Below are 49,833 nucleotides of genomic sequence, written 5' to 3'. Positions count from 1 at the left end.
GGGCTTTTTGCTATGGGTCGGAAATGGAAATGCCCCTCACCCCAACCCTCTCCCAGAGTACCAACCGAGAACACCCTGAATACTTGTGTAGGGGAGAGGGAGCCGTCCGGCATCGTGGATAAGCTCGTACTGCTTCGGGAAGTGGGAACCTTTGATTAGCCATATCACTTCGGCAGTGATGAGTCAGCCTAAGGATGGGGTATGACGCAGAGAAAACAGCGAGCTCGAGCTGTTCCCTCTCCTGGGGTAGGGGGTGAGGGGAAGGGTATGACTCGCTCTGACAAATTAACTAACCCTTAACGCGCCAGATGATAAATACTGTACCCTGTCGCAGCCCCTGCCACATCCCAGGCAAAATCCTTCCAGCTCCAGCCCGTACCGCCTTCCCGACTGTCATACAGTTCTTTCGCTGCGCCCAGGCCAATCGAAAATAGCAGGCCAAAACTGCGGCTACGTGCCTCATTCCAGTTCTGGTGATCGCCATAAGCCGCGCCAGCGGCCGCAAATGCAGCGGAAGCGACAAAGTGTTGAGCCTTGTCTTTGCCGGTCCAACTATCATTGGCCATATGGGTACAGCCACTGGAGAACAACAATACCGGAAGGAGGATGAGCAGACGGAGTGGGCGCATAGTGAAAACATCCTGTCTCAATATGGACAAAAAAGCCCGGCATTGCCGGGCTGTGGTGCAGTTAATTATAGCGAGTTTACAGTATACGGCTAATCAAGCGATCGATACGGATCCGACGCAGACGACGGATCAGTTTGCGCACCTTGACCGGATATTCCTGAATGCTTTGCAATTCGAGATAGTGGCCCACCACCGTGGTATGGGTACGGATCGTTTCCAACTCTTTATGCCGCTGTTCCTGCATTTCGCGCTTGGGATCGTGGAACAGAATGGCGTTTTCAAGATCCAGCCGCCAGGCGCGCGGGTTGAGGTTGTTACCGGTGATCAACTGCCACTCGTCATCGACCCACATCCCTTTGAGGTGATAGCTGTTATCGCCGTCTTTCCACAGGCGCACAATCAGCTGGCCGGTATCAACATAGCGTTGCAGGCGGCTCAGGAAGCGGCGCAGGTTGATTTCATAGAGATAAGGCAGCGCGCCGATAATCTTGAACGGCTGATCTTCAGGAATGTAGAAGTCATTGGCCGTCTTGTCACCCACGATGATCTCCACCTGTTTCCCTTGGCGCAGCAGATAAATGATATTGCGCACCAGCAAGGCTGGCAGGTTGAAGTAAGGCGTGCACAGCGTCAGTTTCTGATCGGTGCTGGACATCAGGTGGTGGATCGTTTTGTTCAGAATGCTCTGTTTGCCCAGGCCGACTAACGGGGTGACGGCCAGCTCATCATTACTGGCGTTCCCCTGAAATTGATAGGCGGCACGGCGAAGGGCAAAGCGGAACAGGCGGATTTCGTTTTTGATCTCGAGGCTTTTGGGCCTGTCAGCACGATCAAGACGCTGCACGGCACCGGCGGTTAACAGATGCTGTTTGATGTAATCGCACAGGGTCACCGCCAACAGATTATTGGTGATCAGCTGATAGCGATCGTAACGATACTTATCATGCTGGTGCAGATAGACATCATTAATGCTGGCACCGCTGTAGAACACCGTATCGTCAACGACAAAGCCCTTCAAATGCAGTACGCCCAGCGCTTCGCGAGTATTGACCGGAACGCCGTAAATCGGCACCGAAACCTGCGGGTGCTGTGCAGCCATGGCGCAGTACCAGTCGGCATTGGTATTGGCCGCTGCCGCACCGATACGCCCACGTTGAGCACGATGCCAGTCTACCAACACGCAGATCTCCAGCTCAGGGCGCTGCTGCTTGGCTTGATAGAGCGCATTGAGGATGTCGCGGCCCGCATCGTCATGCTCCAGATAGAGCGCTACCAGATAAATACGGGTTGTTGCGTTAGCGATCGATTCCAGCAGCGTTGCACGGAAATCAGCCGGCGTAAAAAGGGTACGGACATCAGCAACCGTCTGGGGGAGTTTGGGCAGTTGTGCAAGGTGTTGTTGATGTTTGCTACGTTTAAATTTTGACAACATCACAGTGCGCTTCTTCTCTCATATTTGGATGGCCGGAACGCCACTTCCATGAATAAAATGCTTCGAACAATCGGGCGATAATACCACTAGTTGCCCCGATTGTGCGTATGTTTTGGCGTTAAGTAGTGGATTCGTATTACATTGCGACAGCGGTCACGGCGTCGCCCCATCCTGTAGCGGCAGGGTTAAATTGACAATCCCTTCGTCAATTTGCACATCGACCTTGAACCCCAGCTTTTGTGCCAGCGTGACCATTCCGCGGTTATTCGGCATGGTAATGCCTGTCAGGCGGGCCAGGCCTTGCGCTCGCGCATAGCTAATCATTTTCATCAAGAGCTGCCGGCCCAGACCCAGACCTTTCAGATCGGAACGCACCAGCACGGCGAATTCGGCGTCGGTGTTGTCGGGATCTGACAGGGCGCGCGTGACGCCGATGATCTCTTCGCCATCGCGTACTGCTACGAAAGCCATTTCTCGATCGTAGTCGATTTGGGTCATGTTAGCCAAATCGTCGTGGCTAAACTCGTTGATCTCACTAAAGTAGCGGTAATAGAGATCTTCCTTGGTGACACGGTCGATAAAGTGCTTCAGCGCCGGTTCATCCTCCGGCAGGATCGGGCGGAACAGGCATTGAGAACCGTCTTTTAATTCAATGGTTTCTTCCAGCTCATGGGGATAAGGGCGGATCGCCAAGCGTGCCTGTGGATCGCCACTGAAAGGCGTTAACTGCATGGAAACGTCCAGCAGGGTAAACTCGCTGCCGGAGGCTAATACCGGATGAATATCGAGGCGTGAGATCTCCGGGCAGTCGAGGATCAGGTTGGAAACCTGCACCAACAGGCGGCTTAAGCCGGGGATATCAAGCGGCCGCAGCGCACTGCGCCCACGGATTTTGCCTCCTTTCACCGCCTGCAACACCAGATAACGCGCCAGCGCCATATTCAGCGGCGGCAGGGCAACGGCGACCTGGTTTTCCTTGCGCCATTCGATGCCACCTTCGCCCAGCATTATCAACGGGCCGAAGGTCGCATCCTGTTCAACGGCAATACGCAATTCCTGTGCTCCGGCACGGTTGGCCATGCTTTGCACTAACAGACCGTGGATGCGCGCCTGCGGATAAGTACGTTTCACCCGGTCGAGGATCGCTTCCGCCGCCCGCTGCACCTCGGTGGCGGTACGTAAATAAAGCATGACCCCCTGAACTTCGGATTTATGTGAGATATCCGGAGAGCGCAGCTTCAGTGCTACCGGGTAGCCAATCTGTTCGGCAATGTGCACCGCTTCTGCGCTGTCACTGGCAATCCAGGTTGGCAGGGTGCTGAGGCCGTAAGCCTGCAAAATTGGTTGGACTTCATGGGTATCCAACTGGCTAGCCCCTTCGGCCAACGCCTGATGGATTAACTGGTGCGCGGCAGCGGTATTGGCCGTAAGCCCAATCGGTAGCGCCGGAGTTTCCTTGAGCTGCTTCTGGTTACGGCGGTATTCCACCATATGCATAAACGCGGTGACCGCGCCTTCTGGCGTGCGATAGGTTGGGATCCCTGCCTCGGTAAATTGGCGGCGGGCCTCCTGAGAGGAGTATTCGCCACACCAGTTGGTTAACAGCGTAATGCGTTTCCCACGTGGGTGCTGGCGGATGGCCTCGATCAACCGTTCGGCGGTCTCAGTGCCCGGAGAGGCGGCGCTAGGGGCATGGATCAGCAGCAGGGCGTCATAGTCGTGGCTGTCGAGCAGCGGTTGCAGAGCTGCCAGATAGCGCTTGGGGGTTGCATCATCACGCAGATCGATAGGATTTCCTGGCCGGATAAACTCCGGCAGCGCTGCGCTCAGCTTCTCCTGAGTCTCATCCGTCAACGTTGCCAGCTTACCGTTGCGGGAGAGTAATTCGTCCAGCGCCATGGCTGCGGGGGCTGCACCGTTGCTGATAATCATTAGCCGCTCACCGCGCAGCGGGTGCATATGGCTTAAGGTTTCCACGGCGGAAAACAGCTCGTGAGTATCCTGTACACGCAGCAAACCGGCGCGTTGGATGGCAGCATCGTAAGCGGCGTCCAATCCCTGCTGGCTGTTGAGCAGTAGCTGTGCCTGTTGGCTACGGCCACTTTTGATCACCAGGATCGGCTTATTGCGCGAGGCACTGCGGGAGGCGGAAAGGAAACGCCGCGCGTCGTTGATGTTTTCCAGATACAGCAGAATGGCGCTGGTTTTGCTGTCGCGGGCCAGGAAGTCGAGCAGATCGTCGACGTCGATATCCAGGCTATCCCCTAACGCGATGAAGTAGGAGAAGCCAACCTCCCGTTGTTGCGCCCAGTCCAGAATGGTATTCGCCACGGCGGCAGACTGGGAGATAAACGCCAGCTTGCCTTTCTGAATGGGGACCGGCGAAAAGCTGGCGTTGATCCCTTGCCAAGGCGCCAGCAAGCCCAGGCTGTTTGGCCCCAGCAGGCGCATTGAGTAACGTTGTGCGGTGGCTTTCAGCTCGGCGAATTGTTCCACTGGGGAGGAAAGTACGATGGCAGTTTTGCAGCCCCGCTCACCCAGGGCTTCGATCAGTGCCAGGTTACGCTGGGCATTGGTACACAGCACGGCCAGATCGGGGGTTAGCGGCAGGCTGGCTACGTCGGGATAGGCCATCACGCCGCAGACTGCCTTATAGCGCGGCGTGACAGGCAGGATAGGGCCGGTAAAACCGCCAGCCAGCAGATTGCGCATCATCAGGTAGCCAGCCCGGCCGGGCTGTTGCGAAGCGCCGAGCACGGCAATCGATTTGGGACGTAATAGCGCTTCTAACCCTCTCTGGCTCATATGCGGCTCCTGCTCCTGACCGGTTTGCCTGAAAGAGGCAAATTATCGTCTGATTCTAGGCGCTTTGTGGCTGATTTGCTGTGACCGGTGCCTCTGGGCGGTGAGGTTTCCCGGCCAGATACTGTTCACGGAAGTAATTGAAATGTTGGCTCAGCCCGGTCGCGGCCTGTTCATCTCCTGCCTGTTGCAGCAGGGCGGCAGCGACTTCTGCCGTACAGTGCTGTTCAGGGCGGCTGGCAATACGTAGCAAATAGTCTGACGAGGCCAACACGTTCAGTGAAAAGACTGGAAACTGATTCAGATAGGGACTTTTACGGAACATTTTGCGCGCTTCCGACCAGGTACCGTCGAGCATGATAAATAAAGGCGGCTTGCCACCTGCGGGCAGGCTACTAACCACCGGGCGATCCGTATCGGCATAAGAGGCCGGGAATACCACGTAGGGCTGACGAGTGGGATCGTTGATGGTAGCCAGCAGGCCCGGATCGACTTCGGTGCGTGACCAGGTAAACGCCAGGGTATCAGGCAGGATATCGGCGATCAGGCGGCCGGTATTGCTGGGCTTTAACGGCTCTGCCCCGAACATGATCAGGCAAAAGCGGCTGTTGGCCTGCTGCGGTTTGATGGTGGCACACAGGCAGTTTTGCTGCGGTAGCAAACAACCCTGACAGCGCACGGCGCGGCTACCTCTGGCCAGAAACGGTCGGGTGGCGCGGTCTAAACGGTCTTGGCGTAGACGAAGTACGGCGTTGTCAGTCATAACTATCCTGAAAAACCGCCATTGTAGCGCAGAAAAAAGCCCGGCGGGAGAGGCGCACGGGCTTTCTGGGTGATGAGATGCCGACAACAACTGGCGGCATAGTAAGCGCTTTTGCGTTAAACTAGCTCGTTAAGCCAGTTATCGAACGGCGCTTTCGGCATCGCGCCGTTGAGCATATCGACCATCTTGCCTTCACGGAACACCATGATGGTAGGGATGCTGCGAATGCGGAAGCGTGCGCTCAACTCGGGTTCGGCTTCGGTGTTGACCTTCACGAAACGCACCTTGCCAGCGCGCTCCTGTGCCACATCTTCAAAGATCGGCGCGAAGCTGCGGCACGGGCCACACCACGGGGCCCAGAAATCGACCACGATCGGCAAGTCGTCTTGCAGGAGCTGGTCCAACGTGGCGGCGGTGGCGTTAATCACTTCACCGTCGAACAATTCATGGCCGCAGCGGCCACATTTAGCGCCGTCCGCCAGACGTTCTTCCGGCACGCGGTTGGTGGCATTACAAGCTGCACAAACTGTATTCATGATTACCTCTGGGGCTGACGCAGCACAATGAGCTGCGAATATGTATTTTTAATGTTGCTTATTATCGGTAAAAGCGCGGCATTCGACCAAGTGATTTGTTCGATGAATTTGATAGATGCCAGCTTTTAGCGCAAGTTGGTGGCTTAGCGCACCAACATCAGGTAATCTTCGCGCCCTGCGCGTTGGTGGAGAAGACAATGAACGATTCATTTAGTGGCAAGAACGGTAAGGTTAAAGTGATGTTCGTCCGTAGTGACGACGATAGCGGCGACAACCGTAACAAGAATAAACGACCTGACGGCAAAGGCCGCCCGGCTGACAATGCACGCTCTGGCCGTGCCGGTCAGGATAAGGCGCGCGGTGGTGACCGTCGGGGTGCCGATCCCCGTCGCAGCAGCAGTGAAAGCGATCGTCCTCGTCGTCCGGCGCGTACCGAAGACAGCGGTGGTTATGAATCACCGTGGAAAACCGTGTCTCGTGCTCCGCAAGAAGAACCGGCGTTCGATCATGGTGGCATCAGTGGCAAAAGCTTTATCGACCCTGAGCAGCTGCGCCGCCAACGTGCGGAAGAAACCCGTGTTTACGGCGAGAACGCCTGTAAAGCTCTGTTCGCCAGCCGTCCAGATGCCATCGTCCGTGCCTGGTTTGTGCAATCCGTAACCCCACGTTTCCGTGAGGCACTGCGCTGGATGGCGGCTAACCGCAAGGCTTACCATGTGGTGGATGAAGAGGAACTGGCCAAAGCGTCCGGTACCGAACATCACGGCGGCGTGTGCTTCCTGATTAAAAAGCGTCAAGGTTTGGATGCGCAGGCTTACCTGCAGAACGCACCGGCCAAAGATTGCGTGCTGGCACTGGAAGAAGTGGGCAACCCACACAACCTGGGGGCGATCGTTCGTTCTTGTGCTCACTTTGGCGTGAACGGCGTATTGCTTCAGGATCCAGCGGTGCTGGAGTCTGGTGCCGCGGTGCGTACGGCTGAAGGCGGGGCGGAACACATCAAGGCAATCAATGCTGATGACTTCCTGTCCGTGCTGGATACATTCCGCAAAGCGGGTTACACCATCGTCACCACGTCCAGCCATAAAGGCACGCCGTTGGCGCAGGCTAAATTGCCAACCAAGATGGTGCTGGTATTGGGCCAGGAACGTGATGGCCTGAGTGACAGCGCTTGGCAACAGGGTGATATGAGCGTGTCTATCGGCGGGACTGGCAAAGTAGAAAGCCTGAACGTCTCGGTAGCAACCGGTATTCTGTTGGCCGACTGGTGGCGTCAGAACCAGGCGTAATGCTTTAGGCTGTATAAAATCCGATTAATGACAAAGCCCTGGCCGCAAAGCCAGGGCTTTGATCTATCAGAGTCAGTAGAAAAACCGGCTGACTACTATGCTCAAAAAGCTCCCCCTCATTCGTATTCATCTAGGCATATCCTTGTTCGCTACAACATACGTACAGAAACCTGCCGTACTAGCGGTTTCTCAGTATAGGGTTTACAGGGACAAGTGCGATCGCTGGTCATGCCATTGCGACCGGTGCGATTCTGGTGACCAATAATACGCGGAAGTTTGAACGGGTAACGGACCTGATGTTGGAGGACTGGGCAAAATAACAATGAGAAGGGATAAGACTAAAATGAGCGCACTGACGATCGATAATCTGGCTCACTCTTAAAAATCAGCTTTCTCAACTTTCTTTTCCTCAGGAAATTTCTTTTGTGTCGCATAAAAGCTGCCAAGGGTAAAAGCTTTCAGCTGTTGTTCCGTATCAGCCTGGCACGAAGCGGTGTCGCAAGCCGCGCTGATGATTCCGTAAGTGACGGCCTTTTGTTTCATATCAAGTTTGGCTTCTTCTAGACTGTTTTTTCCCATAGAGACCACACATCCAGACACGATAGCCTGAGCTTTTTGCTCGTTCATGCGTAGTACTGTGTCATTGACGAGTTTGCTGTACCCATCATTGTTATACACATCGGCGGCGAACTCGCGGCATTCATCATAATACGGACTTGCTTTGACTTCTGTGTAGGCAGGTATTTTCATGCCAGCACAACCAACCATACCAAGGCTCATTGCTGCGATCAGTGTTTGTTTTATCATGCTTTTAGCCCAGAGATTCCCTGTTAGAAAAGTTTATAAATTCAACTAATATCCATTCTGGCACTGCGGCATTATTGTTGTCTTTTATGTACCCAAAATCCACAAAATCAGGTCGCTGGGGAAAATTCTATGAGGCGGTCCATCTTTGAACCGCCCCATATCACAGCAGATTTTTAGCCACTTCCATTGGAGTTTATGGGCGTGACTCGATCAGTGGGCTCCGCCCCCGCCGCCGCCGGAACTGAACGGTGGTTTGGCGAACCAGACTAGCGCCAGCAATATCAGGAACACCCCTGCAGATAGCCAGAATATCTCGTTGGCCGAGATGATCAGCCCCTGCGCGGTGATCTCGTTGGCGATATACGCCGAAGCCTGCTGTTTACTCATGCCTAGCTGCTCCAGTTTGCTGTACATCTCCTGCGACTGCGGGTTGAACGGATTCACAAACTCGGTCAGGTGCGAGTGGTGCATCGCCTCCCTGCTGGTCCACAGCGTGGTGGTGATCGAGGTGCCGATAGAGCCCGCCAAGGTACGGGTAAAGTTCGACAGGCTCGATGCTGCCGCTATGCGCTCCGGCGGCAACCCGGACAGGGTAATGGTCGTCAGCGGCATAAAGAAGCAGGCGATGGCAAAACCCTGGAAGAACTGCGGCCAGGCGGAAGCGCCAAAATCCATCCCCGGTTCAAACGTGTAGGCGCGCCAGTAGAAGCACACGGCATACATGATGAAGCTGAAGGTGACCAAACGGCGCATATCCAGCCGGTTACCGAAGCGGCCGATAATCGGTGACAAGATCACCGGCAGCAACCCGATCGGCGCAGACGCCAAGCCGGCCCAGGTGGCGGTGTAGCCATATACCTCCTGCAGCAACTGTGGCAACAGCACGATCGCCCCGAAATACAGCATGTAAGCCAGGCTGATACACAGACAGCCGATGGTAAAGTTGCGCGATTTGAACAGCGACAGATCCACCACCGGGTGATCGTCCGTCAGCTCCCACACCACCAGGAACACTAACGCCACCACGGCCACGACGGTCAGGACAATAATTTCGGTCGAGTTGAACCAGTCCAGCTCCTTGCCCTGATCGAGCATAATCTGTAGCGCACCGATACCCACCACCAACAGCACCAGCCCGACGGTATCGATCGGTTTGATCTCGGTTTTGGTTTCCCGGCCTTTCAACGTCGACATGGCAACCAGGATCACGAACAGCCCAATCGGGATGTTGATGAAGAAGATCCAGCCCCAGTGATAGTTATCGCTGATATAGCCGCCAAGGATCGGCCCGAAAATCGGCGCGACGATCACGGTCATCGACCATAGCGCCAGGGCCATCGATCGCTTGGCGGGGGGATAGTTATTCAGCAACAAACTCTGCGACAGTGGGATCAACGGCCCTGCCACTACGCCCTGGATCACGCGGAAGAAGATCAGCATGCCCAGACTGTTGGAAATACCGCACAGCCAGGAGGCCAGGGCGAACAGCGCCGTGGACCACAGGAACAGGCGAACTTCACCCACGCGTTTCGCCAACCAGCCGGTGATCGGAATGGAGATGGCGTTGGCCACCCCAAACGAGGTGATCACCCAGGTCCCCTGCGAGTTGGAAGACCCGAGGTTACCCGAAATGGTCGGTATCGCCACGTTGGCAATGGTGGAGTCCAGCACCTGCATAAAGGTCGCCATGGCGAGCGCGACCGTCATCCAGGCGAGCTGGGCACCTTCAAGCGGTTTCTGTGCCAAGGTAGCCTCCCGCTCGCTTAACCGGCGTTTGCATGGATCACATCGGCGATCATCTGATTCACCGGCGCCAGATCCAGCGTCAGCGCGCTGGTTTCAAACAGCGGTTTTTGACGTACCGTATCGGAGAGCACCAGGCCGTCCAGATTGGTGGTATCGACTTTGACCAGCGTAGAAAGGCCGATACGCAGAGGATGCTCAGCAACCTGTTGTGCGTCCAGTTCGATACGCACGGGTAAACGCTGCACCACTTTGATCCAGTTGCCGGTAGCGTTCTGTGCAGGCAGCAGTGAGAACGCGCTGCCGGTGCCCATATCGATACCCACGACCTTGCCTTTGAACACCACGTCGCTACCGTATAGGTCACTCACTACGGTAGCCTCTTGGCCGATACGCATATTGGCGATCTGCGTTTCTTTAAAGTTGGCATCCACCCAGACATGATCCGGTGCTACTACGGCCATCAGAGGCATCCCTGGGGAGATCTGCGCCCCCACTTGCACGCTGCGGCGTGAAACGAAGCCGGTGATTGGGCTGACGATGCGGGTACGCTGCAGCGCCATCCAGGCGTCGCGCATCTGTGCGGCGGCTTGCAGCACGGCGGGTTGTTTATCCAACGGGGTATTCAGCACCATCGCCTGATTGGCATTGTATTGCTGGACTGCGACTTCCAGTGCCGCTTTGGCATTGTCTACCGCGTCACGCGCATGTTGCAGCTCTTCGCGGCCAATCGCATCGGCGTTGCCCAGCACGATACGACGCTTGAGATCGTTTTCTACCTTGCTCAGCTCGGATTTGCGCAGCGCAATGTTAGCCTGATACTGCTTACCGTTGATCACCAACTGATGCGTTTGGCGCACGCTGTTGGCCAGCGCGGTTTTGGCCCGCTCAAACGCCTGTTCGGCGTCGGTGGGATCCAGTGTTAACAACACATCGCCTTTGCGGACAAAGTCGGTGTTATCAAAGGTAACGCTGTTCACGCTACCGGAAACCTGGGCCATGATCTGCACCTGATTACCGGCCACGTAGGCATCGTCAGTTTCTTGGTGATGACGCAGCACCAGGAACCAATAGACTAAATAGGCCACCCCAATAATCACAAAAATAAACGTCAACAGCAGCAGCCAGAATTTACGCTGCCGTTTTTTGCCAGCCGGTTGCTGCGGGGTTTGAGTTTCCGCGCTTGCACTCATGGTATTCTCCACGCTCTAAAATTATGCTTTAGGTTCCGCTGCCGCCGGGGCCTGGTAGCCACCCCCCAACGCGCGTACCAATGCTATCTTCGCCTGCATCAAGTTGCTGCTGGCATTCAGTTGCGCCTGTTGCTGCTGTAATAGCTGCGTCTGGCTGGTCAACAGTTCATCACGCCCAATAATCCCTGCCTGGTATTTGGCGTTGGCGACCCGGTACACATCCTGCATGGATTGGGAGGCAGAGGTTGCCTGCAGCAGCTGCTTGCTACTGCTCTGTTGAATGGTGATGGCGTCGGCCGTTTCCTGTAACGCATTGACGAGCGTTTGGTTATAGGAACCTACCGCCTGATCGTAGAGTGCGGACTCTTCACCCAGCTTGCTGCGTAGCGCACCGGCATGGAAGATAGGCAGGGAAATGGCTGGAACCACGCCCCACGCCTGGCTGGCGGCTTCAAACAGATTCGGGCTGGTACCGCCGACGTTGGTGGTGGTCAAGCCAGCAAAGGCCGAGATCGACAGGCTAGGGTAGAACTCTTTGCGTGCCGCACTGACCCGTTGGTTATAGGACTCCACCAGTTGGCGCTGTGCCACGATATCCGGGCGTTTACCCAGCAAATCCGCGGTGAGTTCGCCTTTGGGGGCTAACTGTTCTTCGCTTGGCATGGCCACGGGATGCAGAGACTGCATCGCATTCGGGCCAAGACCGGCCAGGGCGGCCAACTGGTGTTTCAGTTGTTCAATCTGTGACTGCAGCTGGATGATCTGCTGCTTGGCACTGTCGGCTTGTGCCTGGGTCTGTTGCGGGATTTCCACGCCGTAGATCCCGGCTTTATATTGCTTTTGGCGCAGGTCGGCCAGGCGTTGATTGTTATCCACCTCTTGTTGCAGCACATTTTCCAGCGCGTAATTCGCCTGTAACTGGTAATAAGCAGAGGCAACCGAACTGGTTAGCGTCAGAGCGGCTTGTGCCTGCTCGGCACGAGCGGCATCGATCTGCGCTTTTGCCGCATTGACCTGATTGCGATATTTGCCCCACCAGTCAAACTCATAAGCCAGATTCAAACCCAGCGAGTTGGTGGACTCATACACCGGGTTGGGCAGATAGCCAAAGCCCAGGTTGGTGTTTTGCGCCAGACGCTGACGGTTGATGCTGGCATTCAGATCCAGATTAGGGCCGTTGGCAGCACTGGCTTCCCCCGCCACGCTTTGGGCTTCACGCACGCGAGCGCCCGCCTGTTGCAGCGAAGGCGAGTTTTGCAGCGTCTGGGTCATCAGGCTATCAAGCTGGGGATCGTTAAGCGTGCGCCACCATTGCGGGCTGATGGCCAGCGAGCTGACTTTCGGCTGGGCAAGCTGCAGCTGTTGCGGATCCATCATCTTGGATTGCGGGGCAATATTATCGGTAGATGCGCACCCCGCCAGCAACAGAACGGCGAACAGCGGGGTGAATCTCCAGTTTAACGGGGATCGCATAAAATGATTACCTGAACAGGAATTATTGGGATAACTGTTCTGAAACTTCCATCTGATCCAAACGGGTCAACAATTTGCGCGTCAGCATTTCAAGCTGCTGCTGCTCCTCGTCGTTCAGCGTAGACCACAGAAAGTGCAGACATTTATGCTGCGGTGGCAGCAATTGTTCGAGAAACGCTTCCCCAGCCTGGGTCATATGCAGATGCAGGCAGCGGCGATCGTGATCGCTTTCCCGGCGCTCGATCCACCCGCGTTTCTCTAGTTCATCGGCAATGCGGGTAGCATTGGTGCGTGACGAACCCAGGGCTGAGCTTAGCTCAGAAGGCTGAATACTGTGGTTTTCCTGCGCATCCAGCGTAATGAGAGCCATAAACAAGGTTTCGTTAATTCCCTGTGCTTTCAGCATTTTATTGCGATTTTCCAACAGCTTGCCTTGCATATGCATACACAGGCGGGTCAGCAGGATTTCCTGGTATGGGAAGTCTTTCTGACGTTTGGCGCGGAAATTCAGCATTTGCTCTATGGGGGTAAACGAGCTTTCCATAATTTAGTGCCTCATTAATTTCGTTCGGTATAGTAACGATAGTGATTAATAATGTAAATCTTCAGCAAGGGGAATAATTTAGCAATTCGTGTCATTTGTAAGTTGTTTGTAAATGCTTAACGCCACAGACCCTAAGGTCTTGTGATTGAAGGCACAAATTCTGCCGTTCCGCAGGCTGAGATAGGTAAGGTTTGTTTATGAAATTGGGCGGAGAACTACGGCATCCTGCGGGGGGATAGAAAGAAATCTTACGTGAGTAAGGTCGTTCATGGAGGTCCGGGGCGCAGGGTGTATAGGTCGCCAATAATTTACCGCGACAATATTACCAGAGTGTAAGTAATTTTTACACCCTGTGGCCTAATAAATTTCAAGGGTTATTATTTTCTTGCTAACTAGCTGATGGCTGGCCCTTGTGGGTCATGGCGCTTGCCACGCCACCAGGTCAGCAGATTCAGCACGCACAATACGCCACCAATCGCCGCTACGCCGTTCCAACCAGCATGTTGATAAGCAGCAGCGGAAAGCACCGACCCCACGGCACCCCCAATAAAATAGCTGGTCATGTAACCGGCGGTCAGGCGATTACGCGCCTCCGGCATGATGCGGTAAATCACGCTTTGGTTGGTGACATGCACCCCCTGCACCGCCAGATCCAGCACCAGAATGCCGATAATCAGCGCCCAGAGAGAGTACGGCGCCAACGCAATTGGGATCCAGGACAGCAACAGCAGTACCAGCCCGACGCTGGTGGTTAGCCCTGCTTTGCCCTTATCGGCCAGATGACCGGCGCGTGAGGCAGCCAGTGCGCCAGCAGCACCCACCAGGCCAAATAGCCCAATTACGCCTTCGGAGTAGCTGAAAGGTGGGGAAGCCAGCAGGAAAGCCATTGAGGTCCACAGCACGCTGAAGTTGGCGAACGACAAAGCGCCAATGATTGCGCGGGTACGCAGCAACGGGGTGAAGCAGAACAGGGAAAAGATGGATTTCAGCAACTGCGGGTAATTCAGGCCGGAATGCAGCTTATAGCGTGGCAAGGCGCGCCACAGCAGCAGGGCCATCAGGATCATCAATACGCTGGCCACCCAGTAGATGGTACGCCAGCCGCCGAGGGTCGCCAAAGCGCCGGCGACGGTACGTGCCAGCAGAATGCCGAGCAGCAGGCCGCTCATGATCACACCGACGGTTTTACCGCGTTTTGCCGGGTGCGCCAAAGTGGCGGCGAGTGGCACTAAAAGCTGGGCCACCACCGAGAACAGACCGGTGAGAGCCGTACCGAGGATCATCATCGATAAGGTGCTGGAGGACGCGGTGATCAGCATGCCTCCGGCGGCTAACAGCGTCATAAAGACGATCAGCCCACGGCGCTCAAACATATCGCCCAACGGCACCAGAAACAGCAGGCCAACCGCATAGCCTAGCTGGGCAGCGGTGACGATAAATCCGGCTTGGTTAACCGATAGATTAAAGTTTTGTGCAATGGTTTCCAGCAGCGGCTGGGCGTAGTAGTTGCTGGCAACCGCCAGGCCGGTAGCCATCGCGATTAACAGTGTCAGTGCAGGGCTAAGGCCCGGGTGTTCGGTTGGTTGGTTCATAGGTTTTCAATAATGGAAATTTGTGATCAAAGTATCAGACACAACGGAATGTTAAGGCAATGTATAATTTTTATCAGTATGCCGCATGAAGGATCTCGGTCAGATAAGCAAAGAAAACGTGCCCCCTCACCCTAACCCTCTCCCACAGGGAGAGGGAACCGATCGAGTGGGTTTGAAAATTCGGTGATGTACTTTGGAGGAGAGGACAATCGGGTTTGCTGAGATTATCCCTTTTTGGGCAAAAGAGCAGGGGTTAACAGCTTCCTCTCCCATAGAAAGAGGGAACCGATCGAGTGGGTTTGAAAATTCGGTGATGTACTTTGGAGGAGAGAATAATCGGGTTTGCTGAGATTATCTTTTTTTGGCAAAAGAGCAGGGGCTAACAGCTCCCTCTCCCATAGAGAGAGGGAACCGAACGAGTGGGTTTGAAAATTCGGTGATGTACTTTGGAGGAGAGGACAATCGGGTTTGCTGAGATTATCCCTTTTTGGGCAAAAGAGCAGGAGCTAACAGCTCCCTCTCCCATAGAGAGAGGGAACCGATCGAGTGGGTTTGAAAATTCGGTGATGTACTTTGTAGGAGAGGGCAATCGGGTTTGCTGAGATTATCTTTTTTTGGCAAAAGAGCAGGGGCTAACAGCTCCCTCTCCCTGTGGGAGAGGGTTGGGGTGAGGGCTGTTATGACTTGGCGGCGGCTTCAGCGGCAGTTTTCACCCAGCCGTCAAACGTAGCCTGGTGAGCCTTGATCCAGCCATTGACATGGTTTTGGATGTCAGCCTCGGAGGACTGACCTGCATGCATCCGCAGGTTCTGCGCGTTAACGTCGGCAATCGGCAGTTTCATGATGGCGAACAGCTTGGCGGCGGCAGGGTTGGCCTGCGCCCACTGCTTATTGGCGGCAATATGCATGGCGTTGACCGGGAAGCCATAGTTGGCTCCGTTCGGCAGCTTGGTATCAACATCTTTAAGCTCGCCCGGCAGGGAGGAGAACGGCACCTGCAACCAGACAACGTCACGCCCTGGCACCATGACATCGCTGACCCAGTACGGCGTCCAGGTGTAATACAGCACCGGTTTGCCTTCTTTGAAGCGGGTGATGGTATCGGAGATCATGGCGGCGTAGTTGCCCTGATTGTGCTCCACGGTTTTGCCCAAGCCATAGGCTTCGATATGGTGATTAATCACCGTCTCACAGCCCCAGCCAGGGGTACAGCCGGTCAGGTCGGCCTTGCCGTCACCGTTGGTATCAAACAGCTTGGCAATTTTCGGATCTTTTAGCTGTTCAACGTTGGTGATGTGATACTGGTCGGCGGTTTTTTTGTCGATCAGGTAGCCCTGAGCAGCACCGCTGACGTAAGCCCCTTCACGATAGAATTTTTTATCACCCCCGGCGGCCTGATACTGATCGGCGTGCAACTGATCCCAGTTCACCGCCAGAAAAGTGGCATCCCCAGCGGCGATGGAAGTGTAGGCTACGTTGTAGTCCACCTCACGCGGTTCTTTCACGTCATAACCAAGCTTTTCCAATGCCCTGCTGACCAGCAGCGTCTGGAAGGTTTCCTCGGAGATGGTGCTCTGTATCGGTTGTACCGAAATACCTTTTCCTGGCAAATCAGCAGCGGAAGCAACCTGTGAACCAAGCAGTGTGGTAAGGGCAATCGCCCAGATCCCTGTAGTGCGCATAGTTTTTCCTCTGTTATTGATGTTGTTTGGAGATAGCCCGCCAGGGCAGAAAGCCGTTGGCGGGAAGTACAATCAGGCTTTTTTGATAAACGGGCGAGCGATCAACCCGATTGGGCCGTGGGTATACCAGCGGCCTAGCCCTTTACTGCGGCGATCGCGCCCCAGTGACTGGGTGAGGCGATCGAGAATAATGGCCAGAATAACGATACCGACGCCACCCACGGCGGCCAGCCCCATATCCAGGCGGCCGATGCCACGCAGCACCATCTGGCCCAGACCGCCCACGGCGATCATCGAGGCGATAACCACCATCGACAATGCCAGCATCAGCGTCTGGTTAACCCCGGCCATGATGGTTGGCATGGCCAGCGGCAACTGCACTTTAAATAGCAGTTGGCGAGGGCTGGAGCCGAAGGATTCGGCGGCTTCGATCAGATCTTCCGGCACCTGTTTGATGCCCAGGATCGTCAGACGCACGATGGGCGGCAGGGCGAAGATGATCGTGACGACCACCCCTGGCACGTTACCGATACCGAACAGCATGACGATCGGCACCAGATAGACGAAGGCTGGTGTGGTCTGCATGGCATCAAGCAGTGGCCGGATCACCTTGGCGGCATGTTTGCTGCGGGCCAACCATATGCCCAATGGCAGACCGATCAAGATGCAGAAGAACAGGGCGGTGAGCACCAGCGCCAGCGTGACCATCGCCTGTGACCAGGCCCCGATAGCGCCGATGGCGACTAACGACAGCAGCGTGGCTGCCCCCATGCCGAGGCTGGATATCTGCCAGGCGATCAGCGAGAACAGCAAAATGGCGACGGGAGCAGGCATACCCAGCAAAAACTGCTGGAAACCGCTGAGGATGAAATCCACCGGCACGCGAATGCCCTGGAACAGCGGACGGAAGTGCAGCACCAGCCAATCAATGGCGTGAGTGACCCAGCTGTCAAACGGCACCCAAGCCTTGTGGAACGGATCCAGCAGGCTAAAGTGCTCGGGCTCCACTGGGGCGCTGTTAAGCCAGTCAGCGCTCGATGCGGCCTGATTAGCGGCATCATGGGGCACGCTGTCTGCCGGTGCGCCGGTTGCCCAGGGATCGCTGCTGGTGGCAGCCTGGGTTGCCGGGGCGTCGTTAGGGGATGTGGCAGCCGTTGCCCATGGATCCTGATTATCACTCATTCGTAGGGCCCTCTTTATCTAAAGCCTGCAGCAGCATGCCTTTGGAAATAATACCGATATAGTTGTTCTCTTCCCCGACCACCGGCACGGCGCAAGGGGCCTGTGCTACCAGTGAGATCAGCTCGCTCAGCGGCATATCGGCCGGAACGGGCAGTGGGGCATCCAGCAAGGCGTCGTCCAGCGTCTGTTTAGCCGCCAGCGCCTGCTTGAGGGAGTCTATCGATACCACGCCGATAAATTTCTCGCGTTCGAGGACGTAGCCATAGTCACGGTCTTCATCACGCAGGATCTGCAACGCAGAGCGCGGACCAAAACCGGGAGTCTTACGGATCAGGGTCACCGGGCGACGTTTGGCGATGTCTTTGGCACTGAAAACGTGGCTGATATCGACGCCGCGGAAGAAGGTGCGCACATAATCGTTGGCCGGATTATTTAATATTTCATCCGGGGTACCCACCTGGATCACTTCGCCGCCCTGCATAATGGCAATGCGGTCGCCAATACGCATCGCTTCATCCAGATCGTGGGAAATAAAGACGATGGTGCGCTGATGTTTCGCCTGTAATTTGACGAGTTCATCCTGCATCTCGGCACGAATTAATGGGTCCAGCGCAGAGAAGGCTTCATCCATTAACAATATATCCGGATCGTTAGCCATGGCGCGGGCTAAGCCGACACGCTGGCGCATACCACCGGACAGTTCATCGGGATAAGCATTGGCATAATTTTCCAGCCCAACCTGACGCAACGCGTCCAGCGCTTTTTCCTGGCGTTCCTGTAAAGGAATACCCGCTAATTCCATGCCGAACGCGGTATTATTTAATACGTTCATATGTGGCATTAAGGCGAATGACTGGAACACCATGCTGATCTTATTACGCCGTACGGTGCGTAGCGCAGTATCGGATATTTTTGATATATCCTCGCCGTCAATCAGCACCTCACCGCGGGTGGGTTCTATCAGACGATTGAGAAGGCGTACCAAGGTGGATTTACCGGAACCGGAAAGCCCCATGATGACAAATATCTCGCCTTCTTCAATGGCCAGAGAGGCGTTCTTGACGCCAAGTGATAACCCCGTTTTTTCCAACAGCTGGTCTTTCGTCAAACCTTTGTCTATCAGCTTAAATGCGCGTTCCGGGTGCTCACCAAATATCTTATATAAATTTTTAACTTCTAGTTTAATTGCCATGCAATTCGCTGTTTCCTTTGGTTTATTATTAAACGCTAAAATTGTCCTAATAGAAAATAAGAGTGCCCTATACCCTAACACACTGACATTCTGAGACAACCCTCAATGTTCATATCGTAAGATTTTTCTAGTGATATCAGGTTTGATGATTGGGCATAATTACCCGATTTTTACGCGGTTATTTAACCGTAATGAGCAACAGGAAATGGCGGGATATATTGGCGATAATGGCAACTATTTGCAGGGAATATTGGCAGCGTCAAATGGGTAATTAATGCACGCATAGTAACGTTCTGCGTGCATTGATGAACGGCAGGAAAATCAGCAGGTTTACCAGCGTAGATCAGAGCGTGGGTTCTTCGCTGCTGGTGGGAATAACGACCAGTTCTACTTGCTGCTGCTGTAACACCGATCCCATTGCAGAGGGGGGAGGTAGGTCGGTAAATAACGCGGTCGCCTGTCGGGTATTGCCGATTTCTACTGCCGCCGAAGCATGGAACTTGGTGTGGTCCGCAGCCAGCAGAATATGACGCGAATGTGCCATCATCGCTTTCACCACGCTGGATTCATTCACGTCAAATTCCAGCAGATCGCCGTTGGCTTCGATTGCCCCTACGCTGGTGATCAGATAGTCGGCGCGAAAGCCTTCCACAAAGCTTACGGCGCTGGGGCCGATGATACCGCCGTTATTGGGCCGCAGCGTACCGCCCGGCACCATCACTTCGAACTCGGTGTTTTTATACAGGATATGTGCCACCCGCAGGCTGTTGGTAATGATGCGCAGGTGGCTGTGGTTCATCAGCGCTCGGGCAACATGCTCAACGGTGGTGCCGATGGTGATAAAAATGGTGGAACGATCGGGGATGTAATCGGCAATGGCTTCCGCAATGGCTATCTTCTCTTGCGTGTAAGAGAGTTCCCGTTGCTCAAAGGCCGTGTTGACCACGCTAGAGGCACGACCCGCCCCCCCATGATGGCGGCTAATCAGCCCCTGCTCGCTCAGTTTGCGGATATCGCGCCTGACCGTCTGCGTTGACACTTCCAGCAATTGCGCCAGCTCGTCGATGTTCATATAGCCGCGCTTGGCGATCAACTGGATCAGCTGATCGTGGCGTGGGTTGCCGGTAAGTTCAGTCAGACTCATGCTCCACTCCCTTAATATTGTCATCGGCCAACCATATTATACAAAACTGGCCAGGAAAGAGTCAGTTTGATCACAGTTGGGAATGCCAGCGCGCCCGCCAGGACGGGTACACTTCAATGCGGCAACTGCATTGGCATAACGCACCGCCTGAGCTATATCGGATTGTGAACCCAGAGCTACCGCCAGTGCACCGTGAAAAACGTCGCCAGCTCCCGTGGTATCCACCACCTCAACCGGAAAGCCTGGCTGATGTTTAAGCTGAGCGTTTTCCAGCCAGAAACAGCCATGTTTACCCTGAGTGACATAAACTTGTCCGTTTTTGTCATTTTTTGCCGCACGCAATCCCTGCTCGATATCCGTTTTTCCCGTCATCCGCAGCAAACCCGGTTCGGAGAAGGCGGCATGGTCGGCCAAAGCAACCAGCGGGCGGATATCCTGCGGTGTGACATCGGCGTCCAACAGAGTAGTGACACCCGCGCGCCGGGCCAAGGTGAAGGCGGTCAATGCCCCTTGATGCCAACGCACGTCCGCCAACACCACGTCGTACTGGCTAAAGTCGATGTCATGCAGCCATTCGGCATCCTCGGGTAAATCTGGGCTGGGATGGTTGATGATCATGCGCTCACCCTGGGCGTCCACCAGCACAGCCGATTGCGATGAGCGCGCCTGTGGGCAACGGCGCGCATGTCTGACATTCACGCCATAGCTGCCCAGCTCGGCCAACAGCGTTTGCCCAGTAGCATCGTCGCCGACCCGGCCAATGAAATCCACTTCTGCACCTAGCCTGGCTGCGGCCACCGCAGCCGTTGCCGCCGGGCCTCCGCCAATTTCGCGGTAGTCGGTGGCAACATATTTCCCCCCGCCCTCAGGCAGTTTCTCTACGTAATACAGACGGTCTTGCACTGCAATGCCTACGCATGCGATTCGAGTCATGGTCTGGATCCCTGGATGTTGATCTGTGGTAAGCGAACGGTTTTCAGCAAAAAGTGGCTGCCGATCACGCTGCCACCATTTTAATTCACTCAAATGTTAAAAGAGTGACGGCTGTCAATTTTTTGACCATAAATTACAAATACGATCAAAAACAGACAAAAACGGTCTGATTTGTGGTCGGTGAAATGACACAGAGATGACAAGGGTAACCAACAGGAGAGAACCATGGCACAGATCGCATTTATCGGGTTAGGGCAAATGGGCGCGCCGATGGCCAGCAACCTGATCGAGCAGGGGCATCGGCTGAACGTTTTTGATATCAGCCCGGTGGCGGTCAGCGCCTTGGTCGCTCAGGGGGCCAAGGCGGCAGCCAACCCGGCGCAGGCGGTACTGGACGCGGAGTTCGTCATCACCATGTTGCCTAACGGCGAATTGGTGCATGAGGTGCTATTTGGTGCCGAGGGGGTGTGCTGCACCTTATCGCCTGCGGCATTGGTGATGGATATGTCCACCATCCACCCGCTGCAAACGGACCGGCTGATTGCCCAAATGCAGGCACGGGGCTTTAGCCTGATGGATGCCCCGGTCGGGCGGACTTCAGACCATGCTCAGGCTGGCACGTTGCTGATCCTGGCGGGTGGTACTGCCGAGCAGGTGGAGCGTGCGACGCCCGTGCTGATGGCGATGGGCTCGGAGCTGATCAACGCCGGTGGGCCAGGCATGGGGATCCGCGTGAAGCTGATCAACAACTACATGAGCATCGCGCTCAACGCGCTGTCTGCCGAGGCTGCGGTACTGTGCGAGGCGCTAGGGCTGTCGTTTGATGTCGCACTGCAAGTGATGAGCGGTACGCCGGCAGGCAAGGGGCATTTCACCACCACCTGGCCAAACAAGGTGCTGAAGGGCGATCTCAGCCCGGCGTTCATGATCGATCTGGCGCACAAGGATCTGGGCATAGCGCTGGATGTGGCCAATCAGTTACACGTCGCCATGCCGATGGGGGCAGCCTCACGCGAGGTTTACAGCCAGGCGCGGGCCAGCGGACGTGGGCGTCAGGATTGGAGTGCCATTTTGGAACAGGTTCGGGCTGCTTCGGGCAGAGCGAATCACGCGTAACACTTAACGTAATTGCGGTTGCTATTCAGCGCGCAGAGGGGAGAAGAAATGCCTTATTTATCTGGTAACACCATGATCCAACATGCATGGGAAAACGGCTATGCCATCGGCGCGTTCAGCGCACACAACGCCGAAACCATTCGCGCCATTTTGCTGGCAGCCGAACAGGAGCAGGCCCCGATCATGATCCAGGTGGGGCAGAAAGTGATTAGCGTGATGGGTCTGGAGCCCATGAAGGCGATGATCGATGCGTTTATGCACGATATCACGGTGCCGGTGTGCATCCACCTGGATCACAGCCGCAGCTTCGGTCAGACCATGCAGGCGGTGCAGGCCGGGTTCCAGTCGGTGATGTTTGACGGCTCTCACCTGTCATTTGACGAAAACGTGCGGATCACCCGTGCCGTGGCGGACGTTGCCCACGTGCTGAACATTGGGGTCGAAGGTGAGATCGGCAAGATCGGCGGCACCGAGGATGATATTTCGGTCGACGAAAAAGACGCCCTGATCACCAGCAGTGACGAAGCGCTGCAGTTTGCTCAATCGACCACGGTGGATTATCTGGCGGTGTCCATCGGCACCGCTCATGGCCTGTACAAGCAGGAGCCCAAGCTGGCGTTCGAGCGCTTGCAAGAGATCCGCGAGATCGTCAAAAAGCCGATTGTGCTGCACGGCGGCTCCGGCGTACCGGACGATCAGATCCGTAAGGCGGTCTCACTGGGGGTCGCCAAGGTGAACGTGGACACCGAACTGCGGCAGGCCTTCACCCAGGGGATGGCTGAAGTGCTCGACAAAGATCCGCACGAGTTTGTCTTGGCGGTGTCCCTCGGGCATGGCCGTGATGTGATGCAGGCCAAGGTCGCCGAAAAAATCAGGCTGTTTGGCAGCCAGGGTAAAGCCGCTCAGTTTTAAGCAACCGTTGCGCGGCAAGCTGCCGCGCTAACCATAGGGCATCGATTATGACAACCATTCAACGCCAGCATTTTGGCGAACATCAAGGGCGGGCCGTTTCCCTTTTCACGCTGACCAATGCCAACGGAATGCGGCTGTGCGTGACCGATTACGGTTGCATTATTACCGAGCTTTGGGTGCCGGATCGCCATGGGCAAGCGGAAGATGTCGTGATGGGGTTCGACAATTTGGCGGCTTATCAGGCCGGGCATCCGTTCTTCGGCGCGATAGCCGGGCGCTGCGCCAACCGTATTGCCGGTGGTCGTTTCAGCATCGACGGTCAGGAATATATTCTGGCCACCAATGAACTCTCTACCGGACAACACCTGCACGGCGGACGTCGGGGTTTTGACAAGTATGTCTGGCAGGCACAGGAAGACGGCGACGGCATTATTTTCAGCCGTACCTCTATCGATGGTGAGGAAGGTTATCCGGGCAATCTGCAGGTTAGCCACCGCATCGGCCTGACGGAAGATAACGTGATGACGCTGAGCTTTGAGGCGCAGACGGACAAGCCGACGCTGGTCAATCTGGTCAATCACAGCCATTACAACCTGCGCGGGCATCAGCACCTGATCCACGATCAGCAGCTCAAGATCGACGCCGACTTCATCACCCCGGTGGATGAAACCACCATGCTACCCACCGGAGAAATCCGCCGCGTTGCCGGGACGGCATTTGATTTCCGCAACGCCCGTCGTCTTGGGGACGCCATGCTGCACCGCCCGGCACAGGATTTTGATATGAACTATGTGCTTAAGCCTGGCGACGGTGTTTTGCATCCCGCAGCGAGCTTGATCTGCCCACAGACCGGGCGAGTGATGGAAGTACACACCTCGCTGCCGGGCGTGCAGTTTTATAACGCCTTTAAGCTTTCCAACAAGATCTGGAATGGCAAGGCTGGCCATCGCTATCAGGCGTTTTCCGGCATCTGCCTTGAAACCCAGGCATTCCCAGACAGCATTCACCACGCCCATTTTGGCAACGTAGTGCTGCGCCCAGGGGAAAACTATTACAGCCAGACTGAACACCGCTTCAGCACCGTGGCATAGATTTATTCGATTACTGGAAGCAATGTTATGAAAAATAAAGCAAAAGTAGGCGTATTGGCGCTTGGCCGCGCGACCTTCGACGTGCCCTACGCGCAAGAGATGCTGGCGCAGGCCTGGCAGACGCTGAGCGGGATGGATATCGAGCTGGTGGGGGAACCGGTATTGCAGTTTGATGCCGAATCGGCTCTGCAAATACTGCCAGCACTCAAACAGGCCAATCTCGATCTGCTGCTGATCCTGCAAGTGACCTTTACCGATGCCTCCCTCACCACCGAAGTGGTGCGTGATTTCCCGGTGCCCACGGCGATGTGGTCATTCCCGGAGGCCCGTACCGGTGGCCGTTTGCGCCTGAACTCTTTCTGCGGGGTGAATCTGGCTTGTCATGCCCTGAGCCGTGAGGCCATCAACGTGCAAACGCTGCACGGCCTGCCGGACGATAGTCGAGTGATTAACGAATTACAGCAGCTGGCGCAGGCCGCAGCGATTGTTAAACGCTTCAAACAGGCCAAAGTGATGGTGATTGGCGAGCACCCGCTGGGTTTTGACGCCTGCAACTACAACCAGCAGCAGCTGACGCAGCACTTTGGCGTTGAGGTGACTCGCCAGCCGGTGCTGGAGTTTATTGAAGAGGTGAAGGCGCTGCCGGACAGCGTAGCCGATGCGCCTTATGCCCGCCGTGCCAAGGATTTCCCTAACCTGGCTGAGATGGATCAAACGGCCACCCGCAAAACGCTCAAGGTTTATTCTGCCCTGCGTGAAAAGGCGCAGCGTGAAGGTTACACCGGCATTGCCGTGCGCTGCTGGCCGGATTTCTTTACCGACTACGGATGCGCTGCGTGTGGGGCGTTGGCATTGATGAACGAAGATAAAGTGCCCTGTGGCTGCGAAGCCGACATGTTTGGCGTGCTCTCTTCGCTGATGGCGCAGTGGGCTTCAGGCAATGCGGCGTTCAATACCGACCTGGTGGATATCGATCCGCAGGATAACAGCGTGGTGTTCTGGCACTGCGGGCAGGCACCGATCGAAATGGCCGATCGTGATGGCCCGGTGCAGGCCACGATCCACTCCAACCGCAAGCTTCCTTTGCTGTCTGAATTTGCTCTCAAACCGGGGCGCATCACGCTATGCCGCATTACTCAGGGCGAGGGCAAGCTGCGCCTGATGCTGGCCGGTGGCGAAATGATCAAGGCTCCGCTGGCGTTTTCCGGCACAGCCGGGACCGCGCGCCTGGATATAGATGCAGACACTTACCGCCAGCGCCTGATTGCGGCGGGTATGGAGCACCACACCTCGCTGGTTTACGGCGAGCACCGTCCGCTGCTGCGCAAAGTGGCCGGTCTGCTTGGTTTGGACGTGATTGAACTGACCTGAGCGGGCAACCAACGCTTGGAAAAATACGGCATTTAACCTTTTGGAGAATGGATCATGGCTTCTCAGCAAGGCTTGGAACTTACGCAACACGCAGGTGGATTTACGTTGACCTTTCAGCAGCGAGTGCTGATACAACACACGGCTGCGGCTCCGTGCCTGTGGATTGGGCGCGGCAAGGCGGATATCGAGATGTTCCGCGGCAACTTCAGCATCAAAGACCAGCTCAGTGAAAAACTGGCGCTGACCGAAACCCAGATCTTCCCGCAGGACAAAGGCTGGCTGATCCGCTTTAGCCGGGGCGATGTGGCCCAGTGCACGCTGGCAATCACTACCGATGCACAAGGGCGGTTGGAAATGCAGCTGCGCAACAGCGACGAGCAGAACAATCGCATGTGGCTGCGCCTGGCAGCCCAGCAGGAAGATCACGTTTATGGCTGCGGCGAACAGTTTTCCTATTTCGACCTGCGCGGTAAACCTTTCCCGTTATGGACCAGTGAGCAGGGGGTTGGCCGTAACAAGCAGACCTATGTTACCTGGCAGGCAGACTGCCAGGAGAACGCCGGTGGTGATTACTACTGGACCTTCTTCCCGCAGCCGACGTTTGTCAGCAGCCAGAAATATTACTGCCACGTAGAAAACAGCTGCTACATGAACTTCGATTTTTCTGCCCCAGAGTTCCATGAACTGGCGATCTGGCAGGATCAAGCGGTGTTGCGCTTTGACTGCGCCGACAGCTATATCAGCCTGTTGGAAAAGCTGACCGCGTTACTTGGCCGCCAGCCGGAACTGCCGGACTGGGTGTATGACGGGGTGATCCTGGGTATTCAGGGCGGCACCGAGGTCTGCCAACAGAAGCTGGACGTAATGCGCGAGCACGGTGTCAAGGTTAGTGGGATCTGGGCGCAGGACTGGGAAGGACGGCGGATCACCTCTTTTGGCAAACGCCTGATGTGGAACTGGCGCTGGGACAGCGAGCTGTACCCGGAGCTGGATAAACGCATCCCGCAATGGAAAAAAGAGGGGGTACATTTTCTGGGGTACATCAACCCTTACGTAGCCATAGAGAAAGAGCTGTACGCCGAGGCGGCCGAGAAAGGCTATCTGACCAAGGATTACGACGGCAAAGACTACCAGGTCGAATTTGGCGAGTTCTATGCTGGCGTAGTCGATCTCACCAAGCCTGAAGCTTATGACTGGTACAAGAACGTCATCAAAAAGAATCTGATCGAATTTGGCCTCGACGGCTGGATGGCGGACTTTGGCGAATATCTGCCGACCGATACCGTTTTGCATAACGGCATCGATGCGGAAATCATGCATAACGCCTGGCCAGCACTATGGGCCAAGTGCAACTACGACGCTCTGGAAGAATGCGGCAAGCTGGGCGAGATCCTGTTCTTTATGCGCGCGGGTTACACCGGCAGCCAGAAGTATTCGGTAATGATGTGGGCGGGCGATCAGAACGTGGATTGGAGCCTGGACGACGGCCTGGCTTCGGTGATCCCGGCGGCGCTGTCGTTGGCGATGACCGGCCACGGTCTGCACCACAGTGATATTGGCGGTTACACCACGCTGTTTGAGATGAAACGCAGCAAAGAACTGCTGATGCGCTGGTGCGAGTTCTGCGCTTTCACGCCGATGATGCGTACCCATGAAGGCAACCGTCCGGATGATAACTGGCAGTTCGATCATGACGTGGAAACCATCCGTCAGTTTGCCCGCATGAGTCAGGTATTCAGCTCCCTCAAGCCGTACATCAAGCAGGCGGTGGCGCTCAATGCGCAGTCCGGCTTACCGGTGATGCGCCCGCTGTTCCTGCATTATGAAGACGATGCCCACACCTACAGCCTGAAATACCAATACCTGTTTGGGCGCGATCTGCTGGTGGCTCCGGTGCATGAAGAAGGGCGCACCGACTGGACGCTCTACCTGCCGCAGGATAGCTGGATCAACCTGTGGACCGGTGAGCGGCATAGCGGAGGGGCCGAGGTGACAATAGCAGCCCCAATGGGCCAGCCGCCGGTGTTCTATCGGGCGGATAGCGAGTGGGCGGAGTTGTTCGCCTCGCTACGCACGCTGTAATCACCAACTGTCAGCCGTCCGTTGCCAAACCGGCAAGGGCGGCTATCTCTGGGAATAGGTGTTTTCCAAGGAGAATCACCATGAGTGAAGCTAACCAGGATCCGGTGAAGCTGATATTGCCCCTGCGCGAGAAATTCGCCTATGGCATGGGCGATGTCGGTTCCAACCTGTTGTTGTGTGTCGGCACGCTGTATCTGCTGAAATTCTATACCGACGTGTTGGGGATCCCCGCCGCGTGGGGCGGGCTGATCTTTCTCATCTCGCGTTTCTTTACCGCCTTTACCGACATGGGCACCGGGCTGATGCTCGATTCCCGGCGCAATATTGGCCCCAAAGGCAAGTTCCGGCCATTTATCTTTTATGCCTCAATGCCGGTGGCGTTGCTGGTGGTAGCCAACTTTATCGGCGTGGGGGCCTCGTTTGACGTCACCGTTAAAACGGTGATCGCCACGCTGATCTTTATGGCGTTCGGGCTGTTCTTCAGCATGATGAACTGCTCCTACGGCGCGATGGTGCCCGCGATGACCAAAAACCCGCAGGAGCGTGCGCAACTGGCTGCCTGGCGGCAGGGCGGGGCGACGGTGGGTCTGTTGCTGTGTACCGTGGCGTTTGTGCCGATCCTGTCGCTATTTGATGGGCGTCCACAAGTGGGTTATCTGGTGGCGGCGGCGATCTTCGCCTTCGTCGGCATGTTGTGCATGTGGTGGTGCTATTCCGGCGTTAAAGAGCGTTATGTCGAGATCCCGAAACCGGGCGCACCCAAGCCGGGTCTGTTGCAGTCCTTCAAGGCCATCGCCGGTAACAAACCGCTGTTTGTGCTGTGCGTGGCCAACCTGTGCACGCTGGCGGGGTTCAACATCAAGCTGGCGATCCAGATCTACTACACCCAATACGTCCTCAACGATATCACCCTGCTGTCCTATATGGGTTTCTTCAGTATGGGCTGCATCCTGCTCGGGGTGCTGCTGGTCCCGACGGTGGTGAAACGCTTTGGCAAGAAAAACGTCTATCTGGGCGGCCTGTCGCTGTGGATCCTGGGCGATGCCATGAACTATATGTGGGGTAATACCTCCACGCTGTTTGTGTTGTTCTCTTGCCTGGCGTTCTTCGGCACGGCCTTCGTCAACAGCCTCAACTGGGCGCTGGTGTCGGACACCGTGGAATACGGTGAGTGGAAAACAGGCGTGCGCTCGGAAGGCACGGTTTATACCGGCTTTACCTTCTTTCGCAAGGTTTCCCAAGGGCTGGCGGGCTTCTTCCCTGGCGTGATGCTGGCCTATATCGGCTATGTTCCCAACGTGGCGCAGGGGCCTGGTACGCTGGAAGGCTTGCGGCAGTTAATCTTCCTCTATCCTTGTGGCCTGGCCGTGCTGACCGCATTGACCATGGGGCTGTTCTATCACCTGACGGAGAAGAACTACCTCAAGATCGTCGGTGAGCTGGAAGAGCGCAAGCGGGTGGTAAGCCCGGCGTTATAAGCAGCCAGGTGTTAATCGGGGCGAATTTATTCGCCCCTGCAACCAGAAAGACGCAGGGTGTAAGACAATAATAAGGACCCGTCAGATGGCCAACTCTTTATCCTACCAAGATCCCGTTACGCTGCGGTTGCCGCTGCGTGAAAAGTTCGCCTACGGTATGGGGGACTTCGGTTCCAACCTGATGCTGTGTATCGGTACCCTGTATTTGCTGAAGTTCTATACCGACATTCTGGGATTACCCGCCATCTACGGCGGCGTAATCTTCTTGATCGCCAAATTCTTCACCGCCTTCACCGATATGCTGACCGGCGTGCTGCTGGATTCCCGGCGTAATATCGGTGCCAAGGGCAAGTTCAGGCCGTTTATCTTCTATGCCTCGCTGCCGGTGGCTTTACTGGCCGTGGCCAACTTTCTCAATAGCGGGTTCAGCCTGAATACCAAAACCGTACTGGCCACCGTACTGTTTATGCTGTTCGGCCTGTTTTACAGCCTGATGAACTGCTCCTATGGGGCGATGGTGCCAGCCATCACCAAAAATCCGCAGGAGCGCGCACAACTGGCCGCTTGGCGGCAGGGAGGGGCAACGCTGGGGCTGCTGTTGTGCACCGTGGGCTTTGTCCCGATCCAGATGCTGTTCACTTCACGCCCGGAGATGGGCTATCTGGTTGCCGCGGTGGTGTTTGCGACCTGTGGCGTGTTTTGCATGTGGTGGTGCCACGGCGGGGTCAAAGAGCGCTACGTTGACGTGGTACCGGCGCATCATAAACCTGGCATCTTCAAGTCCTTCCGTGCCATATTCCAAAACCCGCCATTGCTGGTGTTGTGCATTGCCAACCTGTGTACGCTGGCGGCGTTTAATATCAAGCTGGCGATCCAGGTCTATTACACCCAATACGTGTTGCACGATATCCATTTGCTGTCCTATATGGGCTTTTTCAGCATGGGCTGCATCCTGATTGGCGTACTGATGGTGCCAGCGGCGGTGAAGCGCTTTGGCAAAAAGCGGGTCTACCTTGGTGGCCTGTTGCTTTGGTGCCTGGGCGATCTGTGTAACTACGCCTGGGGCGACAGCTCGCTCTCTTTCGTGGCGTTCTCCTGCATGGCCTTCTTTGGGACGGCCTTCGTCAACAGCCTGAACTGGGCGCTGGTGCCCGATACCGTTGATTACGGCGAATGGAAAACCGGCATCCGTGCGGAAGGCTCGGTGTATACCGGCTATACCTTTTCACGCAAGATTTCCGCCGCATTAGCCGGATTGTTACCGGGCATTATGTTGACGCAGATCGGCTATATTCCGAATATTGAGCAGTCAGCCTCGGTGCTGAAAGGCCTGCGAGAGTTAATCTTTATTTATCCCTCCGTATTGGCGATGGTAGCCGCCGTCATGATGGGGTTTTTCTATAAGTTAAATGAACAGCTATTTATGCAAATAATCACTGAAATTAACAACAAAAAAGGAAACCGCGACGAACAGGCCGAGCTTCATCCGGCAATCAATACGGCAATAATCAAAGAAGTCTAAGCCAGGGTATTACTCACAATAACGCACAGCTGTCATGCCTAACGGCATGGCGGCGGGATTTCTGCATGCTTTTATCAGGATTAATGACACAAGGAAACTCAACCATGTCTACTCTCTGGGGTTGTAGCAGCAATAAAACCAATACGATACTGCTGGTGGCGGCGTTGTTTGCCTCAGCCAGCGCTCAGGCCGGACGTGCCTATCTGGAAACTCGTGAGGCTTATAATACCGCCTCTGAATTAAACGAAATCATCCTGCGCGGCGGTTATAATTTTGATGGCGGAGCCGGTGTGATGGCCACCAATGCCTATAACATTGGCAAGTTTGATCAGCTCAAGCACAGCTATAACGAACTGGAGGGCTGGTATCCCCTGTTCCGGCCAACGGATAAATGGACGGTGTCTCCTGGTGGGCTGGTCAACTCGAGCAGTGCGGGCTCTGGCGGTGCCGTCTACCTGGACAATAACTATAAATTTCTGCCGTTTTTCAACCTGACCGTGCGTTATCGCTATAACCATAATAACTATGATTCCATCGATTTTAACGGCAACCCGGCACGTAACGATACCCATGAAATTGCCAACTACTGGAACTTTAAGCTCAGCGATGAGTTAAATTATACCTTCGAGCCACATTATTTTATCCGGGTCAACGATTTCCATAGTAAGAATGGTAAGAGTCACCATTGGGAGATCACCAATAAGTTCAGCTATAAAATTGATACCCATTGGATGCCCTATCTGGAGCTGCAATGGCTGGATCGCTGGAACGATTATAATAGGGAGCAGTATCGTATCCGCGTAGGGCTGCGGTATACCTTTTAAGCCACACGAATAAAAAACCCGGCCAAGTCTTGGCCGGGTAAAAAGAGCTGAATGTAACATTGATGCCGATATCGAAGGGGATATCTATGAGCCAGCATAGCCCTGCAATGTGACAGGCAGATGTCAGCCTAAGCCTTGCGGTATAAACGGCGCGGATGACCGATATTACCGTAGAGCATTTCGACGCGTATAAACTGGGTCGTCACGCAGTATTCCAGATAGCGGCGTGCGGTGGTTTTGCTAATGCCGGCGTGTGCCACCACGTCTTCCACCGCATGGGCTACCTCTGGCCGATCGTTGAACAACGCCTGCACCAACTCCAGGGTGATGGTTTCAATCCCTTTGGCGCTGGGCTCGTTGGAAAACTGCTTGGACTGCAGGTTATACAGCGCATCGACGCTGCTCTGGTCGATGACCTTGAAGGTACGCTGGGTCTGTACAAACTGCATAAAGCGTTCCAGCGAATTGCGCAGCCGCTTATAGGATACCGGTTTGATGATGTAGTCGAAGGCCCCGTTGCGGATCGCCTGGCTACAGGTATTCATGTCGCTGGCTGCGGTGATAAAAATCACCGAACAACCGGGCTTTTTCACCGCGGTTTCTTCCATTAGCGCAATCCCCTGGCCGTCCGGCAGAAAGTTGTCCAGCAGGATCAGCCGGGGCTGGTGAGCATTCACTTTTGCTCTGGCTTCCGCCAGGGTAGCGGCATAGGCCACCACCCGCAGGTTGAAATTTTTCTCAAGAAATTCGGCGTGCAGCGTGGCCAGTTGCGGCTCGTCTTCCACGATCAGAACGTCCAGTGTCTCAGGTTGCATAGGTCGGATCCGGGTGCTTAAGCTTTGGGGATAAACAGCGAGAAAATGGTGCCGTGCGGATCGTTGTCCGACACTTCGATGCTGCCATGGGCCTGAGCGACGTGGCTGGCCACCAGGTGCAGGCCAATACCGTGGTCGCCCTTATCTTTGGTTGTCACGCCTTGTTCAAACAGCGTATCACGAACCTGCGGTGCAATCCCGGTGCCGCGATCGGCAACTTCGATCACCAGCTCGTTGCTGCTGTCATTGATATAAAGTTCTACCGCTTCGTGCGGCGCTGCGCAATGCAGCGTAGCATCGAACGCGTTATCCAACAGGTTGCCAATAATCGACATCAGCTCGGTTTCATTCAGCGCGGCGGGGATTTGGCGCAGTTGGCAAGCGGGATCGAAACGGAGCTCGATGCCTTTTTCCCGTGCGCTGGAGTATTTGCCCAACAGCAGGCCACACAACGCGGCGGAGCTGAAGCGCTGGGAAATAAAGTCGAGGATCTCCTGTGCGCCTTCCGACTGGGCTTCCACATAGCGGATGGCCTCGTCATAACGTTGCATATGCAGCAAGCCAGCGAGCGTGGCCGTCCAGTTCAGCTGTTCGTGACGCATGATGCGCAGGTTATCGGCATAGCGTTTTACCTGGCTAAGCTGGCTGCTGAGGGTGTTGATGTCGTTCTTGCCGCGAAAGCTGATCACCCACCCCTGTAGCTCCTCTTCCTGCATGATCCGCACCCGGCTGGCAATCACTCGCACATGGTTGAAACGGCACACCTCATCATGGGTGTCGTGCCCCAGCTGCGCTGCGGCAAAGAAATCGGGCTGTGACTGGATGATCTCACCGATGTGCTGGCCCAGCAGATTATTGGCCGGTTGACGCAGATCCAGCAGCTCACGCGCGGCATGGTTAATCGTGATGATGCGCAGTTGCGGATCTATGGCGATCACCCCTTCATAGATGGCTTCCAGCAGGGCTTTTTGCTGGCGCACCAGCAGCGCGATCTCTTTTGGCTCTAATGAAAACATCTGGCGTTTCAGGTTCTTCGATAATAGCCAGGAAAAAATAAACAGCGCCATCAATAGCAAGACGATCGAGGCCACGATCTGGGTCAGCGTATGGGCATTTAAACTGTCGATATGGGATTTAAGATAACCGACGGAAACAATACCGATCACCTGGTTATTGTCATCCACAATTGGTGCCTTGCTGCGTAATGAAATACCGATCCCCCCGTTGCGGATCGAGATAATGCTTTTGCCTTCCAGCACTTCTTTATTATCGCCCCCCACCATAGGGGTTCCCAAACGGTCGGCATGTTCGGAATGGTAAAGGTGCATGGTGTGGCTATCGCCGATGACAATATAGCTGGCATCGCTGCTGGCACGGATTTTTTTCATCAGTGCGGCGATATATTGCGTGTCGTTATTTTCAACGGCGGTGATCAGGGAGGGGATCAGCGCAATCTCACGTGCCTGCACTTGGGCACGGGCACCCAGATCCCGGTGCAACTGCGCATCCAGTTTGTAGTAAGTGTAAACCCCGATCAGCGTCAGCAACACGCAGGAAAAGGCGACCAGGCACAGGAACAGCTTGATATGAAAAGAGAGTTTGATGTGCATGGTTTGCCGCGGATCCTGGTGTCTGTTTGGGTGACTACCCTATCATGAGTCGCCCTTGAAGTAATATTGCCCAAGATCAAGTTGTGAGCATCGGCACGGCTTTATTGTAGAGGAATATTACGCAGCGGCGTAGCGGACACCTAACGTGCGATAAAATCAGTAAAACTTAAAATAAGCCTATTATTAACGCCATTAACTCCACGGGCTATTTTACATAAAGGGCATTAACACCATAGAAACCATAACCCCCATTAAAAACCCTTTTTTATTTTGAACAAAATCACAGCGGTGACTCCAAGCGTTTCTCTATGATGGCCGAACAAACAATAAGAGGCCAGATTATGAGCACAACCGATGATTCCTACCTCATTGCCAAAGATAAAACTGCCGATATTCCGCTGCGTGAAAAGTGGTGGCATATTCTGGATAATTACAAAATAGGGATTATACCGCTGCCATTCTTCGTGCTGGCCGGAGTGCTGATCCTACTCGACTGCCTGGCAGGTAAATTACCCAGCGATATCGTGGTAATGGTGGCGACACTGGCGTTCTTCGGCTTTGCCTGCGGTGAGTTTGGCAAGCGCCTGCCGCTGGTGGGGAAAATGGGGGCTGCCGCCATCTGTGCCACCTTTATACCCTCCGCACTGGTGCACTATGGTTTGCTGCCGGACGTGGTGGTTGAGTCCACGACCAAATTCTACAAGTCGACCAATATTCTTTATCTCTACATCTGCTGCATTATCGTCGGCAGCATTATGAGCATGAACCGCCAGGTGCTGATCCAGGGTTTCCTGCGTATTTTTGTGCCGATGTTGTGCGGTGAAGTGGCCGGAATGGTGGTCGGGATGGCGGTGGGTATGGCGTTGGGCCTCGATCCGTTCCAGATCTTCTTCTTCCTGATCCTGCCGATCATGGCCGGGGGCGTGGGGGAAGGGGCGATCCCATTGTCGATGGGCTATGCCGCCATTTTGCATATGGAGCAGGGCGTAGCCTTGGGGCGTATCCTGCCGATCGTGATGTTGGGTAGCCTGACGGCGATCGTGATTGCTGGCCTGCTGAACCAATTGGGGAAACGCTATCCACACCTTACCGGCGAAGGCAGCCTGATGCCGAGCAAGCAGGGCGATAGCGAGGTCGCGGCAACGGAGAAACTGAGCGGTAACGTGGATGTCGCCACTATCGCCTGTGGCGCGCTGCTGGCCATCCTGCTGTATATGGTCGGCATGCTGTTACACCGGCTGATCGGCTTGCCGGCCCCGGTGGGAATGCTGTTTGCCGCAGTGGCGGTGAAGCTGGCACACGGCGTTTCGCCACGCATTCAGCAAGGATCGCAGGTGGTGTATAAATTCTTCCGCACCGCCGTGACCTATCCGATCCTGTTTGCCGTGGGCGTAGCGATCACGCCGTGGCAAGAGCTGGTAGATGCCTTCACCGTGCAGAACCTGATTGTGATCGTGGCGACGGTAAGCACGCTGGTGGCCACCGGTTTCCTGGTTGGCAAGAAGATCGGTATGCATCCGATCGACGTGGCCATTGTTTCCTGTTGCCAGAGCGGGCAAGGCGGAACCGGTGACGTGGCGATCCTGACGGCGGGCAACCGGATGTCGCTGATGCCCTTCGCCCAGATCGCAACGCGCATCGGCGGGGCGATTAACGTTTCGCTGGCGCTGCTGGTGTTATCGCATTTCTATTGAGTAGTGTGTTGCCGATTTGCCCCGCGAGGATGCGGGGCTTTTTTACGCTAGATGGCATCAGGCATTTAGAACGCCCAGTCCTCATCCTCGGTATTCACCGCTTTGCCCATTACGTAGGAAGAGCCGGAGCCAGAGAAGAAATCGTGGTTCTCATCGGCGTTGGGGGACAGCGCTGACAGGATCGCCGGATCCACTTGTGCCATTGCCGGTGGGAACAGCGCCTCGTAGCCCAGATTCATCAGCGCCTTGTTAGCGTTATAGTGCAGGAAGGTCTTCACCTCTTCCGTCCAGCCCACCCCGTCGTAGAGCTCTTCGGTGTAACGCACTTCGTTGTCGTACAGATCCTGCAACAAATCGAAGGCAAAGTTCTTCACCTGCTGGCGGCGGGCCGGGCTGGCCTGCTCCAGGCCTTTCTGGAACTTGTAGCCGATATAGTAGCCATGCACCGCCTCGTCGCGAATGATCAGGCGGATCAGATCGGCGGTGTTGGTCAGCTTGGCCCGGCTCGACCAGTACATGGGCAGATAAAAGCCGGAATAGAACAGGAACGACTCCAGAAACACGCTGGCGACCTTTTTCAACAGCGGATCGTCGCTGCGATAGTGCGCCAGAATGATGCTGGCTTTTTTCTGTAGCGTGGCGTTTTCCTCGCTCCAGCGGTAGGCCTCGTCAACATCCCGGGTTTGGCACAGGGTGGAGAATATCGAACTGTAGGAACGGGCGTGTACCGCCTCCATAAAGCTGATGTTGGAATACACCGCCTCTTCGTGCGGGGTGATGGAATCGGCGATCAGCGCCGGAGCGCCAACGGTATTCTGGATGGTATCCAGCAGCGTCAGCCCGGTAAATACGCGGATGGTGAGCTGCTGCTCCTTGGCGGTCAGCGTGGCCCAGGACGGAATATCGTTCGACAGCGGCACCTTTTCCGGCAGCCAGAAGTTGCTGGTCAGGCGGTTCCACACCTCCAGATCCTTGTCGTCATCAATCTTGTTCCAGTTGATGGCCTGCACTCGTTGCATTGTCATAATCTTCCTCACAGCGCGCAGGACACGCAGCCCTGCACCTCGGTCCCTTCCAACGCCATCTGGCGCAGGCGGATGTAATAAATGGTTTTGATGCCTTTACGCCAGGCGTAGATTTGCGCGCGGTTAATATCGCGGGTGGTGGCGGTATCGCGGAAGAACAATGTCAGCGATAGCCCCTGATCCACATGCTGCGTGGCGGCGGCGTAGGTATCGATAATCTTTTCCGGGCCAATTTCGTAGGCGTCCTGGTAATACTCCAGGTTGTCGTTGGTCATGTAAGGGGCAGGGTAATAGACCCGACCAATCTTGCCCTCCTTGCGGATCTCGATGCGTGAGACGATCGGATGGATGCTGGAGGTCGAGTTATTGATGTAGGAGATGGAACCGGTGGGCGGCACCGCCTGCAGGTTCTGGTTATACAGCCCATGCATCATCACCGCAGCGCGCAATGCCAACCATTCCTCACGCCCAGGTATGGTGATAGTGGCGTTGGCAAACAGTTCGCGCACCCGTGCGGTTTTTGGCTGCCACTCCTGCTCGATGTATTTGCTGAAATACTCCCCACTGGCGTAGGTTGAGTCCTCGAAACCGGCAAAACTGCTGCCGCGCGCTATTGCCAGCCGGTTGGAGGCGAGCAGGGCGTGGTAGGTCACGGTGTAGAAGTAGATATTGGTGAAATCGATCCCTTCGTCCGAACCGTAAAAGATGCGCTCGCGCGCCAGATAGCCGTGCAGGTTCATCTGGCCGAGGCCGATGGCATGGGAGGCCTGATTCCCGGCGGCGATAGACGGCACCGAGCCGATATCGCTCATATCCGCTACCGCCGTCAGCCCGTAGATCGCGGTTTCCACCGCCTTGCCGAAATCGGGGGCATCCATGACTTTGGCAATGTTCAGCGAGCCAAGGTTGCAGGAGATATCTTTGCCGATCTCGGCATAGCTCAGATCCTGATGGTAACGGCTGGCGCTGTTGACCTGCAGGATCTCCGAGCACAGGTTGCTCATATTGATGCGCCCGGCGATCGGATTGCTGCGGTTGACCGTATCTTCAAACATCATGTACGGATAACCGGATTCGAATTGGATCTCCGCCAGCAGCTGGAAAAACTCACGGGCGTTGATGCGGGATTTGCGGATGCGCTTGTCATCCACCATCTCACGGTATTTTTCGCTAACGCTAATCTCTGACAGCGGCACGCCATACACCTGTTGCACATCGTAGGGAGAGAACAGGTACATCTCTTCGTTATTTTTTGCCAATTCGAAGGTGATATCCGGGATCACCACCCCCAGCGACAGGGTTTTGATGCGGATTTTTTCGTCGGCATTTTCCCGCTTGGTATCCAGGAAGCGCAGAATGTCTGGGTGATGGGCGTGCAGATACACCGCCCCAGCGCCTTGGCGTGCCCCCAGTTGATTGGCGTAAGAAAAGGCATCTTCCAGCATTTTCATTATCGGGATCACCCCGGAAGACTGGTTCTCAATGCGCTTGATCGGGGCGCCAACCTCGCGGATATTGCTCAGCAGAAAGGCCACACCGCCGCCGCGTTTGGAGAGTTGCAGTGCCGAATTCACCGCGCGGCCAATCGACTCCATATTGTCTTCAATACGCAGCAGGAAGCAGGAAACCAGCTCGCCGCGCTGCTGTTTGCCGCAGTTGAGGAAGGTGGGCGTCGCGGGTTGGAAGCGCCCGGAGATGATTTCCTCCACCAGATCCTGCGCCAGAGTGGTATCACCCGCCGCCAGCCGCAGCGCCACCATGCACACCCGGTCTTCATAGCGTTCCAGATAGCGCTGGCCATCGAAGGTTTTCAGCGTGTAGCTGGTGTAATACTTGAAGGCGCCGAGGAAGGTCTCGAAGCGGAATTTCCTGGCATAGGCCTGTTGGAACAACTGCTTGATAAAGGCAAACTCATATTGCTCCAGCACCGCCGCTTCGTAATATCCCTCATCCACCAGATAGCGCAATTTCTCCGCCAGGTTGTGGAAGAACACGGTGTTTTGGTTCACGTGCTGCAAAAAGTATTGCCTGGCGGCCAGCCGATCCTTATCGAACTGGATGCGCCCTTCGGCGTCGTAAAGGTTGAGCATCGCGTTGAGCGAATGGTAATCCAGCGTGGCGCTGGCGGGCCTGGTCAGTTCTGTCGTTGCCAAAATGCGGTGACTCCCTGTTGAACGATAGCGACGTCTTGTGTGGTGCCGAGTAGCTCAAAACGATAAAGCACCGGTACCTGGCATTTTTTGGCGATGATGTCACCGGCGATGCCATACGCGGCGCCGAAATTGGTGTTACCTGCGGCAATCACACCGCGCAGGTAAGCGCGATTCTGCGGATCATTGAGAAAACGGATCACCTGGATCGGTACGGCACCGACGCTGCTGCCGCCGCCGTAACTGGGCACAATCAGGATATAAGGGTGATCCATCAGCACTTTTTTACTGCCAGCGATCGGGATGCGTATTGCGGGCAGTGCCAGCTTCTCAACGAATCTGTGGGTGTTCTCCGAACTGCTGGAGAAGTAGACCAGCGGATCCATGGCACACCTCAGGAGGTTAGGGCGTTGGCTAACGCGCCAATCTTGTCCGGGCGGAAACCAGACCAGTGATCGTCACCGGCGATAATCACCGGCACCTGCTGATAGCCCAGTGATTTAACATGGTTCAGCGCTTGCTGATCCTGGGTCAGATCGACCACGCGATAGTCGATCCCTTGTCTATCCAGGGCACGGTAGGTGGCATTGCACTGGACACAATCTGGTTTAGTGTAAATAATAATACTCATGATTCGCATTTACCTTTTATATTGAAGGAAAGGCGGATAAGTCAGAAAGTTGAGCATGATAGGGCGTTTCTGACGGCGTCACCAACCCAAGCGTTTCCCCCTGCGTTGATGAATGAATACTATATGTTGATATTTATATTATCAACATCACTATATGTGGTGTTTTTCGGTTTTTGGTGCGCAGGCCACGCCGAGGCTGGAAAAGCGGTGGGGAAATATTTTTTGCGATAAGGATCGAGCAGGCCGGGTTGCCCCGGCCCGCAAAGTTACTGCCGCATGCTGACTGCCAGGCGGTTAAAGGCGTTCATAATGCTGATGGCAAAGGTCAGATCGCTGATTTCGGCATCGCTGAAATGGGCTTTCAGGGCGTCAAAGGCGTTGTCCGGTGCGCCGGTTGCCGCAATCAGGGTGACCGCTTCGGCCCATTCCAACGCGGCACGTTCTGCCTCGCTGAATTCATGGCTGACGCGCCAGCCCGCCAGCGTATCCAGCTTGGCGTGGCTCGCTCCCCCTGCACGCAGCGCTTTGCCGTGCATATCCAGGCAGAAAGCGCAGCCGTTGATCTGCGAAACGCGCATAAACATCAGCTCAATGATCGCTTTATCCAGCGGGCCTTTCTCTAACCCCCCCAATGCGCTCACCATGGCTTTATAAGGGGCCGGTGACAGTTCGGCGTACTGCAAACGTTGCTTGATCATGTTCAAACCTCGGATTAATGACGTAACCAATGTACGGCGCTACTTTAGCCGCGATATGGTCTATGCTATAGAGCCATAAAATGATTATTTAACCAGGCCATGACACGTAGTGCTTATCAATTTAGACGGCCCATTTCCCCTCACCCCAGCCCTCTCCCAATGTACGGTTCGAGGTTCGTCACGAACACTTGTGTGGGGGAGAGGGAGCCAGTCCGGAGTCGCCGTTGGGCGCCGGTGGTCATTTGTGGCACGGTATGTCCCCTCTCCTTGTGGGAGAGGGTTCGGGTGAGGGGGATTAAGCCATGACACGTCATATTTTTGCTGCCCTACGGCTGGATCACCAGCAGGCTGAGCCCCTGTACCGGCAGATCTATCTGCGGATTAAAGACGCTATCGTGCAGGGAACCCTGGTGGCCAACAGCCGTTTACCTTCGGTGCGCGGCTTGGCTAGCGATCTGGGGGTAGCGCGTGCGACGGTTGAGAATGCTTACGCTGCGCTGGTGGCTGAAGGTTTTCTGCAAAGCCGGGGCCAGGCGGGAACCTATGTTTCCTCCCAGTTGCTGAAAATGCCTGAGCGCACCGAGCTGTCAGCGGTACCCACCTTGGCGACTCCGGCACCTTCCGCATTTCAGTCTCATCCCGCTGGGCCGACTCAACCCTTCCAGCTTGGCCTGCCCGCGCTGGATGCCTTCCCACGGGCGGTATGGCAGCGCATCGTTGCCCGGCAACTGCGTGGCACCACTATGGCTTCATTGGCACACCCACCCCCTAATGGTCTGCCGGAACTGCGCGAGGCAATTGTCCATTACCTGCACCTTTCTCGTGGCATCGTCTGTCGGCCGGAACAGGTATTTATCTGCACGGGTTATCAGGCTTTGATAGAGCTGGTGATCAACGCGCTGTTGAAACTGGGAGAGGCGGTCTGGCTGGAGGACCCAGGTTATCCGGTTACCCAGCCGCTGTTTAGTGCCGCTGGAATGCAAATTGTTCCAGTGCCGGTTGATGAGGAAGGGATGAATATTGACGCCGGTATTGCCACCCGGCCAGACGCCCGCATGGCGGTGCTGACGCCGACTCACCAAAGCCCGCTGGGTGTTACCCTCAGCCTGGCCAGGCGTATGGCGCTGCTGGATTGGGCAACCCGTCACTCGGCCTGGATTATCGAAGACGATTACGACAGCGAGTGTCGCTACTACGGCAAACCCTTGCCGCCGTTAAAAAGCCTCGATCGTCAGGGGCGGGTACTCTACGCCGGGACCTTCAGCAAAACCCTGTTTCCGGCGTTACGCATGGCCTATCTGGTGGTGCCGGATGAGCAGACGGCGGCTTTTGAGCGCTGTAGCCAGCTGCGAGGCTGCGGTTGCCCACCGTTACTGCAAGCCGGAGTGGCCGATTTTATCAACGGCGGGCATTTTTACCGCCATCTAAAGCGCATGCGGTTGCTGTATCGCCAGCGGCGTGCATGGTTGGCGCAAGCCCTGACACAGCGGCTTGCAGCCTATTTGACGGTGGCACCGCAGGCCGGGGGGATCCAGATGCTGGCTCATTTGCAAGCAGGGCTCAATGACAGTGAGCTGGCGAAGAGAGCTTGGCAACAGGGCTTATCGATACAGGCATTGTCGGATTGGCAGATGTCCTCGCCTGCCGATAATGGCTTATTGATGGGCTTTGGCAACTTCACCAGCTATAGCGAAGCAGAGCGCGCGGTGGAGCGGCTGGCGGCGATTATCGAGAGCGGAAAATAAAGCGGCCCACGGAAAACCGTGGGCCAGACGCACATCTGTTTTATGGTTAAAACCAGCTACATGGGTTAACGCCGAGCAAGCAAGACGCCGAGCACGATGCCAACAGCAGCACCGATGCCTACGCCCTGCCAAGGTTTGTCTCGTACATAGCTATCGGCATTGCCAACTGCGTCGCGAGCATGTTGTGTCAGGCTGCTGGAACCGCTGAAGCGTGCACGGGCATCGCGTAATATCCCTTTTGCCTTGCTGTGCAGTTCATGCAGTTCTTCTTTGGTCTTGCTGCTGGAGTCGCGTAATACTTCGTCCAGCGTATCGGCCAGCAGGTTCACGTCCTGATCGATGTCTCGTTCTACTTTATCTGTCTTGTTAAACATTCGACTCTCCGTTACGACACATGTCATTTAAGTGTAGACCATTTTTGAAATTGTGTGTGCGATCACGGAAAAACCGCCTATTCAGCAACCTGCAGCAATGAAATCGCCATTGGCGCTCACTGGGATTACCGCACTGAAAAGCACCAACGCAAACAGTATCAGCAGCACACCGCCCAGCATCATGGCAATCCGTGCTGCCTGTGGCAGATAGATGCCAATCAGCGAGCCGCCGGTGCGGATAAAACGTTCACGCAGGTGATGTACTAGCGTTGCCAGTATCATGATCGACAGCGCTGTTCCTAGTGCCATACTCATTGCGGCAACCACACCCCAGCTAAACATGCCGATGGCATTGGCGAAAACCAGGATCAGGATAGCACCGCTGCAGGGGCGGATACCTATGGCGGCAATCACCCACAGTGCGTTACGCCATCCGCCGTTCAGTTGATTGGCATCCGGCAGATGCTTATGGCCACAGCTACAATCCTGATCGTGCCGATTCCTGGTTATCAGGGGAGTAGCAGAAGATATTGGTAATGCTTTGAGGATGCGTGGTTTACGTATGCGCAAGCCACCAGCCCGCCAGAGCAACATCAATCCAAAGCAGGCAATAAACGCGGCGCTGCCTTTTTCGACCCAGTAGCGGCTGAGGCTGAGATCTCCCATGGAAAGATTGAGCACCACCGCCAGGATCAGCACAAACAAAATAGCGACTACCCCCTGCATCAGGCTGCCAGCCAAGGTAATCAAACGGCTGATGGTTAATTGCTGGCGATTGGTCACCAGATAGGTGGTGATCACAAACTTGCCGTGCCCAGGGCCGACAGAATGCAGGAAGCCATAGATAAAGCTGCCTAGCACCAGCATGATGCCGCCGCTGTACTGATGATTTTGTTGTTGCAACAGATACATCACCAGATAACGGTGCATGTAAATCTGAAAGTTGATGCAGTACTGTACGAACTGCCCCCAGTGGCGGGCGAACAGATACAGCAGCGTGGTCAATAACAGCACGGTAACGCCCAGGCCGAGCAGATTGACCGGGGTGATCCTCAGTGGTTGTGTTTTCATGGCAATGCCTGCCGGGGACGCCGATCGGGAGCGATCTGTTTAAAGCATAACCCGATGTACCTGCTTCACAAGTTCTGTACATTTGGTTACTCAGCGAAACCAATCACTCACGGAAGCCTGGCATTGATTCCATTATTATCTCTTCAACGGCCCAACCGGGCTTACCGATAAACACTCTCTGAGGATTTAAAGATGAAAAAAGTATTAGCGCTGATCGTTGCTGCCACCATGGGCCTGTCTTCTGTTGCTTTCGCTGCTGATACTGCGGCTGCACCGGCACCAACTGCGGCTCCTACTACTGCGGCTCCTGCGGCTGAGAAAGCTCCAGCTAAAGCGACTCACCACAAGAAAGAACACAAGAAAGCCACCAAAAAAGCACCAGAGCAGAAAGCTCAGGCCGCTAAAAAGCACAGCAAAAAAGCGCCAGTAGCTCAGAAAGCTCAGGCTGCCAAAAAGCATCACAAAGCCGCCACCAAACCAGCTCAAAAAGCTCAGGCCGCTAAAAAACACCACAAAGCTGCTGCTACCAAAGCGCCAGTAGCTCAGAAAGCTCAGGCTGCTAAAAAGCACCACAAAGCCGCAGCTAAACCAGCTCAGAAAGCCCAGGCTGCTAAAAAACACCACAAATCAAGCAAGAAAGCCGCTGCTCCAGCTGCTAAATAAGTGAAGATAGCGGAGCCGTCAAAGGTTCCGCATCCTCTGCTGAATACTCTGACACCCGGTTTTCCGGGTGTCTTCTTTTGAGGTGAGGTCATCATGATGAACCGCTACCTGTTTGAAGTGATCTTCAGTGCCGTCACGCTATGTGGTCTGGTGGTGGCCTGGGAATTGTTCCTGGCCAGCAGCTTCCTGTAATTATTGCCCGATAGGCGTTTCGTGCAGGTGCAGCCAGCGTAGCCCGTCGGCGGTCTGGGTAAAGACCACGGTAGAATAACGCAGGGTCGCAAGTTGGCCTGGCAGCGTTTGCTTCTCGCGATAGTTGACTACGGCCCCCGTTGCCCATTCTGCGACCATCTTCATGTCTTCGATCGCAATCTCCAGCCCCGGCTTTGCAGCCCGATGCGTCTGGAAAAATCCTTCCAGTTCGTTGGATCCCAGCTTGCTGCCGTTTAGGGCAATCATGGAAAAATCTGCGTGAAACCGCGCCAAGAGCGGTTGCCGTTCCCCAGCCCCTTTTCCCAGCCAGTCGGCGATAGCCACATGGGCGTCAATCACTTCGGTAAAATAACGATTCATCAGGATCCCTGTTCAGCGTTGAGATGGCGCACGATGGCGCGGTTGGTAATACGCAGGCACAGCAGCATCGGGAACAGCGTACTGGCTGCGGCGAGATAAAAACAGTAACGATAGGCCATGAGCGGTTCCATATGGCCGAGCAACAGATTGAGCAACAGGCTGAGCAGGGTAACGCCAAAGCAAAAGCTCAACTGGCGGTTGATATTCCATAGGGCGCTGGCATCGGCCAACTGGGTGTCGGCAATGGTGAGAAAGGCGCAGCTTTGTGCCGTGCTGCTACACAGGCTGCCACCCAGCCCCATCAAGGCAAACGCAAAGATTTGCCAGCTATACTGCCCAGGATCACCGATCCGGGATAAGGCCAGCATCCCCAGCCCTTGCAAAACACAACCGGCAATAAACAGCGGGCGTGGGCCGCAACGGTTGAAAACCTTGCCGGTCAGGGTGATGGCGACGAAAGAGGCCAGTGACCAGGGAACCATCAGCCCGCCAACCTGAGTGGCCAACATACCCAGCTGGTTTTGCAGATACAGCATAGCCACCAGGCTGACGCCGATGAACAGACCAGGGATACACTGGTAGACGACCATGGCGATGCGCAACTGCGGATCCCGCACCAGCCGCAGATTTAGCAGCGGGTGTGGATATTGCAGGCTGTGCCGCAGGTAGTAAGCAAACACTAACAGCCCAGCGAACAGCAAGATTGCACCTTGCAACAGCAAATGGGGTTCGCTCAGACGGGTCAGGCCAAGCAGGATCAAGGTGAGTGCCAGACAGGCGCTAATCAGCCCGGTGACGTCCAGCCGCTTAACCTCGCTGGCCGCAGGCTCGTTACGCAGCCACAGAATAGCCAACAGCAGAGCCAGTGCCGCCAGAGGCAGATTGCTGAAAAACACCCAGCGCCAGTCAAGATGATCGACAATCAGGCCACCTAATGCCGGGGAGAGCGCCGGAGCCAGCAGCCCCACCAGCATGATGGCGGCAGAAAGCCCGGCGCGTTCATGGCTGCGAAACAGCTGATAGGTGAGCGTTTGGCCAATCGGGATCAGTAACCCTCCGCCCATACCTTGTATCACCCGCCAGCCGATCAGTTCTTCAATCGAGCCAGCGCGGCCTGCCGCCGTGGTTGCCAGCATAAATAGCACCAACGACAGTAAAAAAACCTGGCGCCCGCCAATACGTTGCGCTAGCCAGGCGCTGAGCGGGATCACCAGCGTCAGACCAAGCAGGTAACCATTGCTGATCCAGGCCAATTGGCTGATGCTGGCCTGCAAAGCGTGGCCGATCGCTGGGTAGGCGACGTTGGCGATAAACATGTTGATCAGATCGACAAAGAATCCGAGCAGATAGACGATTGCCACTTTAGTGCGATAAGCCATGAAGCCTCCGGTTGAAGGCGTGCAGTGTAGCGGGCGGGAAAGGGCTGATAAATCGGCGCTGGGCGATTACACTGTCAAAAATATTTTGACAGTGGGCGGGTGAAAGATGCTCAATTTAGCCAGGTTAGCGATGTTTGCGGCGGTGGTCGATACCGGCAGTTTTACCGCTGCGGCGGAAGCGTTGGGGCAAACCAAGGCGGTGGTCAGTTTTAACATCAAACAGTTGGAAAGCGAGCTAGGCGTTTCATTGCTGGTGCGCAGTACGCGGCGGCTGTCACTCACCGGTGCTGGTGAGCGTTTTTATCCACGTTGCCAACGGCTATTACAGGATGCGGAATACCTGCTCGACGATGTACGCCGCGATCACCATGGCTTGAGTGGCATTCTGCGCATCACCAGCACGCCGGAATATGGTGCGCAAGTGGTGGTTCCTGCCTTGGCCGCCTTCGCGCAGTTGCACCCGCGCTTACGCATTCAGCACGTTTCTTCTTCTTACCATGCGGATCTGATTTCCGAGCGGTTTGACGTGGCTATCCGCCTGGGCCAACTGGCGGACTCCAATCATCATGCAGCGCTGATCGATAATTTCGCTATCTTACCGGTGGCGGCACCGGCCTATCTGGTACAGCGGCCGATCGCGTCACTGCCTCAACTGGCTCAGGCTGCCTGGCTGGCCCATAGCCGCCTCCCTTCACCATTGAGTTGGCAAGTGCTCACCCCTGAACGTCAGGCGGTGTTGTTCAGGGTAGAAGATGACGCCAGGCTGATGGCCGATAGCGCCACTGCGTTGCTGACTTTCGCGTTACAGGGGACGGGTGTGGCCCTGCTGCCAGAATGGTTGGTACGGCCCGTTATTGCTAACGGGCAATTGTGCCACCTGCTGCCAGATCACCAGTTCCCGGTACAGAGCATTTATGCGCTTTATCCCAACACGCGCCATGTGCCGGAGAAGGTGCGGGGGTTTATTGATTTCCTGCGGGCGAGGATAGCCACGGCTGAATAAAAGCCAGCACGGCAGTGATGGTTTGCTGGTGGGCGCGTTCACGCTCGGCGGGCGAAGAGCCACAGATAAAGGCTTCTCCTTCTTCAGCTAATATCTCCGGGGCGGCTGGAGTACAAAGCTGTAAGAAATCAAAGTGATTGCTGCCCGGTAAGACAATGGCCTTGATCGGCTGCTGCCCGCTGTTGGCAGCCAGCGACTCAGCTCCCAGGCTTTCCGGATCGTTGCCCGGCATAAAGTGTTGTGCGGCGATGACCAGCAGCGGCGCGCTGATTTGGCGCAGGCTGGCCGGTTGCAGATAGGGCACCAAGCCTGGGTCCAGGGCGATGGCGAAGCGGATCCGGGCATCGGTGTAATTAGCGTCAAACTGGGTGGCAGAGATACTGTTCTTGTTTACACCAGCATAAAACAGGCAGTTAGGCGAGCGTGGCTGCTGTTGGCAACCGGCAATAAAATCCTTTAGCGCGACTCGGCCACCAATCGCAGAGATGGCGCTATAGCCACCTTTGGAATGCCCCGCCACGCCAATGGCCTGTGTGTTGATCCGCGGTTGCCATGTACCATCCTTCAGCATGGCGCCGATCAGCGCCGAGATATCGCGCGTTTGTTGCCACAGTTCGAGCGATTTTGCCGGGATGGAATCACCGCTGGTACTGCCCGGATGATTGGCTGCAACCACGATCATTCCTTGTTCCACCAACGCCTTCGCCAGCCAGGCTTGGCTGCTATTATTGCCACCGCTGCCGTGGCTGATGATCATCAGTGGAAAATGCCCGGTTGCTGGCGGGGCGTCTGGCAGAGCAGGAATACCTGCAAACACTGGCCTGCCGCCGACCTGTTGTGGCTGACCTTGAACGTTTGTGGGGTAATAGATACGGGTGACCAATGGGCGATCGCCGTTATAAAACGTTTGCAAGCGGCTGCCAACCTGCCAGGGGGCGGCGGTGGCGACACAGCTAAACAGTAGGCACAAAATCCATAACTTTTTCATGATGACTCCTTCAAGGGGAAAACCGAACCATCGCATTCGCGTTTTCCTGACGCGACCTCGATCGCGATCCAGGTCGTTAAGCGATTGTTTTAGCTTATTATGCTCTCTACACTGGGGCGTTCCCGAATAACCACAGAGGTAACATGCCGCTTATCCCGCTGTCTTTTCTCTTCAGCCTGTTGTGCCTGGCGTTGATCGTGCGCCTTGGTTGGCCACGGCCACACCGTTGGTTGCTACAGCTGTTGCTGTTGATCTGCGCCTGGCAAAGCCTGCTGGTGGGGATCCGTTTTGGCTATCAGCAACCTTGGGTTGCTATTTTGCAACCGCTGGGGGCCGCCCTGATCCCGCCATTGTGTTATCTGGTACTGATGTTGCAAGCCCGTGGGCCGATGGGCTGGCGCGTCGTTGGGCATCTGACGTTCCCGCTGCTGGTGTTATTGGTACAGTGGCGAGCCTTGGCGGTGCTGGATGGGCTGATCGTTATTGGCTATTTCGGTTACGGCGCGGCTATTTTGCTGTACCTGCGGCGCGGCGAGAATGTTTTGCAGCAGGTGGCACTGGCGGACAGTTGGCTGAGCTATCGCTTATGGTGCGGATTAGGCGGCCTGCTGGTCGTCTGCGGCCTGATCGAGTTGGCGATCACCCTGGATTATTCGCTGTTAGCCGGTAGGCATGCTGGTGCACTGGCGGCCTTTGGCAATGTGATGATGGTCCTGGGGGTAGGTTTGGTGCTTGGCCGTGAGCGTCAACAGCCGGAACCCGAAGAGCAGCCCTTGCCACCAGTGAAAGCCGAGGCGCTGACAGAGGATGACGAGCACTGCTTTGAGCTGATCAACCAACGGCTACGTCAGGACGATCTCTATCTGGAACCGGCGCTGAACCTGGCCCGGTTAGCGCGCAAGGTGGGTATACCGGCACGTAAGGTCTCCCAGGCGATTAACCAGCAGGCGGGAATGAATGTATCCCAATACGTGAATCAGTTACGCATTCAGCAAGCGGCCCAGTGGTTGAGCGGCAGCGATCGCCCGGTGACCGAGATTATGCTGGAGGCCGGTTTCAGCACCAAATCCAACTTTAACCGCGAGTTTCTGCGGGTTCAGGGGATGAGCCCCAGCGAATGGCGTAGGCAACAGGCGGGGGGCCTATAGCTGCAGATTATTCCTAAACCAGAATGAGTACGGATAAATTAATTGTTTCATCTCCTGATTACGGTAAGGTCGCAAAGCTACCCAGAACTGAGAGGAGAAATAGATGTATTTACGGCCGGATGAAGTGGCTAAAGTGTTAGAGAGTACCGGTTTTGAGCGTGATTATGTCACCGATCAGACCTACGGTTTTCGCAAGGGCGAGCACTACGTGTATGTGAATCGGGAAGCGCGAATGGGCAGAATGGCGTTGGTGATCCACCCTGCATTAAAAGAGAAGAGCCTCCATTTTGCCACGCCCACCTCGTTGATGCGTAACAGCGAGCAGTATCTTGAGTTTCCCCTGGATTTAAGCGGTGATACGCCCAACACGCGTTACGGCATTCCTCACGGTTTCAGCTCCCGCGATGCGCTCTCGCGCTATCTCTACAGCATGTTCCTTTAAACTCTCCCCCGTAAGCGGGGGAAAGCTTCACCAGTTGCCCAGCGCTTCCCGGTTATAACGTTCGTTGTAGGCCCGGCGGAACTGCGCCAGTTCAAACGCATCCAGATCCAGTTCGGCAAAGTAAAACAGCGCCGCTTCGGTGTGCTCGGCATGCAGTTCCGGCGACAGCCCGGCGCGCAGCAGCGTTTCCCGCCACAGGCCAATCTGCTCATCGTCTGCCTGCTTGATAAACGTCAGGTAGATAAACAGCATATAGGCGGCCTGATGCATCTCTTCGGTATAGCCGTTGTTCAACATGCGGATAAAGCTTTGGCTGTGGCGGCTGCCCATCTCCTGCAGCATGGACTCCACCAGCATCGGTTTTACTTTCAGCAAATGCGCCAGTGAATCTATCGCCTTGCGGGTGTCGGAAGTCAGGACACGATAGCCAATAATGAAAACTACGATCAGGGCGGCGATGATGATCCACGTCATGTATGATTTTTACCGTCT

At 55.5% G+C, this 49,833-nt stretch carries 44 protein-coding genes and 1 pseudogene; 16 read left to right on the top strand and 29 right to left on the bottom strand.

The features are described from left to right. Positions 1-296: 296 nt before the first annotated feature. The 5 genes from N6G83_RS27645 to trxC all read right to left on the bottom strand — a co-directional run bounded on the left by N6G83_RS27645 (position 297) and on the right by trxC (position 6,162). Positions 297-629 carry a YfiM family lipoprotein gene (locus tag N6G83_RS27645; RefSeq protein WP_037435468.1) on the bottom strand — a complete coding sequence of 111 codons (333 nt, stop codon included), beginning with the start codon at positions 627-629 and terminating at the stop codon, positions 297-299. 76 nt (positions 630-705) lie between these two features. Then, positions 706-2,061: a CDP-diacylglycerol--serine O-phosphatidyltransferase gene (gene pssA, locus N6G83_RS27640; protein ID WP_211135584.1), complete on the bottom strand. Its 1,356-nt coding sequence runs from the start codon at positions 2,059-2,061 to the stop codon at positions 706-708. Between the two features lie 153 nt (positions 2,062-2,214). Beyond that, positions 2,215-4,866: a bifunctional acetate--CoA ligase family protein/GNAT family N-acetyltransferase gene (locus N6G83_RS27635; RefSeq protein WP_065686691.1), complete on the bottom strand. Its 2,652-nt coding sequence runs from the start codon at positions 4,864-4,866 to the stop codon at positions 2,215-2,217. A 55-nt stretch (positions 4,867-4,921) separates the two neighbouring features. After that, on the bottom strand, positions 4,922-5,626 hold the full coding sequence (locus N6G83_RS27630) for a tRNA-uridine aminocarboxypropyltransferase (RefSeq protein WP_211135583.1): 705 nt from the start codon (positions 5,624-5,626) through the stop codon (positions 4,922-4,924). 116 nt (positions 5,627-5,742) lie between these two features. Continuing rightward, complete coding sequence (gene trxC, locus N6G83_RS27625) at positions 5,743-6,162, bottom strand: thioredoxin TrxC (protein WP_021807597.1); 420 nt, start codon at positions 6,160-6,162, stop codon at positions 5,743-5,745. A 197-nt stretch (positions 6,163-6,359) separates the two neighbouring features. On the opposite strand from trxC, the gene N6G83_RS27620 reads away from it, so the two are divergent. Together N6G83_RS27620 and N6G83_RS27615 are read left to right on the top strand one after the other, a co-directional pair. Next, complete coding sequence (locus N6G83_RS27620; protein ID WP_021178989.1) at positions 6,360-7,451, top strand: tRNA/rRNA methyltransferase; 1,092 nt, start codon at positions 6,360-6,362, stop codon at positions 7,449-7,451. Positions 7,452-7,663: 212 nt separating this feature from the next. Further along, positions 7,664-7,771 (top strand): annotated as a pseudogene (locus tag N6G83_RS27615) (VapC toxin family PIN domain ribonuclease); the annotation flags it as partial. A 58-nt stretch (positions 7,772-7,829) separates the two neighbouring features. Here the strand turns inward: N6G83_RS27615 and N6G83_RS27610 are convergent. The 11 genes from N6G83_RS27610 to N6G83_RS27560 form a co-directional block, all read right to left on the bottom strand. Beyond that, complete coding sequence (locus N6G83_RS27610) at positions 7,830-8,258, bottom strand: hypothetical protein (protein ID WP_065686689.1); 429 nt, start codon at positions 8,256-8,258, stop codon at positions 7,830-7,832. 210 nt (positions 8,259-8,468) lie between these two features. Continuing rightward, positions 8,469-10,004: a multidrug efflux MFS transporter permease subunit EmrB gene (gene emrB, locus N6G83_RS27605; protein ID WP_024530692.1), complete on the bottom strand. Its 1,536-nt coding sequence runs from the start codon at positions 10,002-10,004 to the stop codon at positions 8,469-8,471. 17 nt (positions 10,005-10,021) lie between these two features. Then, positions 10,022-11,194, bottom strand: coding sequence for a multidrug efflux MFS transporter periplasmic adaptor subunit EmrA (emrA, locus tag N6G83_RS27600; RefSeq protein WP_024530693.1), 1,173 nt, complete (start codon positions 11,192-11,194; stop codon positions 10,022-10,024). Between the two features lie 21 nt (positions 11,195-11,215). Beyond that, positions 11,216-12,667 (bottom strand): efflux transporter outer membrane subunit, encoded by a 1,452-nt coding sequence (locus N6G83_RS27595; protein ID WP_024484846.1) that lies wholly within the window; start codon positions 12,665-12,667, stop codon positions 11,216-11,218. Positions 12,668-12,689: 22 nt separating this feature from the next. Further along, the gene (gene mprA / locus N6G83_RS27590; protein WP_021178983.1) at positions 12,690-13,211 is read right to left on the bottom strand and encodes a transcriptional repressor MprA; all 522 of its coding nucleotides are present in this window, start codon (positions 13,209-13,211) and stop codon (positions 12,690-12,692) included. A 392-nt stretch (positions 13,212-13,603) separates the two neighbouring features. Beyond that, the gene (locus tag N6G83_RS27585; protein WP_211135582.1) at positions 13,604-14,803 is read right to left on the bottom strand and encodes an MFS transporter; all 1,200 of its coding nucleotides are present in this window, start codon (positions 14,801-14,803) and stop codon (positions 13,604-13,606) included. A gap of 677 nt (positions 14,804-15,480) precedes the next feature. Next, positions 15,481-16,485, bottom strand: coding sequence for a glycine betaine/L-proline ABC transporter substrate-binding protein ProX (gene proX, locus N6G83_RS27580; RefSeq protein ID WP_211135581.1), 1,005 nt, complete (start codon positions 16,483-16,485; stop codon positions 15,481-15,483). 72 nt (positions 16,486-16,557) lie between these two features. Further along, a complete protein-coding gene (proW, locus tag N6G83_RS27575) occupies positions 16,558-17,667 on the bottom strand; it encodes a glycine betaine/L-proline ABC transporter permease ProW (RefSeq protein WP_024484842.1) in 1,110 nt (369 codons plus the stop codon). Further along, positions 17,660-18,859, bottom strand: coding sequence for a glycine betaine/L-proline ABC transporter ATP-binding protein ProV (gene proV / locus N6G83_RS27570; RefSeq protein WP_024530698.1), 1,200 nt, complete (start codon positions 18,857-18,859; stop codon positions 17,660-17,662). The genes proW and proV overlap by 8 nt, the downstream gene beginning before the upstream one ends. A 343-nt stretch (positions 18,860-19,202) precedes the next feature. Next, a complete protein-coding gene (locus N6G83_RS27565; RefSeq protein ID WP_024530699.1) occupies positions 19,203-20,003 on the bottom strand; it encodes a DeoR/GlpR family DNA-binding transcription regulator in 801 nt (266 codons plus the stop codon). Between the two features lie 36 nt (positions 20,004-20,039). Beyond that, the gene (locus N6G83_RS27560) at positions 20,040-20,936 is read right to left on the bottom strand and encodes a sugar kinase (protein WP_211135580.1); all 897 of its coding nucleotides are present in this window, start codon (positions 20,934-20,936) and stop codon (positions 20,040-20,042) included. Between the two features lie 225 nt (positions 20,937-21,161). On the opposite strand from N6G83_RS27560, the gene yihU reads away from it, so the two are divergent. From yihU to ompL, 8 genes are all read left to right on the top strand, one after another. After that, a complete protein-coding gene (gene yihU / locus N6G83_RS27555) occupies positions 21,162-22,052 on the top strand; it encodes a sulfolactaldehyde 3-reductase (protein ID WP_211135579.1) in 891 nt (296 codons plus the stop codon). Between the two features lie 48 nt (positions 22,053-22,100). Further along, on the top strand, positions 22,101-22,964 hold the full coding sequence (locus N6G83_RS27550; RefSeq protein WP_211135578.1) for a ketose-bisphosphate aldolase: 864 nt from the start codon (positions 22,101-22,103) through the stop codon (positions 22,962-22,964). Positions 22,965-23,011: 47 nt separating this feature from the next. After that, complete coding sequence (locus N6G83_RS27545; protein ID WP_211135577.1) at positions 23,012-24,055, top strand: aldose epimerase family protein; 1,044 nt, start codon at positions 23,012-23,014, stop codon at positions 24,053-24,055. 27 nt (positions 24,056-24,082) lie between these two features. After that, entirely contained in the window at positions 24,083-25,426 is a 1,344-nt protein-coding gene (locus N6G83_RS27540) for an L-fucose/L-arabinose isomerase family protein (protein ID WP_211135576.1), read from the top strand. A gap of 54 nt (positions 25,427-25,480) precedes the next feature. Then, entirely contained in the window at positions 25,481-27,508 is a 2,028-nt protein-coding gene (locus N6G83_RS27535) for an alpha-glucosidase (protein ID WP_211135575.1), read from the top strand. 80 nt (positions 27,509-27,588) lie between these two features. Further along, complete coding sequence (locus N6G83_RS27530) at positions 27,589-28,986, top strand: MFS transporter (RefSeq protein ID WP_024530706.1); 1,398 nt, start codon at positions 27,589-27,591, stop codon at positions 28,984-28,986. A gap of 85 nt (positions 28,987-29,071) precedes the next feature. After that, entirely contained in the window at positions 29,072-30,508 is a 1,437-nt protein-coding gene (locus N6G83_RS27525) for an MFS transporter (protein ID WP_211135574.1), read from the top strand. Positions 30,509-30,612: 104 nt separating this feature from the next. Beyond that, on the top strand, positions 30,613-31,332 hold the full coding sequence (ompL, locus tag N6G83_RS27520) for a porin OmpL (RefSeq protein WP_211135573.1): 720 nt from the start codon (positions 30,613-30,615) through the stop codon (positions 31,330-31,332). A gap of 128 nt (positions 31,333-31,460) precedes the next feature. Here ompL and N6G83_RS27515 read toward each other — a convergent pair whose 3' ends face one another. Together N6G83_RS27515 and N6G83_RS27510 are read right to left on the bottom strand one after the other, a co-directional pair. Beyond that, entirely contained in the window at positions 31,461-32,147 is a 687-nt protein-coding gene (locus tag N6G83_RS27515; RefSeq protein ID WP_024530709.1) for a response regulator, read from the bottom strand. 17 nt (positions 32,148-32,164) lie between these two features. Beyond that, positions 32,165-33,757, bottom strand: a complete 1,593-nt coding sequence (locus tag N6G83_RS27510) for a sensor histidine kinase (RefSeq protein WP_074029587.1) — start codon at positions 33,755-33,757, stop codon at positions 32,165-32,167. 341 nt (positions 33,758-34,098) lie between these two features. On the opposite strand from N6G83_RS27510, the gene N6G83_RS27505 reads away from it, so the two are divergent. Further along, the gene (locus tag N6G83_RS27505; RefSeq protein ID WP_211135572.1) at positions 34,099-35,451 is read left to right on the top strand and encodes a 2-hydroxycarboxylate transporter family protein; all 1,353 of its coding nucleotides are present in this window, start codon (positions 34,099-34,101) and stop codon (positions 35,449-35,451) included. A gap of 65 nt (positions 35,452-35,516) precedes the next feature. Here N6G83_RS27505 and nrdF read toward each other — a convergent pair whose 3' ends face one another. From nrdF to N6G83_RS27480, 5 genes are all read right to left on the bottom strand, one after another. After that, positions 35,517-36,476, bottom strand: coding sequence for a class 1b ribonucleoside-diphosphate reductase subunit beta (gene nrdF / locus N6G83_RS27500; protein ID WP_024530712.1), 960 nt, complete (start codon positions 36,474-36,476; stop codon positions 35,517-35,519). Between the two features lie 8 nt (positions 36,477-36,484). Beyond that, positions 36,485-38,629 (bottom strand): class 1b ribonucleoside-diphosphate reductase subunit alpha, encoded by a 2,145-nt coding sequence (gene nrdE, locus N6G83_RS27495; protein WP_024530713.1) that lies wholly within the window; start codon positions 38,627-38,629, stop codon positions 36,485-36,487. Continuing rightward, a complete protein-coding gene (gene nrdI / locus N6G83_RS27490) occupies positions 38,611-39,012 on the bottom strand; it encodes a class Ib ribonucleoside-diphosphate reductase assembly flavoprotein NrdI (protein WP_024530714.1) in 402 nt (133 codons plus the stop codon). The genes nrdE and nrdI overlap by 19 nt, the downstream gene beginning before the upstream one ends. Before the next feature lie 8 nt (positions 39,013-39,020). Continuing rightward, a complete protein-coding gene (nrdH, locus tag N6G83_RS27485) occupies positions 39,021-39,257 on the bottom strand; it encodes a glutaredoxin-like protein NrdH (RefSeq protein WP_024484825.1) in 237 nt (78 codons plus the stop codon). Between the two features lie 266 nt (positions 39,258-39,523). After that, a complete protein-coding gene (locus N6G83_RS27480) occupies positions 39,524-39,955 on the bottom strand; it encodes a carboxymuconolactone decarboxylase family protein (protein WP_074029584.1) in 432 nt (143 codons plus the stop codon). Positions 39,956-40,257: 302 nt separating this feature from the next. Here N6G83_RS27480 and N6G83_RS27475 point away from each other — a divergent pair, with 302 nt between their 5' ends. Then, the gene (locus tag N6G83_RS27475; RefSeq protein ID WP_211135571.1) at positions 40,258-41,700 is read left to right on the top strand and encodes a PLP-dependent aminotransferase family protein; all 1,443 of its coding nucleotides are present in this window, start codon (positions 40,258-40,260) and stop codon (positions 41,698-41,700) included. Positions 41,701-41,765: 65 nt separating this feature from the next. Here the strand turns inward: N6G83_RS27475 and N6G83_RS27470 are convergent, their stop codons facing one another. Beyond that, positions 41,766-42,074 (bottom strand): YqjD family protein, encoded by a 309-nt coding sequence (locus N6G83_RS27470; protein WP_024530922.1) that lies wholly within the window; start codon positions 42,072-42,074, stop codon positions 41,766-41,768. A gap of 81 nt (positions 42,075-42,155) precedes the next feature. Next, complete coding sequence (locus N6G83_RS27465; RefSeq protein WP_211135570.1) at positions 42,156-43,145, bottom strand: nickel/cobalt transporter; 990 nt, start codon at positions 43,143-43,145, stop codon at positions 42,156-42,158. 192 nt (positions 43,146-43,337) lie between these two features. Here N6G83_RS27465 and asr point away from each other — a divergent pair, with 192 nt between their 5' ends. Then, a complete protein-coding gene (gene asr / locus N6G83_RS27460) occupies positions 43,338-43,808 on the top strand; it encodes an acid resistance repetitive basic protein Asr (protein WP_024530923.1) in 471 nt (156 codons plus the stop codon). A gap of 192 nt (positions 43,809-44,000) precedes the next feature. Here asr and N6G83_RS27455 read toward each other — a convergent pair whose 3' ends face one another. Further along, positions 44,001-44,381 carry a nuclear transport factor 2 family protein gene (locus N6G83_RS27455; RefSeq protein ID WP_074029578.1) on the bottom strand — a complete coding sequence of 127 codons (381 nt, stop codon included), beginning with the start codon at positions 44,379-44,381 and terminating at the stop codon, positions 44,001-44,003. After that, a complete protein-coding gene (locus N6G83_RS27450) occupies positions 44,381-45,760 on the bottom strand; it encodes an MFS transporter (protein WP_211135569.1) in 1,380 nt (459 codons plus the stop codon). The genes N6G83_RS27455 and N6G83_RS27450 overlap by 1 nt, the downstream gene beginning before the upstream one ends. A 106-nt stretch (positions 45,761-45,866) precedes the next feature. Between N6G83_RS27450 and N6G83_RS27445 the strand changes: the two genes are divergently transcribed. After that, positions 45,867-46,763 (top strand): LysR family transcriptional regulator, encoded by an 897-nt coding sequence (locus N6G83_RS27445; protein WP_211135568.1) that lies wholly within the window; start codon positions 45,867-45,869, stop codon positions 46,761-46,763. On the opposite strand, the gene N6G83_RS27440 is transcribed toward N6G83_RS27445, so the two are convergent. Continuing rightward, positions 46,723-47,751: a dienelactone hydrolase gene (locus tag N6G83_RS27440; RefSeq protein ID WP_199062868.1), complete on the bottom strand. Its 1,029-nt coding sequence runs from the start codon at positions 47,749-47,751 to the stop codon at positions 46,723-46,725. The genes N6G83_RS27445 and N6G83_RS27440 overlap by 41 nt on opposite strands. A gap of 143 nt (positions 47,752-47,894) precedes the next feature. Here N6G83_RS27440 and N6G83_RS27435 point away from each other — a divergent pair, with 143 nt between their 5' ends. Then, complete coding sequence (locus N6G83_RS27435; protein WP_024530928.1) at positions 47,895-48,899, top strand: helix-turn-helix domain-containing protein; 1,005 nt, start codon at positions 47,895-47,897, stop codon at positions 48,897-48,899. A gap of 103 nt (positions 48,900-49,002) precedes the next feature. Further along, the gene (locus tag N6G83_RS27430; protein ID WP_021178947.1) at positions 49,003-49,341 is read left to right on the top strand and encodes a DUF2002 family protein; all 339 of its coding nucleotides are present in this window, start codon (positions 49,003-49,005) and stop codon (positions 49,339-49,341) included. Between the two features lie 27 nt (positions 49,342-49,368). Here the strand turns inward: N6G83_RS27430 and N6G83_RS27425 are convergent, their stop codons facing one another. Further along, on the bottom strand, positions 49,369-49,815 hold the full coding sequence (locus tag N6G83_RS27425) for a DUF1198 family protein (protein ID WP_021807638.1): 447 nt from the start codon (positions 49,813-49,815) through the stop codon (positions 49,369-49,371). Positions 49,816-49,833 lie beyond the last annotated feature (18 nt).

It is taken from the genome of Serratia sp. PL7 (assembly GCF_945957435.1).
The sequence above is the reverse complement of the archived record's forward strand: the minus strand, read 5'-3'. Positions and strand labels throughout refer to the sequence as shown.

What these genes read in the sequence shown, in the direction of transcription:
- N6G83_RS27645 (WP_037435468.1), bottom strand. Translation starts at nt 629, where the DNA reads ATGCGCCCACTCCGTCTGCTCATCCTCCTTCCGGTATTGTTGTTCTCC.
- pssA (WP_211135584.1), bottom strand. Translation starts at nt 2,061, where the DNA reads ATGTTGTCAAAATTTAAACGTAGCAAACATCAACAACACCTTGCACAA.
- N6G83_RS27635 (WP_065686691.1), bottom strand. Translation starts at nt 4,866, where the DNA reads ATGAGCCAGAGAGGGTTAGAAGCGCTATTACGTCCCAAATCGATTGCC.
- N6G83_RS27630 (WP_211135583.1), bottom strand. Translation starts at nt 5,626, where the DNA reads ATGACTGACAACGCCGTACTTCGTCTACGCCAAGACCGTTTAGACCGC.
- trxC (WP_021807597.1), bottom strand. Translation starts at nt 6,162, where the DNA reads ATGAATACAGTTTGTGCAGCTTGTAATGCCACCAACCGCGTGCCGGAA.
- N6G83_RS27620 (WP_021178989.1), top strand. Translation starts at nt 6,360, where the DNA reads ATGAACGATTCATTTAGTGGCAAGAACGGTAAGGTTAAAGTGATGTTC.
- N6G83_RS27610 (WP_065686689.1), bottom strand. Translation starts at nt 8,258, where the DNA reads ATGATAAAACAAACACTGATCGCAGCAATGAGCCTTGGTATGGTTGGT.
- emrA (WP_024530693.1), bottom strand. Translation starts at nt 11,194, where the DNA reads ATGAGTGCAAGCGCGGAAACTCAAACCCCGCAGCAACCGGCTGGCAAA.
- N6G83_RS27595 (WP_024484846.1), bottom strand. Translation starts at nt 12,667, where the DNA reads ATGCGATCCCCGTTAAACTGGAGATTCACCCCGCTGTTCGCCGTTCTG.
- mprA (WP_021178983.1), bottom strand. Translation starts at nt 13,211, where the DNA reads ATGGAAAGCTCGTTTACCCCCATAGAGCAAATGCTGAATTTCCGCGCC.
- N6G83_RS27585 (WP_211135582.1), bottom strand. Translation starts at nt 14,803, where the DNA reads ATGAACCAACCAACCGAACACCCGGGCCTTAGCCCTGCACTGACACTG.
- proX (WP_211135581.1), bottom strand. Translation starts at nt 16,485, where the DNA reads ATGCGCACTACAGGGATCTGGGCGATTGCCCTTACCACACTGCTTGGT.
- proW (WP_024484842.1), bottom strand. Translation starts at nt 17,667, where the DNA reads ATGAGTGATAATCAGGATCCATGGGCAACGGCTGCCACATCCCCTAAC.
- proV (WP_024530698.1), bottom strand. Translation starts at nt 18,859, where the DNA reads ATGGCAATTAAACTAGAAGTTAAAAATTTATATAAGATATTTGGTGAG.
- N6G83_RS27565 (WP_024530699.1), bottom strand. Translation starts at nt 20,003, where the DNA reads ATGAGTCTGACTGAACTTACCGGCAACCCACGCCACGATCAGCTGATC.
- N6G83_RS27560 (WP_211135580.1), bottom strand. Translation starts at nt 20,936, where the DNA reads ATGACTCGAATCGCATGCGTAGGCATTGCAGTGCAAGACCGTCTGTAT.
- yihU (WP_211135579.1), top strand. Translation starts at nt 21,162, where the DNA reads ATGGCACAGATCGCATTTATCGGGTTAGGGCAAATGGGCGCGCCGATG.
- N6G83_RS27550 (WP_211135578.1), top strand. Translation starts at nt 22,101, where the DNA reads ATGCCTTATTTATCTGGTAACACCATGATCCAACATGCATGGGAAAAC.
- N6G83_RS27545 (WP_211135577.1), top strand. Translation starts at nt 23,012, where the DNA reads ATGACAACCATTCAACGCCAGCATTTTGGCGAACATCAAGGGCGGGCC.
- N6G83_RS27540 (WP_211135576.1), top strand. Translation starts at nt 24,083, where the DNA reads ATGAAAAATAAAGCAAAAGTAGGCGTATTGGCGCTTGGCCGCGCGACC.
- N6G83_RS27535 (WP_211135575.1), top strand. Translation starts at nt 25,481, where the DNA reads ATGGCTTCTCAGCAAGGCTTGGAACTTACGCAACACGCAGGTGGATTT.
- N6G83_RS27530 (WP_024530706.1), top strand. Translation starts at nt 27,589, where the DNA reads ATGAGTGAAGCTAACCAGGATCCGGTGAAGCTGATATTGCCCCTGCGC.
- N6G83_RS27525 (WP_211135574.1), top strand. Translation starts at nt 29,072, where the DNA reads ATGGCCAACTCTTTATCCTACCAAGATCCCGTTACGCTGCGGTTGCCG.
- ompL (WP_211135573.1), top strand. Translation starts at nt 30,613, where the DNA reads ATGTCTACTCTCTGGGGTTGTAGCAGCAATAAAACCAATACGATACTG.
- N6G83_RS27515 (WP_024530709.1), bottom strand. Translation starts at nt 32,147, where the DNA reads ATGCAACCTGAGACACTGGACGTTCTGATCGTGGAAGACGAGCCGCAA.
- N6G83_RS27510 (WP_074029587.1), bottom strand. Translation starts at nt 33,757, where the DNA reads ATGCACATCAAACTCTCTTTTCATATCAAGCTGTTCCTGTGCCTGGTC.
- N6G83_RS27505 (WP_211135572.1), top strand. Translation starts at nt 34,099, where the DNA reads ATGAGCACAACCGATGATTCCTACCTCATTGCCAAAGATAAAACTGCC.
- nrdF (WP_024530712.1), bottom strand. Translation starts at nt 36,476, where the DNA reads ATGACAATGCAACGAGTGCAGGCCATCAACTGGAACAAGATTGATGAC.
- nrdI (WP_024530714.1), bottom strand. Translation starts at nt 39,012, where the DNA reads ATGGATCCGCTGGTCTACTTCTCCAGCAGTTCGGAGAACACCCACAGA.
- nrdH (WP_024484825.1), bottom strand. Translation starts at nt 39,257, where the DNA reads ATGAGTATTATTATTTACACTAAACCAGATTGTGTCCAGTGCAATGCC.
- N6G83_RS27480 (WP_074029584.1), bottom strand. Translation starts at nt 39,955, where the DNA reads ATGATCAAGCAACGTTTGCAGTACGCCGAACTGTCACCGGCCCCTTAT.
- N6G83_RS27475 (WP_211135571.1), top strand. Translation starts at nt 40,258, where the DNA reads ATGACACGTCATATTTTTGCTGCCCTACGGCTGGATCACCAGCAGGCT.
- N6G83_RS27470 (WP_024530922.1), bottom strand. Translation starts at nt 42,074, where the DNA reads ATGTTTAACAAGACAGATAAAGTAGAACGAGACATCGATCAGGACGTG.
- N6G83_RS27465 (WP_211135570.1), bottom strand. Translation starts at nt 43,145, where the DNA reads ATGAAAACACAACCACTGAGGATCACCCCGGTCAATCTGCTCGGCCTG.
- asr (WP_024530923.1), top strand. Translation starts at nt 43,338, where the DNA reads ATGAAAAAAGTATTAGCGCTGATCGTTGCTGCCACCATGGGCCTGTCT.
- N6G83_RS27455 (WP_074029578.1), bottom strand. Translation starts at nt 44,381, where the DNA reads ATGAATCGTTATTTTACCGAAGTGATTGACGCCCATGTGGCTATCGCC.
- N6G83_RS27450 (WP_211135569.1), bottom strand. Translation starts at nt 45,760, where the DNA reads ATGGCTTATCGCACTAAAGTGGCAATCGTCTATCTGCTCGGATTCTTT.
- N6G83_RS27445 (WP_211135568.1), top strand. Translation starts at nt 45,867, where the DNA reads ATGCTCAATTTAGCCAGGTTAGCGATGTTTGCGGCGGTGGTCGATACC.
- N6G83_RS27440 (WP_199062868.1), bottom strand. Translation starts at nt 47,751, where the DNA reads ATGAAAAAGTTATGGATTTTGTGCCTACTGTTTAGCTGTGTCGCCACC.
- N6G83_RS27435 (WP_024530928.1), top strand. Translation starts at nt 47,895, where the DNA reads ATGCCGCTTATCCCGCTGTCTTTTCTCTTCAGCCTGTTGTGCCTGGCG.
- N6G83_RS27430 (WP_021178947.1), top strand. Translation starts at nt 49,003, where the DNA reads ATGTATTTACGGCCGGATGAAGTGGCTAAAGTGTTAGAGAGTACCGGT.
- N6G83_RS27425 (WP_021807638.1), bottom strand. Translation starts at nt 49,815, where the DNA reads ATGACGTGGATCATCATCGCCGCCCTGATCGTAGTTTTCATTATTGGC.